Here is a 56,594-nt window from a genome sequence, read left to right on the forward strand (position 1 = left end):
CGAGCGGCAGCGCATGCACGACGAGAGGCTCTCCCCCGACGGCCGCGCCGAGGCGCTCCGGCGGATGAACCGCTTCCAGTCGATGCTGGAGAACGGCCGGCGCATCCTCGCCTTCGACCCGTCCGGGAAGGGCCGCGCCGCCGAGGTTTTCGGTGATCTCGACCGGGCCGCGCGGGTCTCCGTGATCGTCCCCGGCGTCGACACCAATCTGCTGACGCTGGAGCGGACCGCCCCCATGGTGAACGCCGCCCCGGTCGGCATGGCGAAGTCGCTGTACGCGGCGGAGCGCGCCGCGCGTCCCGGTACCCGTACCGCCGTCATCGCCTGGGCCGACTACACGACGCCGGCCGGGATCGGGGTGGACGCGGCCCTGGGGAACCTCGCCGAGCGCGGGGCGGTGCGGCTGAACGCCCTGGTGGGCGCGTTGCCCGGGAACGCCCCGGTCTCACTGTTCTGCCACAGCTACGGCTCGGTGCTGTGCGGTGTCGCCGCGCACGAACTGCCCTCCAGGGTCACCGACATCGCGGTCGCGGGCAGCCCCGGCATGCGGGTGGAGAACGCGGGGGAGCTGCGCACCGGGGCCAGGGTGTGGGCGACGCGGGACCACGGCGACTGGATCGCGGACGTACCGAACCTGGAGCTCGGCGGGCTGGGCCACGGCGCCGACCCGGTCGACCCGGGCTTCGGCGCACGCATTGTTTCGGCGGGCGGAGCGGTCGGCCACAGCGGCTACTTCGAGCCCGGCACCGAGAGCCTCAGCAACTTCGCCGCCATCGGCGTCGGGGCCTACGCCTCGGTGAGCTGCGCGAGCTCCGACAGCACCTGTCACGACGGAGTCGCCACCGGCGGCCGGGGCCCGGGGATCTGACGGGCCCGACGAACGCAGCCGGCCGCACATCGGGGCCAACACCGAGGGGGGACGTGCGAGCAAGTGCCGCATACGATGAGGCACATGGGTGATGTGCTGGCCGGAATTCATGCCACCTGGGAGTTCGACACCGACTCCGTGCTCATCCGCTTCGAACGGGGTATACGCACACCGAAGCTCTTCCAGAGCCTGCGTGAGCGCCGCGTCCCGCACACGGCGCTGTCGTCGGTGACGCTGACCCCCGGCAAGCGGGGCACGGTGGTCCTGCACGCGGTGCCGAGACCCGGTGCCGACCCGTTGCTGGAGGCCGCGGCGGGGCAGCTGAAGGCCGGCAGCGATCCGTACCGGCTGGTGCTTCCGGCCGAGCGCGAGATGCTCGCCGAGTACTACGCGGACGAGCTGCGCGCCCGGCTCGGTCCCGATGCCGCGGAGCCCGCCGAGCGGTTCCTGGTCGCTGCACCCGAGGCCCCGATGCAGTTCAAGGCGTACGACGGCCGGGCCAGCTTCGACGGTGACCGGATCTCCTTCCGCTGGTTCTGGACGGGCGCCTCCACGGCGAAGTGGAAGGCCGGCGACCAGACGTTTCCGGTGACGGAGCTGTGCGGGGTCGAGTGGCGCTCGCCGGAAGCCTTCGACGGCTATCTGCGGCTGGTGCCGAGGGGCCGGGAAGGCGCGGGGGCCGGACCAGGCGCGGGGGCCGGCCTCGGCATGAGCACCGCTTCCGGCCCAGGTGTGGGTGACGGCACTGGTACCGGCACTGGTACGGGGCTGGGCACGGGGCTCGCCGCCGGCCTGCTGCCGAGCGCGCAGCCGATGGCGCCCCGCCCCACCCGGGCCGATCAGGACCCGGCCGCGGTGGTTTTCGGCCTCGGCTACGGCCCGGTGCACGAGTCGCTGCCGTTCGCCGCGGCCGTACTGGAATCCGTACGCAGGAAGCAGCCGTCGTCCGCCACGCCGGCGAGCGTTCCGGCGGGCGCGGGGCGGCGCGATCCCGCGGACATCGCGGAGCGGATCCGGCACCTCGGGGAGCTGCACCAGGCGGGACTGGTGACGGACGACGAGTTCAGCGCGAAGAAGGCGCAGCTGCTCGCCGAGCTGTAGGCGTGCGGTGTGCGGTGTGCGGTGGCCTGGTGTCTATGGCTGCCGGGTCGGCGGGCAAGCTCGACGGCAGTACCCAGGTACGAGAAGGACGGCGGTGGACCGGAACCCAGGTATGACGTCACCGGGCCGGTCCACTGCCTACGCTGATCAAGCCATGTCCACTTCCCCGCCGCGCAAGCCGCGCAAGCCGCCGACGCCGCCCCCGCCATCGACGCCACCGACGCCGCCCGCATCTCCCCCGCCGCCCGCCGTCGACGGCCTGCTGAGCGCCGCCCGGCGCAATCTGCGCGAGTTCGCGCACGGGCTCTCGCACCCGTCCCACCCCGCGACGCCGCTCCTGGCGGACGCGCCGAAGCGGTGGCAGCGACTGCTGCCGTACCTCGTCGTCCTCGCCCTCGTCGCCATCTTCATCCCGGTCACGTTCAATGTCCTGACCGAGGGGTACGGCGTGAACGGAGGACTGGCGGGAGCCCTGGCCGTCGCACAGGCGGCGCCGCTCCTGATGCTGGCGCACCGGCCGCTGCAGGCGTGGTGGATCGTCTTCCCCGCCGACATCCTCGGTGCGGCCGCGCTGCTCGGGTATCCGGTCGGCGCGTTCGGCATCTGGCCGTGGCCGCCGCCCACCCTGGTCGGCTACCTCTTCCTGCTGCTCGCCCTGGCCCTGCGCGAGACCCGGCGGACCCTGGCCGCGGTCTGGGTGGCGACGGGCGCGGCGAGCCTGTTCCTGCACCTGATCGCGCCGGAGCGCAGCAACGGCAGCGCGCTGCTGCTCGTGATCCTCGGTGCGGTGGTCCTGGTGATCGGCGCGGCGGTGCGGGAACGGGGTGACGCGCAGCGTCGGCTCGCCGAGCAGGAGACCATCAGCGAGGCCGAGCGGGCGCAGCGGACGCTGCTGGAGGAGCGCACCAGGATCGCCCGTGAGCTGCACGACGTGGTCGCGCACCACATGTCCGTGATCACGGTCCAGGCCGATTCGGCGCCCTACCGGATCAGCGGACTGCCCGAGGAGGCGCGCGAGGAGTTCGGCGCGATCGCGGCGAGCGCGCGGGAGTCGCTCACGGAGATGCGGCGGCTGCTGACGGTGCTGCGCAGCGAGGGCACGGAGGGCGAGCGGGCGCCGCAGCCGGGGCTCGACCGGGTGCAGCAGCTGGTGGAGGCGACGGTGCGGGCGGGACTGCCGGCCGAGCTGTCGCTGGCCGCCGATCTGCCGGACGTACCGCAGGCGGTGGATCTGTCGGCGTACCGGATCGTGCAGGAGGCGCTGGCCAACGTGATCCGGCACGCGCCCGGTGCGCGGACCCGGATATCGATCACGTCCGACGGCGCGCATCTGACCGTCCTGGTGGTCAACGGCCGGGCGGAGCAACCCGGTTCGCCGTTGGAGACGTCCGGCACGGGGCACGGCCTGGTCGGTATGCGCGAACGCATACGGTTGACGGGCGGCACGCTGGACACCGGACCGCTGCCGGACGGCGGCTTCCGGGTCGCCGCGCGGCTGCCGCTCGCCGCCGTTTCGCCCCCGACCTCGGAGGACTCTTGACCATCCGCGTGATCATCGTCGACGACCAGGCCATGGTGCGGGCGGGGTTCGCGGCACTGCTCGCGGCACAGAGCGACATCGACGTGGTCGGTGAGGCACCGGACGGGCGCCAGGGCATCGACGTCAGCCGGCGGGTCCACCCGGACGTGGTCCTGATGGACGTCCGGATGCCCGAGATGGACGGCCTGGCGGCGGCCCGCGAGCTGCTGAACCCGCCGGTGGGAGTGACGCACCTGCCCAAGGTGCTGATGCTCACCACGTTCGACGTGGACGACTACGTGTACGAGGCGCTGCGCGCCGGGGCGTCCGGTTTCCTTCTGAAGGACGCGCCGCCGGCCGACCTGATCTCGGCGGTACGGGTGGTCGCGGCGGGCGAGGCGCTGCTCGCGCCGTCCGTGACGCGCCGTCTGATAGCCGACTTCGCCCGGCAGGGCCCGACCGGAGCCGCCCGGAGCGGCCAGTCGCTGCGGCTGAACGGACTGACCCCGCGCGAGACGGAGGTGCTGGAGCTGATCGCGCGGGGCCTGTCCAACCAGGAGATCGCGGGGAAGCTGGTGCTGGCCGAGCAGACGGTGAAGACGCACATCGGCCGGGTGCTGGCCAAGCTGGACCTGCGGGACCGGGCGCAGGCGGTGATCTTCGCGTACGAGGCAGGGGTGGTGGTACCGGGAGAACAGTAACGGTGGTCTCCCCCCGCCCACCCCACGGGCAGGCCCCCCGTACACCCCCTACCCGGGTATCAATCCGCACTTAGCTCCTCGGTGCGACGCTTCCGCACCCACCCCCTCCCTACCTTCCTCTCCGTCGCGCCGCACGGCGTGCGGGAGCCGGCTCAGCCGGAGAGGGAGGACGACGGGATGCGCCGTTACGCGAGGCCCCTGGTCGCCGTCGCGATGGCCACCACCGTGGTGGCGGGGACGGCCGGCTGGGCGTCCGAAAACGCCCAGCAGGCCCTCACCGGGCCACCCCCGGGCACCGCGTCCTGGCGCGCGGATCACGCACTCGGGCGGGAGCTGCCCGATCCAGGACGGAGCACACCGGCCGAAGTGGCCCGGTTCTTCCGGGGGTTGACCGAGGCGCAGCAACAAGCCCTGGTCGTACGCCATCCGCTCGTCGTCGGCAATCTGGACGGCGTCCCCGTCGAGTTGCGCTACCAGGCCAACACCCTTTCCCTGCGGGCCGGCAACGATCCGCGGTACGCCCATCTCACCGGGGCCGCGGGGCGGCACCGGCAGATCCTCGCGTTCGACCCGCGTGGACGCGGTCAGGTCGCCGAGGTCTTCGGGGACCTGCGCACCGCGCGCCATGTCGCGGTCGTGGTGCCGGGTTCGGACATCGACGCGGGGACCTTCGACCGTACGAACGATGTGTACGGCACTCCGTCAGGCATGGCGAAGTCCCTGTACGCCCAGACCGGACGCGGCAGCGCCGTCATCGCCTGGGCCGGGTACACCACCCCCGTGGGCGTCGGCCTCGATGCCGCGACCGGGTCGCTCGCCAAGGCCGGGGCCGACCGGCTGACCCGGTTCGCGGCCGGGCTGGCCGCCGACAGCGTGCCCGCGCCCGCCGTGTTCTGCCACAGCTACGGCTCCGTCGTGTGCGGGCTCGCCGCGTCCCGGCTGCGCGCCGCGGACCTGGTCGTCCTCGGCTCGCCCGGGATGCGTGCCGACAACGTCGCGGATCTGCACACCACCGCAAGGGTGTGGGCCGCCAAGGACGCCACTGACTGGATCGACGACGTACCGAACGTCGAGGTGGCGGGGCTCGGACACGGCCCCGATCCGACCGGCCCGGGGTTCGGCGCACGCCGCGTCCCGGCTCACGACGCCCACGGGCACACCGGCTACTTCGCCCCCGGTACGGACTCGCTCCGCACCTTCGCCTCGATCGCGCGGGGAGAAGCCCGATGAGCCTCACCGCCCTCACCACCCTTGCGCGGCGCATCGACGCCCGTACGCCCGCCCATCGCGACCGGGCCATCGACGGCCTGCGCGCCCTCGCGCTGCTGGCCGTCCCGACCGGCCACTGGCTGCTCGGCGGTTTCGGCCTCGACAGCGACGGCGCGCTCCACAACGCCAGTCCGCTGTCGACGTTCGGCGGCCTCGCCCCGGTGAGCTGGGTGCTTCAGATGCTGGGCATCTTCTTCCTGGTCGGCGGGTACGCCTCCGTGCTCTCGTACCGCCGCAGGAAGTCCACCACCGGCGCCTGGCTGCGCGGACGCGTCGCCCGACTGGGCAGGCCGGTGATCGGGGTGACGGCCGTCTGGGCGGCGATGATCCCGGTGCTGAGCGCGCTCGGCGTGCCCGGTGACACCCTGCGGACCGGGTCGACGCTGGTGATCCAGCCACTGTGGTTCGTCGGGGTGTACACGGTGGTCACGGCGCTCACCCCGTACTGCGTCAAGGCCACGCGGAAGCTGGGCGTCTGGGCCGCGGTGCCGTTGCTCGGGTCGGTCGCCGCCGTCGACTTCCTGCGGTACGGGCCGTTCGCCGACGCCATGCCGTCCTGGCTGAGCGTGCTGAACATCCTTCCGGGCTGGCTCTTCGCGTACCAGCTCGGCGTCTCCTGGGGCGAGGGCCGGATCGGCAGGCGGGGCGCCCTGCTGTTGCTGATCGGTGGGACGGTGTTGTTCGCCGCGTTGCTGCTCGCCCTCCACTACCCGGCGTCGATGGTCGGCGTCCCCGGCGAGGCGCGGACGAACTCGCACCCGCCGTCGCTGCTCGTCCTGGCGCTGGCCGCCGCTCAGAGCGGTGCGGCGATCCTGCTGCGGGACCGGATCGGCCGGCTGCTGCGCAGGCCACTGCTGTGGGCGCCGGTCGTCGTCATCAATCTGTCCGCGATGACGATCCTGTGCTGGCACCAGACGGCGATGCTGGCCGCGGCGGTCCCGGCGTCGTTCGCCGGTGCGGTGCCGGGGCTGACGACCGGGCCCGAGACGGTCGGCTGGATCCTGGCGCGGGCGGCGTGGCTGCCGGTGTTCGCGGGGCTGCTGGCGCTGATCGCCCGATACGCCCGACGTTTCGAGGCCCCGTGGCAGACCGGCACACACACGGCGAACGCCCGCCGGGCGTTGGCGGGCCTGCTGGCGACGGGATTCGCGGTGTACACGCTGGGGCTGGCGTAGGACGGCAAAACCCAGCCCGCCCGGCGATCGAGGGCATCTTTCAAGCCCGTCCGGCGCTTGAGGACGCCACGATCGCCGGGCGCCCGGGCCCGCCGGAAACGACTACTCGCGCGCGGTGGACGTGGAGCTCATGTCCGGGTACCGGTCCCCCGCCACCTGCCCCGCGATCGGCTCCAGCAGCGCCAGCTCCTGGTCCGTCAGCGTGAGCCGGGTGGCGGCCACGTTCTCCAGCAGCCGGCTGCTCCTGCGGGTGCCCGGGATCGGCACCACGGTCAGACCGTGCACCTGGGCCCGCTGCTGCACCCAGGCGAGCGCCACCTGCGCGGCCGACGCCCCGTGTGCCGCCGCGATCTTGTGCACGGGCTCCAGCAGGGCGGCGTTCGCCTTCGCGTTGTCGCCCGTGAAGCGCGGCTGGAACTGGCGGAAGTCGCCCTTCGACAGGTCCTTGGCCGCGTCCGCGAACGCCCCGGTCAGGAAGCCCCGGCCGAGCGGCGAGTACGGCACGACGGTCACCCCGAGCTCGACAGCCGCCGGTACGGCGCTGCGCTCGACGTCGCGGCTGAAGAGCGACCACTCGGACTGCAGGGCGGCGATCGGATGCACGGCGTACGCCTCGCGCAGCTCCGCGCCGGTCACCTCGCTCAGCCCGAGCTGCTTCACCTTGCCCTGCCGCACCAGCTCGGCCATCGCGCCGACGGACTCGGCGAGCGGGACGGCCGGGTCGCGGCGGTGCATGTAGTACAGGTCGATGACATCGGTGTTCAGCCGGCGCAGGCTGTCCTCGACGGCGCGGCGGATGTACGCGGGGTCGTTGCGCACGCCCCGGTAGTGCGGGTCGTCGTCCTTGCGCTCGATGGCGAACTTCGTGGCGAGCGTGATCTCGTCGCGGTGCGCCCCGACGAACGGGGCGAGGAACGTCTCGTTGGCGCCGCTCCCGTAGATGTCGGCGGTGTCGAAGAGGGTGACGCCCGCCGCCAGCGCCGTCTCCAGCGTCTCGCGGGCGGCGGACTCATCGGTGTCCCCGTAGAACTCGCTCATGCCCATGCAGCCGAGTCCCTGCACGCCGACCTGCGGGCCGCCGTTGCCGAGCTCCACGGTGGTGATCTTGTCGTCAGACATCAGGCACAGGGCCTTTCCGGCGCCCGTCGGGCGCTCGCATAGAAGTCGATCTTGTGGTCGAGGACGGCGAGGGTGTCCTGAAGCTCCGCGATCCGCGTCCTCACGTCGCGGCGGGTCGCCTCCAGCAGCTCCTGCCGTTCCTCGAAGGTGTGCTCGCCCTCGCGCAGCAGCTCCGCGTACCGGACCATGTCGGCGACCGGCATCCCGGTCAGCCGCAGCTTGCCGACGAAGGCCAGCCAGTCCAGGTCACGGTTGGTGAAGCGGCGCTGGCCGGTGTTCGACCGGTCGACGTGTGGCATCAGCCCGATCCGCTCGTACCAGCGCAGGGTGTGCGCGGTGAGCCCGGTGAAGGCGACGACCTCACTGATGGTGTAGCGGTCCTGCCCCTCGGGGCGCGGATGTGCCCGAGGGGCCGAGGCGCAGACGTCCACTTTCACGGAAGTGCTCTCCATCACCGTCATGGCCTCCACGCTAGAACCTTGGAGTGCACTCTAAGCAAGCGCAATCGGGGACGGAATCCGAGTGCGTCCCGTCTCGGGGCCACGCTAGGATCAAGAAATTTCGATGCGGGGGACATCATGGTGCGACAGTCCGGTCAGCGTGAACGCCTTCGGCGTGTGTCCGAACGACGCCGGGGCGCGGGACGGTCGGAATCCCATGGGAATGCCACTCGGACGGCGATCGTAGCGGCGGTTCTGACTGGTTTATCCGCGGTGATCGTGAGCGTCATCACCGGCCTGGGGTCATCACTTCAGGGATTCGTCACCGACGCACTGTTCGACGAGAAGGGACCGGCCGCTTCGGCCCCGCCCCACTCGGACCCGTCGACGCCGATCAAAGTGGTGGTCCTGCCGGACGAAGGCGGCACCTATTTGGTTTCGGAGAAAAGGGTCGAAAGAGCCGAGGACAAGGCGGTATTGACCGGCATGGCGACTCCGGAGACATGGAACCGCCTGCTCCGGAAAATTGGCGCAGTCACCCTCAACAGGACCGCCTACACGGTGACCGTCACCAACGCGTCCTCCTCGCCGGTCAGGGTGGTGAACATCGTCCCGGTGATCACACGACGCACCAAGGCGATCGACACCACGATGATCGTGCCCCTCGGGGGCATGGAATCGGACACCATCCCGGTCGAACTGAACCTGGACAACCGGTACCCCAAGTTCACACAGAACGGAAAGCCCTATTTCACCCGGAAATCACAGGTCCTCAAGCCCGGGGACGGTTTCGTCATGGCCGTGGAGTCGAAACTGCTGGGCAGGGAGTACGTCGAATACCACCTGAGGGTGGATTACATCGACAACAAAGGCAGCAAGCATTCTCTCCAGGTGAAGGAACCCGATACCACCGTGGGCAGGTTCCGCGTTTCCGGACGTGTCGACGACAAGGAATACACCGACTATTGGGGCTCCAACGAAGGGGGAACGGGGCGCAGGCTGTACAGCACGGGGGAAAGAAAGTAGCCGAGGCGGGGACCGAGACGTTCGAACGTGCCCGTTACGCTCGTGCGCATGCAGAGCCTCTCCCGGGAGGCCAGACGGCCCTGATGCTCACCGACCGCGCGCAGAACCTTCTCGTCCTGGGATGTGAGGTGCTTGAGGCGGTCCCGGATTGCCACCCCGCACGGCCCGGGCGCCACGAACGGCGCCGCCAATTCCCGCAAACCACCCACCGCAACACCCCCTCCCCGAGACTGGAGACCTGCCACCCAGCCCAACAAGGAATCTTTTCCGTGGCTTCCAGCTCGGTCACACTGAGCGGACTGCCCGACATTCTTCACCCGCCTTTTCCACTGACGTCGGTCCGCCCTATCTCCACCTGACGCCGATTCCGCGCTGGAACGTGAGCCCCCGACGGGCAGTTGCCTGCGTCGGGTAACCAACGGGCCAAGCCATCAGCCGACCCTTCAGTGCCGAAGCAGTGTGCCGTCGTCGGGCGGCCGGTGACTCGACATCCCTGCCCGTTACGCTCGTACGCATGCAGAGCCTGGCGATGATCGACAACTGGCCCGTCCCCACCGCGGCTGCGGCCGTCGTACGAGCGGACGGCACCGTCGTCGGTACGCACGGCCCGACCGCGCACCGCTTCCCGCTCGCCTCCGTCACCAAGCCGCTCGCGGCCTACGCGGCGCTCGTCGCGTACGAGGAGGGCGCGGTCGAGCTCGACGAGCCGGCCGGACCCGAGGGTTCCACCGTCCGGCATCTGCTCGCGCACACCAGCGGGCTCGCCTTCGACGAGCACCGGGTGACAGCAGCTCCGGGCACCCGGCGGCTCTACTCCAACGCGGGCTTCGAGGCCCTCGGCGACCACATCGCCAAGGCCACCGACATCCCGTTCCCGGAGTACGTGCGCCAGGCGGTACTGGAGCCGCTGGGCATGACGGCGACGGCGGTGGACGGCTCGCCCGCCAAGGACGGTATGTCGACCGTCGACGACCTGGTGCGGTTCGCCGCGGAGGTACAGGCCCCGCGGCTGCTCGACCCGCGTACGGTGCTGGCCGCGCAGACCGTCGTGCATCCCGGCCTGAAGGGTGTATTGCCCGGCTACGGCCACCAGAACCCCAACGACTGGGGGCTCGGCTTCGAGATCCGGGACCACAAGTCGCCGCACTGGACGGGCAGTTCCTCGTCCCCGGCGACCTTCGGACACTTCGGGCAGTCCGGCACGTTCCTGTGGATCGACCCGGTCGCGGGGGCGGCCTGCGTCGCCCTCACCGACCGGGCCTTCGGCCCGTGGGCGGTCGAGGTGTGGCCCGCGTTCACGGACGCGGTGCTCGCGGAGCTCCGTTCCGGTCACTGAAAGGCGTCACCCGTCGGCCGCTTTCGTGGCCAGACACTCGAACCACACCGTCTTGCCACGGCCGTCGCGACGCGGTTCCGCGCCCCAGCGATCGGTGACGGCATCGACGAGGACCAGCCCTCTCCCACCCTCGTCGAGGGCATCACCCAGTACCGCGCGGGGCAGTTCCGGGCAACCGTCCGTGACCTCGACCCGCACGCCCCCGGCCGGGAGCAGGAAGATGAGCGTCTGACAACGGCGATCGGGGACGTGCCGTACGACATTGGCGATCAGCTCGGTGAGCGCCAGCTCCGCCGCGTCGGCCACGTCGAGAAGCCCCCAGCCGGTGAGGTAGAGGCGCAGGATGCGGCGCAGATGCCGGGCCGAGTGCTCACCCATCGCGAAGTCGGCCCGGTAGGTCGCCTCCAGCGAGTCGTCGGCCTGCGGATCAATTACGTGATTCATGTCACCAGAGTGCAGCGACGCGATTACGCTCGGCTACGTACGGAAACGAACGCCGCGAGGCGTTGAACGCCGGAGGTGCCCCCCGCCGTGGCCAACATCCAGACTCTCGATCCCAGCGCTTCCCCGTTGGACTACTACGGCTGGGAACTGCGCCGCCAGAGAGAGGCCCACAACCTCAAACAAGGGCAGCTCGGCGACATCATCTTCTGCACGGGCTCGCTGATCGGTCAGATCGAGACGACGAAGAAGATCCCCACCCGCGACTTCTCCGAGCGGGTGGACGCGGCACTCGGCACGGACGGCGTGTTCTCGCGCCTCGTCGGCCTGGTCCTGCGCAGCCAACTGCCGACCTGGTTCCAGCCGTACGCGGACATGGAGGCCCGTGCGGCGTACATCTCCACGTATCAGGCACAGTTGGTGTACGGGCTGTTGCAGACGGAGGAGTACGCGCGGGCACTACTCGGTGTCGATCACCCCAACAAGGTCGATGAGATGGTGGCGGCCCGCCTGGAGCGCCAGCGGATCCTGAAGGGCGAGAATCCGCCCGCCTTGTGGATCACCCTGAGCGAAGCCGCGTTGCTCCAGGAGGTCGGCGGACGTGACGTCATGCGCGCCCAACTGGCACGCCTGTTGGGCTTCCGCGACGATCCCTGGGTACAGATCCAGGTGCTTCCGTTCTCCGTCGGCCAGCACACGGGAATGATGGGCTCGTTCACCCTGCTCAGGTTCGAGGACGACCCCGACCTGTTCTACGTGGAGAGCTACGACCAGGGTCACATGACCGCCAATTCCCAGGTGATCAAGGAACGTTCGGTCGGCTACGCTCGCTTGCAAGCCACAGCCCTCTCCCCCGAGGACTCGGCGACACTGATCGCTCGTGTGATGGAGGAACGCTATGGAGACCATGCATGACCTGACCGGAGCACAGTGGCGGAAGTCGTCGTACAGCGGCACCAACGGCGGCGAATGCGTCGAGTGCACCGTCACCGGCGGCGCGGCCTGGCGCAAGTCCAGTTACAGCGGCACCAATGGCGGCGACTGCGTAGAGGTGGCCGACGGCCTCCCCTGCGCCGTGCCCGTGCGCGACAGCAAGAACCCGGATGGCCCCGTCCTGGTCGTCGGGGCCGACGCCTGGCAGAGCTTCGTGGACGGGCTCCGCTGACGTCACCGGAAGCCCTGTGCGACGGAGGGGGCTCGGGACAGGCGCCCCCGACGCCGTACCCTCCGCCCCGGGGAACCGCTACTCTCTCCGGCCATGGCCGACATAGTCCGCGCTGCCGCCTCCGACGTCCCGGCGCTCGCTTCCGTACTCGCCAGCGCCTATGCCGAGGACCCCGTCTGGTCCTGGCTGATGCCGCACGACCGGGACCGGCGGCTGCGGCTGCTGTTCACCGCGCATCTGGCGCAGCAGGTCCCGGCGGGCCGGGTGTGGACCGATCCGGACCGTACGGTGGCGGCGGTGTGGGCGGAGCCCGGGAAGTGGAAGCTGCCGGTGAGCTATCTGCTGCGCAACGCGGGCACGCTGCTGCGGGCGGGACGGGCCCAACTCCCGCGTACCGGAATGCGATTGCTGGCCCTTGAGCACCGCCACCCGGCCGACCCCGCGCACTGGTACGTCGAGTACATCGGCACTCACGCGGACGCGCGCGGCACGGGGCGCGGATCGCAGGTGCTCGGCGGGCTGCTGGAGCAGGCGGACGCGGACGGGCGGCCGGTGTTCCTGGAGTCGAGCAACCGCCGCAATCTGACGTTCTACCGGCGACACGGCTTCGCGGTGCACGAGGAGATGACGTTTCGGGCGGGGCCGCCGATGTGGTCGATGTGGCGCCGGGACACCGGCCGCTAGGGACACCGACCGGTAGCCGAGGCCGGCAACCGGGCCGGTGGTTCAGGCCGACAGCTCCCAGATCAGCACCTCGGCCGACCCGGCCGTCTCTGCCGCGACCAGCTCCAGGCCCTCCTCCCCGGTGATCCGCACCGAGTCGCCCGCCTCCAGCTCCTCGTCCCCGAGCCGTACGCCCCCGGCCGCCACATGGACGTACACCCGCGCCGCGTCCGGCACCGCCGTGCGTTCCCCCGCGGCCAGTCTGCGTACGTGCAGCATCGCACCGGCCGCCGGTAGGGCGTACGGGGTGGAGTCGGCGATGCCGGGAACGATCGCGTAAGAGGGCTCGCCGCCCGGTTCGAGCGGTGCCAGCCACATCTGAAGGAAAGTCAGCGGGCCGTCCCCGTCGTTGCGTTCGACGTGGCGGACGCCCGACGCGGCGCCGAGGTGCTGGAGGTCCCCGGCGCGTACGACCGTGGCGTGTCCGGTCGAATCGCGGTGGGTCAGTTCGCCCTCGACCACCCAGGTGACGATCTCCGTATGACTGTGGGGGTGTTCGTCGAAGCCCGCGCCGGGCGCCAGCCGCTCCTCGTTGCACGCCAGGATCGCGCCGAAACGCAGATTGTCCGGGTCGTAGAAGCCGCCGAAGGAGAAGGCGTGCCGGGACAGGATGCCGGCGGCCCGGTCCCCGCCCTGGAAGCGGTCTTCGGCGCGGTGTACGGAAATCACCCGCCCACGGTAGCCCGGCGCGGCGCACCCGCGACCCTCCCTGCGGCCGCTCGTCGTACCCGGCGGTGCGACCCGCGGCCGCCCCGGCCCTCCGTTCACGTGGCCCGATAAGGCAGTCTTGTGTCCGTGCCCCGACCCGATCCTGAGCAGCCCGCTGCGAACGCCGCCCACCTGCATGCCGCGACCCTGAAACGGCTGGAACAGTCCTCCGGCCGACTGGCCGCCAACGCGATCGCCCGCATGGACGAGACACTCCCGTGGTATCGGGCGATGCCGCCGGAGAACCGGTCCTGGATCGGCCTGGTGGCCCAGGCCGGAATCGCGGCGTTCACCGAGTGGTTCCGGCATCCCGAGACCCCCCAGGCCATCTCCACCGATGTGTTCGGCACGGCTCCGCGCGAGCTGACCCGGGCGATCACCCTGCGGCAGACCGTCGAGATGGTTCGTACGACGATCGAGGTCATGGAGGCCGCGATCGAGGAGGTCGCCGCGCCCGGCGATGAGTCCGTACTGCGGGAGGCGCTGCTCGTCTACGCCCGGGAGATCGCCTTCGCCACCGCCCAGGTGTACGCGCAGGCCGCAGAGGCCCGAGGTGCCTGGGACGCCCGGCTGGAATCGCTCGTGGTGAACGCGGTGCTGTCCGGCGAGGCCGACGAGGGCGCCGTGTCACGCGCCGCGGCTCTCGGCTGGAACTCCCCCGAGCACGTCTGCGTGGTGCTCGGCACGGCCCCGGACGGCGACAGCGAGCTGACCGTGGAGGCGATCCGACGGGCCGCCCGGCACGCGAAGCTCCAGGTCCTGACCGGGGTGCTCGGCAACCGCCTCGTCGTCATCGCGGGCGGCAGCGACAACCCGCTTCAGGTCGCGAAGGCGCTGATCGGCCCGTACGCGGCAGGTCCCGTCGTCGCCGGGCCCGTGGTGCCCGACCTGCTGGCGGCCACCCGGTCCGCGCAGGCGGCGGCCGCCGGGCTCAAGGCGTGCAGCGCCTGGCAGGACGCCCCGCGGCCGGTGCTGGCCGACGATCTGCTGCCGGAGCGCGCGATGGCGGGCGACCCCGCCGCACGGGACCAGTTGGTGGAGGAGATCTACAGACCGCTGGAAGAAGCGGGTTCTGCCCTCCTGGAGACGCTGAGTGTGTATCTGGAGCAGGCGAGCAGCCTGGAGGGCGCGGCGAGGATGCTCTTCGTCCACCCCAACACCGTGCGCTACCGGCTCCGACGTGTGACTGACGTCACCGGCTGGTCACCTTCCGATGTCCGCTCGGCGTTCACTCTGCGAATCGCCCTGATTCTGGGGCGCTTGGCCGCCAGAGATCTCCAGTCCTAGACTTTTGTCGGACATCAACAATTCCCCATACGGTTCTTCGTCCCTGTCCCCACGGGTGTTCCGGACCGTTCACAAGAGAGAGTGTGAGGGTGCTCGTACTCGTCGCTCCCGGCCAAGGCGCTCAGACGCCTGGCTTCCTGACCCCCTGGCTCGACCTTCCCGGTGCCACCGACCGCGTCGCGGCCTGGTCCGATGCCATCGGGCTGGACCTCACGCACTACGGCACCGAGGCCGACGCGGAGGCAATCCGTGACACCGCGGTGGCGCAGCCGCTGCTGGTTGCCGCAAGTCTGCTGTCCGCGGCCGCGCTCGACGCGTCGCCCGACATCGTCGCGGGTCACAGCGTGGGGGAGATCACCGCAGCGGCCCTCGCCGACGTCATCGGCGACGAGGCTGCGCTGCGACTCGTACGCACCCGTGGGCTCGCCATGGCCGACGCCGCCGCCGTCACCGAGACCGGTATGGCGGCGCTGCTCGGCGGCGACCCGGAGGTGACGGTCGCGCACCTGGAGAAGCTCGGGCTGACCCCGGCGAACGTCAACGGGGGCGGCCAGATCGTCGCCGCGGGCACCGTCGCGCAGATCACCGCGCTGACCGAGGACATGCCCGAGGGCGTACGCCGGGTGGTGCCCCTCAAGGTCGCCGGTGCCTTCCACACCCACCACATGGCGCCCGCCGTCGACCAGCTGCGCGACGCCGCGGTGGAGCTGAAGATCGCCGACCCGGCCGTGACATATGTCTCCAACGCCGACGGGCAGCCCGTCGCCCTCGGTGACGAGGTCATCTCCCGGCTGATCGGCCAGGTGGCCAACCCGGTCCGCTGGGACCTGTGCATGGAGACCTTCAAGAAGATGGGTGTCACGGCGCTCATCGAGGTGTGCCCCGGTGGGACCCTCACGGGTCTCGCCAAACGCGCGCTGCCCGGTGTCCAGACTCTCGCGCTGAAGACCCCCGACGACCTCGACGCGGCCCGCGCGCTCCTCATCGAGCACGCGGGCGCCTGATAAGGAGCCCGAGAGCATGTCGAAGATCAAGCCAAGCCAGGGCGCCCCGTACGCACGGATCATGGGTGTCGGCGGCTACCGGCCGACCCGTGTCGTGCCGAACGAGGTGATCCTCGAAACGATCGACTCGTCCGACGAGTGGATCCGCTCGCGCTCCGGCATCGCCACCCGCCACTGGGCCTCCGACGAGGAGACCGTGGCCACGATGTCCATCGAGGCGTCCGGAAAGGCCCTCGCCGACGCCGGGATCACGCCCGAGCAGATCGGCGCCGTGATCGTCTCCACCGTCTCGCACTTCAAGCAGACCCCGGCCATCGCGACCGAGATCGCCCACAAGATCGGTGCGGGCAAGCCCGCCGCCTTCGACATCTCGGCCGGCTGCGCGGGCTTCGGCTACGGGCTCACCCTCGCCAAGGGCTTGATCGTCGAGGGTTCCGCGGAGTACGTCCTCGTCATCGGCGTGGAGCGGCTCAGCGACCTCACCGACCTCACCGACCGGGCGACTGCCTTCCTGTTCGGTGACGGCGCCGGTGCGGTCATCGTCGGCCCGTCGAAGGTGCCGGCGATAGGGCCGACGGTCTGGGGCTCCGAGGGCGACAAGTCCGAGACCATCAAGCAGACCGTGGCGTGGGACGAGTTCCACACCGAGCGCCCGGAGAAGTTCCCGGCCATCACGCAGGAGGGCCAGGCAGTCTTCCGCTGGGCCGTCTTCGAGATGGCGAAGGTCGCCCAGCAGGCGCTGGACGCGGCCGGGATCGCCCCGGAAGACCTGGATGTCTTCATTCCGCACCAGGCCAACATGCGGATCATCGACTCGATGGTGAAGACCCTGAAGCTGCCGGAGAACGTCACGGTCGCCCGTGACGTGGAGACCACCGGCAACACCTCCGCCGCCTCGATTCCGCTCGCTATGGAGCGGCTTCTGGCGACCGGTCAGGCGAAGAGCGGCGACACCGCGCTCGTCATCGGCTTCGGGGCGGGTCTCGCCTACGCCGCGACGGTCGTTACCCTCCCCTAGGCACACCAGGCCATTTGGCCCGGACGCCCGAACCCTGCAGATAAACACCGAAGGAGCGCCAACATGGCCGCCACTCAGGAAGAGATCGTCACCGGTCTCGCCGAGATCGTCAACGAGATCGCCGGTATCCCGGTCGAGGACGTCCAGCTGGACAAGTCCTTCACCGACGACCTGGACGTCGACTCGCTGTCCATGGTCGAGGTCGTCGTCGCCGCCGAGGAGCGCTTCGACGTCAAGATCCCCGACGAGGACGTCAAGAACCTCAAGACGGTCGGCGACGCCGCCGAGTACATCCTCAAGCACCAGGGCTGATCAGCCCGGCTCCTGTGTCGCCACCCGGCGGTGGCGCCGCTGATTCACGACCCTCTACACGTGGAGAAGATTTTCCAGTGAACTCGACCAATCGCACCGTGGTCGTCACCGGTATCGGCGCAACCACTCCGCTGGGTGGCGACTCGGCGTCGACCTGGGAAGGTCTGATGGCCGGCCGGTCCGGCGTCAAGCCTCTCGAGGGCGAACGTTTCGCCGAACTGCCCGTCCGGATCGCCGCGCTCGCGGCCGTCGACCCGGGCGACGTTCTGCCCCGCCCACTCGCCCGCAAGCTGGACCGCTCGGCGCAGTTCGCGCTGATCGCGGCCCGTGAGGCGTGGGCGGACGCCGGTTTCACCGGCAAGGCCGGTGAGGACGAGACGATCCGGCCCGAGCGGCTCGGCTCGGTCATCGCCTCCGGTATCGGCGGCGTGATCACCCTGCTCGACCAGTACGACGTACTCAAGGAGAAGGGCGTACGCCGCGTCTCCCCGCACACCGTGCCCATGCTCATGCCCAACGGCCCGGCCGCCAACGTCGGCCTGGAGGTCAACGCCCAGGCCGGTGTGCACACTCCGGTCTCCGCCTGCGCCTCGGGCGCCGAGGCGATCGGGTACGCCGTCGAGATGATCCGCACCGGCCGTGCCGATGTGGTCCTCGCCGGTGGCACCGAGGCGGCGATCCACCCGCTGCCGATCGCGGCGTTCGCCAACATGATGGCGATGTCGAAGAGCAACGACGAGCCGGAGAAGGCCTCCCGGCCGTACGACACCGGCCGTGACGGCTTCGTACTCGGCGAGGGCTCCGGAGTCGTCGTCCTGGAGTCCGCCGAGCATGCCGCCGCGCGCGGCGCCAAGGTCTACTGCGAGGTGCTGGGTCAGGGGCTGTCCGCGGACGCCCACCACATCGCGCAGCCCGAGCCGACCGGCCGGGGCATCGCCGCCGCGATGCAGAACCTGCTGGACCAGACGGACCTCAAGCCGTCCGAGGTCGTCCACCTCAACGCGCATGCCACGTCGACGCCGCAGGGCGACGTCGCGGAGCTGAAGGCGCTGCGCAAGGTGCTGGGCGACGACCTCGACCACGTCGCGATCTCCGCGACGAAGTCGATGACCGGTCACCTGCTGGGTGGCGCGGGCGGCATCGAGACCGTCGCGACAGTCCTGGCGCTGCACCACCGGATGGCGCCGCCGACCATCAACATCGACAACCTCGACGAGGCGGTCGAGGCGGACATCGTGCGCGAAGAGCCGCGGCCGCTGCCGGAGGGTCCGATCGCCGCGATCAACAACTCGTTCGGGTTCGGCGGGCACAACGTGGTCCTCGCGTTCCGCAGCGTCTGACCTGCGGTCCACGGACCGGTACGACGAGGCCCGCCTCCCCACTCGGGAAGGCGGGCCTCGTCCGTTGCGCGGGGCGTTTCAGGGGCTCTGCCCCCGGACCCCCGCTCCTCAATCGCCGGAGGGGCTGGATTTCTCAGCCGCCGGAGGGGCTGGATTTCGCGCCCTCACACCACCTGGTGCAGCCACCGCACCGGCGCGCCCTCGCCCGCGTGACGGAAGGGTTCCAGTTCGTCGTCCCACGGCTTGCCGAGCAGCTTGGCGATCTCGGCCTCCAGGTCGGTCTCGCCCCGCACCGACCGTGCCAGCGCCGCACGCAGCCGGTCCTCGGGCACCAGGATGTCGCCGTGCATGCCGGTGACGGCGTGGAAGATGCCCAGCCGGGGCGTGGAGCTGTAACGCTCGCCCTCCGACGTGGGGCTCGGCTCCGCCGTCACCTCGAAGCGCAGCAGATCCCAGCCGCGCAGCGCGGAGGCCAGCTTCGACGCCGTGCCGGGGCGGGCCTGCCAGGAGAACTCGGAACGCCAGGTGCCGGGCGCGGCCGGCTGTCTGATCCAGTCGAGCTGGACCCGCACACCGAGGACACCCGCCACCGCCCATTCGACATGGGGGCAGAGCGCGCGCGGTGCGGAGTGAACGTACAGAACTCCACGTGTCGTCACCGGGACCTCCAGTGTGGGACGAAGTTCGCCTTCCCCAGCGGCCTCGCGCCCGTACCGTCTCTTCTCAGCCGGCCCCCGAGGTTCTCGTCAGTAAACAGCATCGGGGCGAATCTCCTGAAAAGGGACAGTATGTGACGTGATGTGATTTACGGAAAGCCACCCGAGTGGAGCCGGGCGAGGCAGGGCGCCGCTGGTTCGACGAGGAAAAGCTACCGCGCGGCGGCGGCCGAAGTGTGACGTACGGTCGGTCCTGGGCACATCATTCGCACAGCTTTCACCCTGTGGGGCACCCGGGCCCGCCGCCCGGTGCCGCGGGGAGGTTGCCGGGGGCATAACCGAGGGGACCAAGGGATGCAGAATCGTTCGCGTACCGCGGCCGCTGTCCTGGCGGCGGTCTCGTTGCTCGGCGCCGCCGCTCTGACCGGTTGCGACGCCAATGGGAACAGAACAGCGAAGGGGGCGGCGGCCGAGCCGCGGGAGCCGTCCGCGAGGCCCGGACCGGTCTGGGACCGCAGTCCTGGGTCGGTGGCCGCCGTCGGTGACTCCATCACCCGCGGGTTCGACGCGTGTTCGGTGCTGGCGGACTGTCCGGAGGCGTCCTGGGCGACCGGCACGGACCGGGAGGTGCGCAGCCTCGCCGTGCGGCTGCTCGGTGAGTCGGGGGCCGCCGCGCGCAGTTGGAACCACGCCGAGACGGGGGCCAGGATCGCGCAGTTGCCACAGCAGATGGCGCTGGCCGCGAAGGAGAAACCGGATCTGGTGACGGTGATGATCGGCGCCAATGACGCCTGCCGGGACTCGGTGCGGCTGATGACGCCGACGGCTGATTTCCGGGCGTCGTTCGAGGCTTCGATGCGTCAGTTGCGCGCCGGGGCACCGAAGGCGCAGGTGTACGTGTCAAGCGTGCCGGATCTCAAGCGGCTCTGGTCGACGGGGCGCGGCAACCCGCTGGGCAAGCAGATCTGGAAGCTGGGGATCTGTCAGTCGATGCTGGGGGACGCGGACGACATGGGGGCGCCCGCCGCGGCCCGGCGCGCCTCGGTTCAGGAGCGGGTCGTGGCGTACAACGAGGCGCTGCGGGACGTCTGCACGAAGGACCGGCGCTGCCGCTACGACGGCGGGGCGGTCTTCGACTACGCGTTCACGGGCAAGCAGCTCAGCCAGTGGGACTGGTTCCATCCGGGGCGCAACGGACAGGCGAGGCTGGCGGAGATCGCGTACCGCAATGTCACTTCGGCCAGGCCCCCGGCGTAGGCTTTGTGATCATGGACACAGGTTCGAGCGCGGTGATACGTGCGGAAGAGTTCGGCACCCTCGCGGACGGCGCCGTCGTGCACCGCTGGACGCTGGAGCGGGGCGATACGCGGGTGCGCGTCCTGACGTACGGCGGCATCGTGCAGTCGGTCGAGGTGCCCGGCCGGGACGGAGCGCGGGCGGGTGTCGCGCTCGGGCTGCCGGACCTCGCCGGGTACGAGACGTTCACCGGCCCGTACTTCGGCGCGCTCGTCGGGCGGTACGCGAACCGGATCGGCGGGGCCTGTTTCGAGCTGGACGGCCGCACGCACCGGGTGACGCGGAACGAGGGGCGCAACCATGTGCACGGCGGAGCCCGGGGCTTCGACAAGCGCGTGTGGGAGGCGCGGGAGGTGGCGGACGGTGTCCGGCTGTCCCTGGTCTCCGAGGACGGCGAGGAGGGCTTCCCGGGGCATCTGACGGTGTCGGCGACGTACACGCTGGACGAAGGCGGGGCGCTGCGGATCGCGTACCGGGCGACGACGGACGCCCCGACGGTGGTCAACCTCACCAATCACACGTACTGGAACCTCACGGGCGCCGACGGCGGCAGCGCCCTCGGGCAGGTGCTGCGGATCGCGGCCGGGCGGATGACCCCGGCGGACGCCGAGTCGCTGCCGACGGGCGAGTTCCTGCCGGTGGACGGGACCAGGTTCGACTTCCGTGAGCCGCGGCCGGTCGGCCCGGACTACGACCACAACTTCGTGCTGGACGAGGCGGTGGCGGGTCCGGTGGCCGAGCTGTACGACGCGGGGTCGGGGCGCGTCCTGACCGTCAGTACGACGGAGCCGGGGATGCAGCTGTACACGGCGGACCACTTCGACGGGCGGCCGTTCGGGCCGGGCGGCGGGATCGCGCTGGAGACGCAGCACTTCCCGGACTCCCCGAACCGACCGGATTTCCCGAGCACGGTGCTGCGGCCGGGCGAGGAGTACATCTCGTCGACGGTGTACGGATTCTCGGTGCGCTGACGCGCCGTCGCCACGGCAGGGGAGAGCCCCGGAGCGCGGTGCCGGCACCGCTCCGGGGCTCTCCCGCGCCGGAAGGGACCGCTTACCCGGCGGTGTCCACGGCCTTGATGTCCACGGCCGTCGTCAGGCGTACGTCGCCGAGCGAGCGGGCCGCCTGCACCTCGTAGGTGCCGGGGACGAGGGTCCAGTCGTACGCGCTCTCGTCCCAGATCTCGTACGCGCGCCGCTCCAGCGGGATCACCACCTCGGCACTCTCGCCGGGCGCCGCCTCGACCCGTGCGAAGCCGGCCAGCCAGCGGGCGGGGCGTTCGGCGCTGTCGTCCCGGGGCGCGAGGTAGAGCTGGACGGTCTCGGCGCCGGGGCGGGTGCCGGTGTTGCGGACGCGGACAGTGGCGCTGTCCGGGCCGGCCGTCAGGGTCTCGTACTCCCAGGTGGTGTAGCCGAGTCCGTGGCCGAAGGGGTACGCGGGCACGGTGCCCGCCTTCTCCCAGGCGCGGTAGCCGACGAAGACGCCCTCGTCGTAGGAGAGTTCGCCGTCGGTGGGGGTGGTGTTCGAGACCGGGACGTCGGCGAGCGCGACCGGCCAGGTGGTGGGGAGGCGGCCGCCCGGTTCCTCGGCGCCGAGCAGGACGTCGGCCAGGGCGTGGCCGGCCTCCTGGCCGGGGAACCAGCTGAGCAGGACCGCGGCGACCTCGTCGCGCCACGGCAGCTCCACCGGGGAGCCGGAGTTGACGATCACGACCGTGTTCGGGTTGACGGCCGCAACCGCCCTGACGAGGTCGTCCTGGTGGCCGGGGAGCTTCAGGTCGGCGCGGTCGAAGCCCTCGGACTCGACGCGTTCGGTGGTGCCGACGACCACGACCGCGGTGTCCGCGCCGCGGGCCGACTCGACGGCCTCGGCGATCAGCTCCCCGGGGTCGCGGCGAGGGCCGAGGTGGCAGAAGGAGAACGAGACGCCGGGGATCGCCGCGTCGTCGCCCAGGGTGTCGGGGATCTGCCGCAGCGAGACCTCGACGGGTTCGCCCGCGGTGAGGGCGATCCGGCCGCGCTCCAGGGGGTTGCCGAAGAACGCCTCGCCGGGGTCGGTGGAGCCGGTGACCCGGTGGACGTCGTCGTACAGGGTCTCGCCCGCGACGGTGAGGGTGAGCGCTCCGGTGCCGCGGGTGCCGAAGATGTGCTCGCCGCTGTCGCGCGGGACGAAGGTGCCGGTGATCTCGACGCTGTGCAGCGCCTCGCGGGTCACGCCCTCGGGGAGGTCGTCGGCGATCCACTGGAGGGTGCCGTTGTGCAGCGGGACCGAGCCGATGACGGTGCCGGAGGCGTCGTAGCAGAGCGCCCTGAGCTCGAAGCCCTGCTCGGCGGGGGTGAGGTCGTCGTTCGGATCGGCTCCGACGCGGTAGTCGACGGCGCCCTCGGGGAGGGCGGCGGTGAGGCCGTCCAGGGGCGAGACGATGTGGTGCGGGAAGACCTGGGCGGAGCCGCCGCCGAGGACCCGGGCGTCCCGGGCGAGCGCCCCGCTGAGCGCGACCTTGCGCACGGCCGCCGGGTCGACGGGGAGCACGGCGCGTTCGTTGCGTACGAGGACGAAGGAGCGGCGGGCGACCTCGCGGGCCAGTGCGTCGCCGTCGATCGTCTCCGGGTACGCGGCCCCGTCCACGACGGGCGGGGCGCCGTCCAGGATGCCGACGCGCGCGGCCAGCCGCAGCACGTTGCGTACGGCGCCGTCGACGACGGACTCCTCGACGTCACCGGCGCGCACGGCGTCCGCGAGCGCCTTCCCGTACACCGTTCCGGGGCCCGGCATGGCGACGTCGAGGCCGCCCTCCACGGCGGCGACGGTGGAGCGGGCGGCCAGCCAGTCGGAGACGACGTACCCGTCGAAGCCCCATTCGCCGCGCAGCACCGCGTTCTGCAGATAGCGGTGCTCGGTCATGGTCGATCCGTTGACCCGGTTGTAGGCGGCCATGATGCCCCACGGGTGGGCGTTCTTGACGATCCGTTCGAACGGGGCGAGGTAGATCTCGCGCAGGGTGCGCGGGGCGACGAGGTTGTCGACGGTGAAGCGGTCGGTCTCGGCGTCGTTGGCGACGAAGTGCTTGACGGTCGTGCCGACACCGCCGTCCTGCACGCCCCGGACATAGCCGGTGCCGATCTCGCCGGTGAGGTACGGGTCCTCGCTGTACGCCTCGAAGTGGCGCCCGCCGAGCGGGGACCGGTGGAGGTTCACGGTCGGGGCGAGGAGGACGTGCACCCCCTTGCGGCGGGCCTCCTGGGCCAGCAGCCGGCCGGCCCGGCGGGCCAGGACCGGGTCCCACGTCGCGGCGAGCGCAGTGGGCGAGGGCAGGGCGACGGAGGGGTCGTCGGCGCTCCAGGCGACCCCGCGGACGCCGATCGGCCCGTCGGACATCACCAGGGAGCCCAGCCCGACGGCGGGAAGTGCGGGCAGCGACCACATGTCCTGGCCGGCCAGCAGCCGCGCCTTGTCGTCGAGGCCGAGTGCGGCCAGCGCCGCGTCGACCGCGGCCTCGCGGGCCGCATCGGGGTTGGTGGGTGTGGACGCGCCTGCCACGGCCGTACCTCCTCGTCGGTGTCCTGCACGGAATCGTCTCCATACTGACCCCCTTACCAGTAGAACAGTAGGTTTCGTTACCATCTCGTGACTTTCGATGGCGTACGGTCCTCGGTGCGGGACCGATGAAGCACCGAAAGGGGCCGGGGCGATGGTGCGGGCCAGAAGCACGGAGCGGCGGGCGGAGATTCTGCGCGCCGCACTCGAAGTGATCGCCGAGCGCGGCTATCGCGGCGCCTCGCTGAGCGCCGTCGCCGAGCGGGTCGGCCTCAGTCAGCAGGGGCTCCTGCACTACTTCCCGACCAAGGAGGCGCTGCTCGTCGCCGTACTGGAGGACCGTGACCAGTGGGACACCGGCGGCGGCCCCCGGAGCGGGGGCACCTGGCGGACCGATCTGCTGGGCTCACTCGTCGAGTACAACGCGATGCGGCCCGGCATCGTCCAGACGTTCTCGGCACTGCTCGGCGAGAGCGTGACGGAGGGCCATCCCGCACGGGAGTTCTTCACCCACCGCTACACCCAGGTCCGCGCGAGCATGGCGGCGACGCTGCGCGCGGAGTACGGCGAGCGGCTGCCGGGCGGTCTGACTCCGGAGCGCGCGGCGCCCCTGCTGGTGGCGATCATGGACGGGCTCCAGTACCAGTGGCTCCTCGACCCGGATTCGGTGGACATGCCCGCGGCGTTCCAGGATTTCCTGGCGCTGTTGCGGTCGGCGGAACCGGAAGCTCCGGAGAACCCCCGATCATGACATGACCTGCTGCGACGTCACTCCCACAAGATCGACGGTCCCCACCTGCGGGTGATTTCCGGGCGATCTACGCGCGTCCGGGCGAAGGGCACCTCCCGGGCGCCCCAAGGTGGGCCGCATGACTTCCAAGCCCACCGGAACCTCCTCCGGCCTGCCCTCCCGGCGCACCATGATCACGGGCGCCGCCGCAGGTGCCGCCGCCCTCGCCACGACCGCCGTCGGCTCCGCGAGCGCCGCCGCGCCCCACGCCGTCGGCGCCGCCGCCGCGTCCGGCACCGCGCTCGCCCCCACGGCCGCCCCCGGCTCGGACTGGAACGCCTGCCTGACCATCGCCCGCGCCATCCTCGTACGCGACGAACAGGACCAGCCGCTGGTCCCCGCGTACCGCGACATCCTGCTGTCCAAGGGCCTGCCGCGCAGCCGCAAGGCCCCCAAGAAGGTGCTGGTCGTCGGCGCGGGCCCGGCCGGGCTCACCGCCGCCCATCTGCTCCGCGGCGCCGGGCACGACGTCACCGTGATCGAGGCCAACGGCAACCGCGTCGGCGGCCGGATCAAGACCTTCCGCACGGGCGGCCACGAGCACGCGAAGGCGCCGTTCGCCGACTCGAAGCAGTACGCCGAGGCCGGCGCCATGCGGATCCCCGACAGCCACCCGCTCGTCACCGGGCTCATCGACAGCTTCGATCTGAAGCGCCGCCCCTTCTACCTGGTCGACGTCGACACCGAGGGCCGGCCGGTCAACCACACCTGGATCCATGTCAACGGCGTCCGGATGCGCAAGGCCGACTACGCGGCGAAGCCGCAGGCGATCAACCGCTCGTTCGGTGTCCCCGCCGAGTTCGAGAACAAGACCGCCGCGACGATCGTGCGGGATGCCTTCAAGCCCGTGCGGCAGGAGTTCGAGGGCAAGGAGGGCCGGGAGCTCGTCGAGGGCTGGGCGCGGGTCATCCAGCGGTACGGGCACTGGTCGATGTTCCGCTTCCTGACCGAGGCGGCCAAGCTCGACGAGCGCACCATCGACCTCATCGGCACGGTCGAGAACCTCACCTCGCGGCTCCATCTCGCCTTTGTGCACAGCTTCATCGGGGCCTCCCTGATCAGCCCGGACACCGCGTTCTTCGAACTGCCGGACGGCACGGCCACCCTGGCCGACGCGATGTACAAGCGGGTCCGGGACCTCGTGCGGCTGGACCGCCGGGCCACCAGGATCAGTTACGGCGCGAACAGCGTCCGGGTCGAGACGATCTCCGAGGGCCGCGACGGCAAGCCGCTGGTGCGCGAGACGTTCACCGGCGACCGGGCGATCATCACCGTGCCGTTCTCCGGGCTGCGCCACATCCCCGTCGCACCCCTGCTCTCGTACGGCAAGCGGCGTGCGATCACCGAGATCCACTACGACGCGGCGACCAAGGTGCTGCTCGAATTCAGCCGACGCTGGTGGGAGTTCGAGGAGAAGGACTGGAAGACCGAGCTGGACCGCATCAAGCCCGGCCTGTACGACGCCTACCGGCTGGGCAGGGCCCCGGCCGACGGTTCGCTGCTCGGCGCCCACCCCTCCGTACCGCCCGGTCACCTGCCGCCCAACCAGCGGGTGCATTACGCGGCGTACCGGGCCACCGCGCGCAACCAGCCCGAGGCGGCGCACGTCATCGGCGGCGGATCGGTCACCGACAACCCCAACCGCTACATGTTCCAGCCGTCCCACCCGGTCGAGGGCAGCGCGGGCGGTGTGGTCCTCGCCTCGTACAGCTGGGCCGACGACGCGCTGAAGTGGGACTCGCTGGACGACGACGAGCGCTATCCGCACGCCCTGGGCGGGGTGCAGGACGTGTACGGGCAGCGCGTCGAGGTCTTCTACACGGGCGTCGGCGCCACCCAGTCGTGGATGCGCGACCCGTACGCGTACGGCGAGGCGTCGGTGCTGCTGCCGGGGCAGCACACCGAGTTGTTCGCCGATGTGCGCTCGGTGGAGGGGCCGCTGCACTTCGCCGGCTGCCACACCTCGATCAAGCCGGCCTGGATCGAGGGGGCCCTGGAGTCGGCCGTCAGGTCCGCGCTGGAGGTGCACACCAGCTGACCGGTGTCCGGCGGGCGTCGCTCAGCGGGCCGGGCCCGGGGTGACGCCCTGTCGGACGAGCAGCGATGCGCGTCTCAGCCCTTCTGGAGGGTGTACGGGGCGGGGCCCGCGTCGTCGTCCTCGTCGTCGTCCTCCTCGGGCGCCACCAGGTCGCGGGCCAGCAGGGTGGCCCCGGCGACGGCGCCCGGCATCAGGAACACGGCGACGAACGGAACGAGGAAGGCGAGCCCCAGCGGCACGCCGAAACCGAGGGTCAGCAGGCGGCGCCCGCGCAGCAGGGCGAGCCGGTCCTTCAGGACCATGCTGCGGCGCTGGAGCGCGACGGCCGTGAGTTCCTCGGCGAGGAAGTAGCCGGTGACGCAGAAGCCGATCACGGGGACGACGGTCTGACCGACGACCGGAATGAACCCGAAGCCGAAGAGCAGCACCGAGTACAGCCCCACCCGCACCAGGATGCGAACGCTGTCACGGGCGGATATCCACAGCTCCCGCCAGAGCGGCAGCCCGGACTCGGGAACCTCGCCGCCCTCCGTACGGTCGACCTGCTCGGAGAGCGACTCGTAGAAGGGCTGGCCGACCAGCAGCGTCACGGCGGTGAACGTGATCACGGCGAGGAAGAGCCCGAGCCCGAAGACCAGCACGGTCAGGGTGGTGCGGAGCAGACCGGCCCAGGGCGACGACCAGTCGTCGGCGAAGGGGGTCGCCCAGGTCACCAGAGTGTCGGCGCCGTAGCCGAGGCCGACCAGCGCTGCCGCGTACAGGACGAGGGTGATGAGTCCGGGCAGCAGCCCGAAGCCGAACCAGCGTCCGTGCCGGCCGACCCATCGCTGCCCCTTGACCAAGTAACCGAAGCCCACCCCTAGATCACGCATTGCGTCAGGGTACTGGTGGGGGATGTGGTCCCTCCCGTCGCGGTGGCCCGGTGCACGGCCGAGGGCCGCACCCCCTCGCGGGGATGCGGCCCTCGGCCGGTTGCGAGCGGTCAGGCGACCGACAGCTCGACCTTGATGTTGCCGCGCGTGGCGTTCGAGTACGGGCACACCTGGTGGGCCTTCTCGATGAGCGACTGCGCGGTGGCGGTGTCAACGTTCGGGATGGAGGCCGTGATCGCGACCTCCAGCCCGAAGCCACCCTCGGCGGTCTTGCCGATGGAGACCGCGGCGGTCACCGTGGAGCCGGAGATGTCGGCCTTCTCCTGACGGGCCACGACGCCGAGGGCGCCCTGGAAGCAGGCGCTGTAGCCGGCCGCGAAGAGCTGCTCCGGGTTGGTGCCCGCGCCGCTTCCGCCCATGGCCTTGGGCGGGTTGACGACGACGTCCAGGTTGCCGTCGTCGGACGAGACGCGGCCGTCACGGCCGTTCTCGGCGGTGGCGACGGCGGTGTAGGCAACGGTGATGTCCTGAATAGCCATGCTGAGAAAATTCCTTCTGCTGTGCGCCGCGACTCGTGCCCACGATCGCGACGGCCTGGGGATGAGACCGATGGGCGCCCTGAGCGGCTTTCAGGCGAGGGAGACGATCATCTTCCCGGTGTTCTCGCCGCGCAGCAGACCGAGGAACGCGTCGAAGCCGTTCTCGATGCCGTCGACGAAGGTCTCGCGGTACTTCAGCTCGCCCGAGGCCAGCCAGCCGGCCACCTCCTGGACGAACTGCGGCTGGAGCGCGGCGTGATCTCCGACGAGCATGCCCTGGATGCGCAGCCGCTTGCCGATGACGAGGGCGAGGTTGCGCGGGCCGGGGGTCGGCTCGGTCGCGTTGTACTGGGCGATCATTCCGCACAGGGTGACGCGGCCGTGCACGTTGAGCGAGGAGATCGCGGCTTCGAGGTGTTCGCCGCCGACGTTGTCGAAGTAGACGTCGATGCCGTCGGGGGCGGCCTCGCGCAGCTGCTCGGCGACCGGGCCGTTCTTGTAGTTGAAGGCCGCGTCGAAGCCGTACTCCTCGACGAGGAGCTTGACCTTCTCGTCGGATCCGGCCGAGCCGATGACCCGCGAGGCGCCCTTGAGCTTCGCCATCTGGCCGACCTGGCTGCCGACCGCACCGGCCGCGCCGGAGACGAAGACGGCGTCGCCCGCCTTGAAGGAGGCGACCTCGAAGAGGCCCGCGTAGGCGGTGAGACCGGTCATGCCGAGCACGCCGAGATAGGCGGAGAGCGGGGCGAGCGACGGGTCGACCTTCACCACGCGCTCGGCCGGGACCTCGGCGTACTCGCGCCAGCCGAGGCCGTGCAGGACGTGGTCACCGACCGCGATACCCGCCGCGTTCGACGCGACGACCTCGCCGACCGCTCCGCCGTCCATGGGGTGATCGAGCTTGAAGGGCGGGGTGTACGACTTCACGTCGTTCATCCTTCCCCTCATGTACGGATCGACCGAGAAGTGCAGGTTACGGACGAGGACGCGCCCCTCGCCCGGAGCGGTGACCGGGGCCTCACGCAGTGCGAAATCCTCGGCCTTCGGCCAGCCGTGCGGGCGGGCCACGAGGTGCCATTCACGGCTGGACGCGGGAAGTGCTGCAGACATGGGCTCCGGGTCTCCTCAATGAAAATACTTCATGATGTGAAACAACCATGCTCCTGGATATTTCATATTGTCAAGTAACCGGTTATCGTGGATGTCATGGCCACCACCCGTACAGACCCTCTGACCCTCGAAGTCGTCGAGCTCATCGGCACCGTCGTGGCGCGTTACTACGAGGAGTACGACGAGGCCGCGGCGGCCCACTCCCTCACCGGCGCCCAGGCGCGCGTTCTCGGGCTGCTCGCCCTGGAGCCGATACCCATGCGCAGGATCGCCCAGAAGCTGAAGTGCGAGCCGTCGAATGTCACCGGCATCGTCGACCGGCTGGAGACCCGCGGCCTGGTGGAGCGCAGGCCGGATCCGGCCGACCGGCGGGTGAAGCTGGCCGCCCCGACGGAGAAGGGCGCGCGGACGGCGCAGGAGCTGCGCGATTCGCTCACGTTCGCCCGGGAGCCGCTGGCCGAGTTGTCGGACGAGGACCGGGCGACGCTGCGGGACCTGCTGCGGCGCATGCTGGGAGAGTCGGGCCCGCGCCGCGACTGAGGGCCGGGCGTGGCCGGGGGCCGGGCGGGCTCGGGGCAGAACGCTCAGGAGCAGAACCAGGTCAGGGGCAGACCTGGGTGAGGAGCCACCCTGGGCAGGAGCAGAACGCTCAGGAGCAGAACCAGAGGAACCAGCACGTCTCGGAGCGGGTCGGCGTCGGCGTCGGGGTGGGCGACGCCGGGGGTGCCGGCCGCGTCGGTCCGCCACCGGGCCGGGCCGGTTCCGACGGATCGCCGGGCGCCCCCTCGGTGGCGTCGGGGCCGGGCGCCAGGTCCATGGAGGCGGAGGGCGCGGCGGATTCCGGTACCGGCGCGGCGGCGGAATCCTCGGGGCGGGGGCTGTCCGCGCCGGAACCCTCGGGGCGGGCGCTGCCCATCGCCCCGCCCGCACCCGTGGCACCGGCGGGATGCGCATCGGTGGCCGGGAGCACGGACGGGCCGTCCACCGGGCCCGGCCGTTCGGCCGCGCCGCTCGCCGAGCGGGCCGGGGCCGGCTCGGTCGTATCCGGGACCGCTTCGCGTACGTAGTCCGAGGCGCGGTCGTCGCCGTTCGGCTCGATGGCCAGCTCGGCCAGGCTCAGCATCCCCGCCGCGAGCACCACGCCGATTGCGACGAGCAGGGCCGTCCGGCCCCGACGGCGGTGTGCGCGCTTGCCACGCCGCTGCGCCCCGGCCCTCCGGTCCGGCCTGCGGGAACCGGAGGTGCCGCGCGTGGGGCGGGCGGCATCGCGCCCACCGCGGCGTCCCCCGGGCCGGGGCGGTGCGGACGGTTCGCGCTCCGCATCCGGCTCGTGGCCGGCAAACGCGGGCGTGGCGTAGTGGCTCGGCGCCTCCGCGGGGGTTCCGCATCCGGCGCAGGCCAGGGCGCCGTTGAGATGCCGTTGACACGGGTGGCAGTAATCCATGGCGCCCGCAGATTAGATGCCGGTAGGACAACATGGATAGCCGTCCATGTGAGGATCCTGTGTGGAATCGTTGAAACCATGACCGCGCCCACGCCTTTCGGCCCTCGTGAGTTCCAGCTCGTCCTGCTGCGCCGGATGGCCGACCATCAGCCCGCCCTCGTCGACGAGGCCCGGCAGGAGCTGAGTGCCTCGCTCGCCGAGATGCGGGAGGCCAACAGGCGTTGGCAGGCCATGGTGCGGGCGCCACGGGGGCGGGGCGCCCTGCGGCGCTACCGTTCGGTGCTCGGCGAGCCCGAGTCGTCCGTGCACCGCACGATCGGCGATCTGGAGTGCGACGCGCTGCTGTGGCCGGTGCCGCTCTGGCCGGATCTGCGGTTCGAGGTGATGGTCGCGCCGGGCGGGGCCGTATGGAACGAATGGCTGGTGCGGGCGCCGGGAGCGCCGGGCCCCGAACTGCGTACGGTCCAGGATCTGCGCCCCTGGTCGGGCACGGTGGACGAGGTCGCCCGGGCCTTCGCTCCGGCCCGTCCGATGGAGGGCAGCGCGCCGACCCGGTGGGCGCTCGCGATCGACGCGCCCGACACGGGTGAATCGTATGTCGCCGAATTCACCTGGGGGCTGTTCCAGCGACTGCTGCCCGGCTGACCTCTGCGTACCGCGTGCTCTGTCACTCCGTCAGCCCCGCACCCCCTACGGCTCATCCCGACGGGCGCGACGACTCCGAACGGCGCACGATGCGAAGAGAGCCGGCTGCCGCCGGAATCCCCTCAGTGCTCTCGGGAGAACCTGCCGTGACCGTCAGCCTTGAGCAGTTGCGCCGTTGCCATGTCGCCGTCGACCTCGGGGCCGCCCGGACCCGTGTGTACGTCAAGGGTCTCGGGCTCGTCGTCGACGAGCCGAGCGCCGCCGCCATGAACACCCGTACCGGCTCGCTCATCGCCGTCGGCGAACTCGCCGAACAGATGACGGGCCGCACCCCCGACTACATCCGGGTGGTCCGCCCGGTCACCGGTGGAACCGTCATCGACATCGAGATGGCCCAGCGGATGCTCCGCCAGCTGCTCGGCGAGAAGCTCCGCCGCCAGCTGCGCCGCAAGCCCCGGCTGCGGGCCGCCGCCTGCACCCCGCACGACAGCGATCCGCTCGCCCAGCGGGCCACCATCGAAACCCTGGTGGGGCTGGGCGCGCGGCGGGTCGAGCTGGTCGACACCCTGATCGCGGCGGCCGTCGGCTGCGGGCTCCCCGTCGAGCAGCCGACCGCGACCATGATCATGGTGTGCGGGGCGGCGACCACTCAGATCGCGGTGCTCTCGCTCGGCTCGATCGTGACCGCCGTACGTGTCCCGGTCGGCGGCGACGCCATCGACCACACGGTGATCCAGTATCTGCGCCACCACCACGAGTTGATGCTGCCGAGCCAGTCCGTACGACCGCTGCAACTGGCGCTCAGCGGCAGCGGTCCGAGCTCGCACCGGCCCGCGACGACCGAGATCCACGGACGGGACGTGGCGACCGGTCTGGCCCGCTCGGTGGAGGTCGACACCGCCGCCGTGCGGAAGGCGATCCACGCCCCGCTGACCGTCGTGCTCGACGGTCTCGGCAAGATCCTGCGCGGCTGCCCGCCCGATCTGGTGGCCGACCTGGTCGACTGCGGGATCATGATGGTCGGCGGCAGCGCGCTGCTGCCCGGCCTCGACCAGATGCTGCGGGAGGCGACGGGCATGTCCGTGCACATCGCGGACCGGCCCGACGTGTGCTCCGTAATGGGGCTCGGTGCGATGCTGGACGGGAAGATCGAGCCGATGGTCCTCGACCCGCTCGCCTGCTGAGCCCCGCGGGGGTGCGCGCATGACCGACGAGACGGAGAACGGGGCGGCGGCGCACCCGCGCGCGGGGCCCCCGGACGCGGAGCCGGCCGACGCGACCGGCCGTGCGCGGGCTGCCCGGCTGCCGATGCTCCTGGAAGCGGTGCTGAGCGTCGGCACCGCTCTCGAACTGCGGGCCACTCTCCAGCAGATCGTGGACACCGCCACCGCGCTGACGGAGGCCCGCTACGGCGCGCTCGGCGTACTCGACCCAGGGCGCGGCACGATCACCGAGCTGTTCACCTCGGGCCTCGGCGACGCCGAGCGGCAGCGCATCGGGCGGTTCCCGGGCGGGCACTCGGGGATGCTCGGCCTCCTCATCGCCGAACCGCAGCCGCTGCGCTCCGACGATCTGACCACCGACCCGCGCTCCTGCGGGGTACCGCCCGGCCATCCGCCGATGCACTCCTTCCTGGGGGCACCGGTCCAGGCGCAGAACCAGGTGTTCGGCAATCTCTACCTCACCGAGAAGCGCACCGGCCGCTTCACCGATACGGACATGGCGCTGCTCAGGGTGCTGGCCTCGCAGGCCGGGATCGCGATCGGCAATGCCCGGCTGTACGAGGCGGCCCGGCAACGGGAGCGCTGGATCGAGGGGGCGGCCGCCGTCACCACCGCCCTGCTGTCGGGCGGGAACGCGGCCGACGCGCTGCTGACCGTCGCCGAGGGGGCCAGGGCACTCGCCGACGCCACCGCCGGGGTGATCCTCCAGCCGGACGAGAAGGGCGGCATGGAGATCGTCACCGCGTCCACGCTCGACGACCCGGCCGGGATCGTCGGTACGACCATCGAGCCCGGCTCCGCCGTGCTGGCCCAACTGCTGGGCGGGGAAGCGGTGTTCATCGAGGACTCCGCCACCGATCCACGGATGACGACGCATGTGCGGTCGCGGTTCGGGCCCAGCATGATGCTGCCGCTGCAGAGCGGCGGGCGGCTGATCGGCACCCTCGCCCTGCCCCGGCGGCGCGGCGCCCGCCCGTACACGGCCGTGGACCGGCAGCTGGCCTCGCAGTTCGCCTCGCAGGCCGCGCTCGCCCTGGTCCTGGCGGACGCCCAGCACGACCGGGAACAGCTCGCGGTGTACGAGGACCGGGACAGGATCGCCCGCGATCTGCACGACCTCGTCGTCCAGCGGCTGTTCGCGACCGAGATGATGCTCGAGTCGACGCGTCGCAGGGCCGCCGCCCCGGAGACGGACGAGCTGCTCGGCAAGGCCGTCGACGAGCTGGACTCCACCATTCAGGAGGTACGGACGGCGATCTTCGCCCTCCAGCAGCCACCCGCCGAGGTCCCCGCCACCTTCCGTGGCCGGGTGCTGCGCGAGACCGGGGGCGCCGCCGCCGTGCTCGGCTTCCAGCCGTCGGTGCACTTCAACGGGGCGGTCGACACGCTGGTCCGGGAGCCCGTGGACGGCCGGCTGCTCGCGGCGCTGCGGGGCGCGCTGGCCGCCGCGCACCGGCGGGCCGGGGTGTCGGCGATCGAGGTGGAGGTGGACGCGGCGGCCGTGGAGCCCGACGGGCGGGCCGCGGTCCGACTGTCGGTCGCCGACGACGGCCGCGAGGAGGATGGCTCGCGTTCGTCGACCTTCATCTGGCAGGCGCCGCTCTGAAAGCCACCCACGCGACCGTCATCGGGCAGGCGCACTCTCAAAGCCGCCCACGCGACCGTCATCGGGCAGGCGCCGCTCTGAGCGCGACGCGGGTGTTGGAGTGGGCGACACCGGCCTCCCGCTTGAGCCTGCGCAGCAGCCCGTCCAGGGCCGCGGTGTCGGCGACGGTGGCCCGTACGAGGTAGTCGTGGCCGCCGGTCACGTGCACCACCTCGGTGATGCCGGGCAGGGCGAGCACCGCCCGTTCGAACGCCTCGTTCGTCGTGTCGATACGCAGCGTCACGTCGATGAAGACGACGAGGCCCGTGCGGGTGTCGGCGGCCGGGTCGATGATCACGGTGAAGCCGCGGATGACACCGTCGCGCCGCAGCCGGCGCACCCGGTCGGCCGCGGCGTTGGCGCTGAGCCCGACCCGTACGCCCAGATCGCGGTACGAGATCCGGGCGTCCTCCTGGAGGATGCCGAGGATCTCCCTGTCCAGACGGTCCATACCGCGATTGTCTCAGCTTTGTTCGGTTCGCGACCTCGCAAGGCGCACCGGGGCCGTATCCGGGGCCGCGTTCGTGGCCGTTGCGCCACGGTCGGCTTCGGGCCGGCCTTCGGTGTACGCGTACGGGCACATGCGGACCCTTCAGCGCGAGAAGGGCCCTAGGGTGCGGTGGGTGACTTCTCTTCTGTGTGTACCGGATGACGGTTCCGTCCGTGAGGCCATCCGGTTCGGCGAGCACTCGCTGACGTACGACCGGCTGGCCCTTGCCTCCACCGCGCTCGCCGCGCGTCTCACCGGTGCCGGACGGGTCGCCGTCTGGGCCACGCCCACTCCCGGGACCGTGGTCGCCGTCGTGGCCGCGCTGCGGGCCGGGGTGCCGGCGGTGCCGCTCAATCCGAAGACGGGGACGCGCGAACTCGGGCACATCGTGGCCGACAGCGAACCGGGCGTGGTGCTGGCCGGGGCGGGCGACGTCCTCCCGCCGGTACTGGACGCGCTGGAGCGTATCGATGTCGAAACGGCCCCGGACGGGACGGCGTGCCCCACGCTCCCCGAGCCCTCCCCCGAGTCCCCCGCGCTGATCGTCTACACCTCCGGCACCACGGGCCCGCCCAAGGGCGCGGTCCTGCCGCGGCGGGCGATCGCCGCGTCGCTGGACGCGCTGGAGGACGCCTGGCAGTGGACCGGCGACGACGTGCTCGTCCACGCCCTGCCGCTGTTCCATGTGCACGGTCTGATCCTGGGCGTGCTCGGGCCGCTGCGCCGGGGCGGATCGGTGCGGCACCTGGGCCGGTTCTCGACCGACGGGGTGGCGCGGGAGCTGTCGTCCGGCGGCACGATGCTTTTCGGCGTACCGACGATGTACCACCGGCTGGCCGAGGCCCTCGACGGCTCCGGCCCGGACGCGGCCGGGCTGGCGAAGGCGCTGGCCGGGGCCCGGCTACTGGTGTCCGGGTCGGCCGCGCTGCCGGTCCACGACCACGAACGCATCGCGGCGGCGACCGGCCGCCGGGTCATCGAGCGGTACGGCATGACGGAGACCCTGATGAACACCGGCGTCCGGGCCGACGGCGAACCGCGTCCCGGCGCGGTCGGCGGACCCCTGCGCGGCGTCGGACTCCGTCTCGTCGAGGAGGACGGCACCGTCCTCACCGGCCCCGACACCATCGGCGAGATCCAGGTGCGCGGCCCGAACCTCTTCACCGGCTATCTGAACCGCCCCGACGCCACGGCCGCCGCGTTCACCGAGGACGGCTGGTTCCGTACGGGGGACATGGCCACCCGCGATCCCGACGGCTACGTACGGATCGTCGGCCGCAAGGCCACGGACCTGATCAAGAGCGGCGGGTACAAGATCGGCGCCGGTGAGATCGAGAACGCGCTCCTCGACCACCCCGGCGTCCGCGAGGCCGCCGTCACCGGTGAACCGGACCCGGATCTGGGCGAGCGCATCGTCGCCTGGGTGGTGCCGGCCGACCCCGCCGCGCCCCCGGCGAAGGACGAGCTCGCGGACCATGTGGCCGCCCAGCTGGCCCCGCACAAGCGCCCGCGTACGGTCCGTTACCTTCAGGCGCTGCCCCGCAACGACCTGGGCAAGATCATGAAGCGGTCGCTGTCCGCCTGACGGGTTACGGGCAGGGCCTTCGCCTGGATCAGGCCGGATCAGGACGGATCCGGCCTGATCGACGCATCCGGCCCGATCCAGGAGTTCCGGTGCCGAGCCGTCACGGCTGCGGGTTCTTCGCGTCGTACCGCACGAATCCGCGCCACCGCAGCCCCAGCAGCGACACGGCGACGACGCAGGCGATCCCGCCGCCGGTCACCGCCAGGCCGGGCGAGGTCAGGTCCGCGACCGATCCGGCGACGAAATCGCCGAGCCTCGGTCCGCCCGCCACGACGACGATGAACACGCCCTGCAGCCGCCCCCGCATCTCGTCCGGCACGGCCGCCTGGAGCATGGTGTTCCGGAAGACCATCGAGGTGGTGTCCGAGGCACCGGCGAGCGCCAGGAAGATCAGTCCGAGCCAGAGCTGACGGGTCAGGCCGAAGAGCGCGATGGCGGTGCCCCAGCAGACGACGGCGAGGAGCACGGCGAGGCCGTGGCGGCGGACGCGGCCCAGCCACCCGGAGAACACCCCGCCCAGCAGCGCCCCCAGCGCCGGGGCGGCGACCAGCAGTCCGGTGGTCTTCGCGTCACCGCCGAACCAGACCACGGCGACGACGGGGAACAGCGCCCGGGGATGGGCCAGCACCATGGCGCACATGTCGGTGAAGAAGGTCATCCGCAGATTGGGCCTGGTCCCCAGGAAACGCAGCCCGTCCGCGACGGATGCCCGCTTGACGCCCGTGTCTCCCGCCCGCTCCGGCAGCATCGAGGGCAGCCGCCACATCGCGTACAGCGAGGCGGTGAAGGTGACGGCGTCGACGGTGTACGCGGCCCGGTAGCCCCACCAGCCGACGATCAGCCCGCCGAGCATCGGCCCGACCAGCGTGCCGGTGGTGCCGGTCATGGAGTTGAGGGCGTTGGCGGCGGGCAGCTGCTCGGCCGGCAGCAGCCGGGCGATCATCGAGGTGCGGGCCGGTGAGTTGAGCGCGAAGCAGGCCGCCTGCAGGGCGACGATCGCGTACAGCAGCCCCACCTGTTCCACCCCGGCGACGGTGGCGACGACCAGCGCGACAGAGAGGATGAACGACCCCGAGGAGCTGGCGAGCCCCAGCTTGCGCCGGTCGATGGTGTCCGCGACGGCGCCGCCGTACAGCCCGAAGACGACCAGGGGCAGGAACGAACAGAACCCGATGAGCCCGACCGAGAAGGCGGACCCCGTGATGTCGTAGACCTGGAGCGAGACCGCGAGCGCGGTCATCCCCTGCCCGATCCAGGAGACCGTGTTCCCGAACCAGAGCCGCCGGTAGTGCGGGGAGGTCCGCAGCGGCGTCAGGTCGGCGAATATCCGGGGGCGGCGTCCGGGCTCTTCGGCTGTTTCGGCTGTCTCGGCTGTTTCGGCTGTTTCGGTCACAGCGGATGGTAGCGGCCGGTGTGCGTCCGACGGTCCGGTTGCGGCCATCGGGTGCGGCCCGTACGCCTGCGGGCCGCCACGTCAGGAAGCGCGGCCGGCCAGGCAGTTGGATCCCGCGTGTGCCCGCCTACCGCCAGTGGATTCCCGACGGGCGGGCGGGCGGGTACACGGTGTCGTTACAGGGTTGGGTACGGCGCTCGAACAGGGTGGCGTACAGACCGTTCCGGCCCAGGAGTTGCGTGTGCGTGCCCGACTCCACCATGCGTCCCTCGTCCAGGACGAGGATGCGGTCGGCGTCCGCGGCAAGGGCCAGATCATGTGTGATCACGATGGTGGTGCGCCCCTCGGCGAGGCGCCGCAGCGGTGCGAGGATGCGCCGTGCGGCCAGTCTGTCCAGCCCGGTGGTGGGCTCGTCGAGCAGCAGCACGGGCGCGTCGCGCAGCATGGCACGGGCGATCGCGATCCGCTGCAACTGCCCTCCGGAGAGCCGTGAGGTGCCGGTGGCAATGACAGTGTCATATCCCTCTGGCAAAGTCCGGATGAAGGCGTGGGCGTCGGCCGCACGTGCGGCCTCCACGACGTCACGGTGGGTCACATCGGCGCGTCCGCAAGCGATGTTCTCCTCGATGGTGTCGTGCAGGACGAGCGTCTCCTGCGGCAACAGGGTGATGTTCCGGCGCAAGTAGGTCAGTGGCAGCTGATCCACGGACACGCCGTCCAGCCGGATGCTGCCGGCATCCGGGTCGTAGAACCTCAGCAGCAGAGCCGCCAGCGTCGACTTGCCGGCGCCGCTGGGGCCGGTGATGACGAGTAGTTCCCCGGGGCTCGCGGTGAACGAGAGGTCCCGGAGAACGGGCTCGCTGCTGTCCGGGTAGTGGAAGAGGACCTGGCGCGCCTCCACCTCGCCGAGCGCACGGCTCCGGGACGGGGCGGGCACGGAGGCGGCCGGGTCGGTGACGGCGGGTCGGGCGTCCAGGATCTCCAGCAGCCGCTCGGCTCCCGCGGTCGCGGCGGTGGCCGTCAGACCGAGCTGGCCCAGGGAGCGGATCGGCGGGTAGAGGTAGCCGATGAAGGCGGCGAAGGCCAGGAGCTGTCCGAGAGTCATCCGGTCCGCGGAGATCTCCCACACCCCCAGGCCGATGACCGTCAGGACGCACAAGGTTTCGAGGACTTCGACGAGTTGCTCGTAGAACTCGGTGAGGCGGACGGCCCTCACCGCTGCCTTCAGCCGGATACGTGCCTTGCCGAAGAGCCGCGCCTCCTCGTCGGGCTGCCTGTTGTACGCCTGCGTCATGACGACATTGACCAGCGTCTCCTCGACGACCGCCGTGATGGCGCCGTCGGCGGCGCGGCCACGCCGGGACACCGCGCGCAGGGGCCGGGTGAATCGGCTGGTCGTGAACCAGAAGAGCGGCACCATGAGAAAGGTGGCGAGGGCCAGGTCCCAGCGCAGCCACAGGGCCGCGGCGGCGTAGAAGAACGTGCTGAACACGGCCGAGGCCGCCCCGACGATGCCGGACACCACGAGCGCCTCGATGGCCTCCACATCGCCGGTCAGCCGCTCCACCAGGTCACCGCGGCGATTGCGTTGGTAGAAGTGCGGCGGGAGGGTCTGGAGATGGCTGAAGACCCGCGCCCGCAGTCGCATCACGAAGCGTTCGGCGGTCCAGGCGGCGATCGAGTTGCCCAGATATCCCACCACCGCGCCGATGACGGCCACGGCGAGCCACTGGCCCGCCGGTTTCCAGAAAGCGCTGACGGAGCCGGTCTGCAGCGCCGAGTCGGTGAGTTCGGCGAACAGCAGCACGGTGATGGTCTCGGCGACTGCGGCGAGGACGGCGCACAGGAAGATGAGGACAAGCCAGCGCCGGTCTCCCGCGGTCATCGGCCAGAAGCGCCGGAACGCCACCATGATGGTGATGGGGTCGGTGCGGATCGGAATATCCGTCACCGCGTCCTGAGAAGTCCCTTCGGGGGGCGCTGGGCGCCGTGGTGAGCTGCGCAGGCGCATGGGCGTCACGTCACAGAGGTGCTCGGACTATGGAACATCTCCATAGGCGCGGACCCCAAGACCACGAGACAAACTCGCGCCGAAGCGCGAGCCTGCCTCGCTTGGGGATGGAGTCAGGGATTTTCGGGTCAGTAACCCCCGCGGCCTCCACGGCCTCCGCCGCCTCCGCCGCCTCCGTGGCGGCCGAAGTCCCGGCCGAAGTCCCGTCCGCGTCCGCCGCGGTCGCCTCCACGTCCGCGTCCGCCGCGTCCGTAGTCGCCGTAGTCCCTGTCCCTGTGGTCGAAGATGCTGCGTACCTTCATCTTCGCCTCCTTTGGAGGATGTCGCTGCGCCGCTCCTGACTCTTGCTGCGGCACTACCGACACTACGTCCGCCCTCTGCGGCCAACAACCCGTACAAGCCGTAATAAGAGCAAAACTCATGAAATACCGTAAATCTTCGGAGCGTTGCCATAAGTGACTCTCCGGAGACCCCCCGGAAGTACGCCCCCGTTGCCCCGGTCGAGTCCGTGGATCGCCCTCAGCAGACGGTTTCTCCGGACCGGGCGGCCGGCCCGTGCATTCCCTTGACGTGTTGCATGTGCGTCAGGACGCGGACCAGCCGGATGGCGAGGACGGCGCAGGCGATGTCGAGGAGGTCGGCGAACATGAGCAGGCCGAGTCCCACGTTCGCCGTGCCGATCGATTCGGCCATGTCGTAGACCGCTCCGCCGACCAGGTCGACGAAGCCCTGAACGAGCCAGAAGCCCCACCAGAGATTGATCGGGCCACGGCCCGGCCGATCGGGTGCATACGGCCCCTCGGGACGGCTCGCGTTCCAGATGTCGAGGGTGATCCGACGCGGGAACCACAGGTTGACGACCGGGACGAGCCAGCCCCAGCCGGTCCAGCTGCGGTGCCGTCGGTGAGTGCCGGGGGCGAAGACTTCGGCGTTGTCGCGCAACCGGTAGAGCCAGCACAGGTAAACGATTCCGGTGGTGATGTAGAGCAGGCTCTGGAGCAGGCCGAAGAGGTTGTGGACGAGCTGCCTGTTCTCGATCCCGGGAACCGAGAGCACAGCCGCCCCGGGATCCGTAGCGCCCCGCAGCAGACCGTACAGATATCCCCCCGAGGCGAGTGACAGTGCGTCCGTGACGATCACGGCGCCGAGCAGAAGAGAAGTGGCCAGTCCCAGACCGACCGGTGAGCGCAGCACCGCGAAGTAGGCGGGCGCGGGGGCGGCGGCGTGCGTCGCGTTCGTATTCACACTCCGACCAGCGATTCCACCGCCCCGGGCGTCACACCCGTGTACGTGTCATTGGTTCGGCCGGGCCGGGGTCATGGTTCGGCCGAGCCCGGTGGGGAGCCGCGGAGGGTGGCCAGACGACGCCGATACTCGTCGTCGTCGATCTCGCCACGTGCGTACCGCTCGGCAAGGATCCGCTCCGCGGACGACGAGCCGGGCCCGGGCCAACCGGGCGCGACAGGGGGCTGGCCGCCGACAGGACGGCTCCGGCCGAATGCGCGGAAGAGCAGGGCGACGGCGATGATGACCAGCATCCAGAAGAGGATCATGCCGACCGACATCGCGAACCAGCCCCACGCACCCATGCCGTGGTCGTGCCAGTACATCATCGAAGATCACTCCCCCTTGCGTCCGGTGGGAGTGCGGGCCCTGCGCCCGCAGAGAGCCTTCGGTTCCATCCTCTCTCTCCCGAAGAGCACGGGCCCCTCTCTTTCCCGAAGAGCACGGGTCCCTAGAGCACGGGTCTCTTCCGAAGAGCACGGGCCCTGAAGAGCACGGACGGCAGCTACCGGGCGACCGGACCAAACAAGCACTTTATGTAACCGAGCAGGTACTGTATGTGATGTGTTCGTGTTGCGGCGTCACTCCCGGTCGGCGGCCACAGCGGCCCTCGCCGCGGTGCTGGCAGCCCTCATGCACGTGCTGGCCTGCGCCCATGGGCCCGAGCTCGGCCGCGCGGCCGTGTCCGACTCACTTCCGGTCGCGGCCGTGGCCGTGGGCAGGACTGCTGTGCCCGCGTCGGGCCCGGTGTCCGCGCCGGTCGCCGGGGAGCGGGGGCTGCGGTTCGCCGAATGCGCGGGGAGCGATGACCCCGGTGTGCTGTCCCGGGACGTGTGCGTGGCACCGGCACCGGAGGTGATCGCGCCCGCGAGCGTGGTGGAGCCGGAGCCACTGGCGGTTGCCCGGCGCAGAGCGCCGGAGGCGGGGGCGCCCGGGGAGCACGGCGAACAGCAACGGGTGCGGGCGGTGCTGGGGGTGTGGCGGACGTGATCGGGACCTGCCGCGCGGTGTGACGGGAGTGGCCGGATGGCCCCGTCGTGCCGTGGTGGCGTTCGCGTCCTGAACAGCCGTCACGATCACGCGGCCCGCCGAGGGCGGGGTCGCGGGAGACCACACGCCATGAATTCTCCGCACACCTGCACCACTTCCACTTCCGCTTCCGCTTCCGCCTCCGCCGGTTCGCCCGCACGGTTGCTCGCGTCCGGACCAGCCGCACAAACGCCGGCCGGACTCGTCGGCGATACCCCGCTGTTGTGGGTCGGTGAGCCGTTCACCACCGCCGGCCACGGGTTCTGGGCGAAACTCGAAGGGCACAACCCCGGCGGGATCAAGGACCGGACCGCGCTGTACATGGTGGCCCGCGCACGCGAACGCGGCGAACTGCTGCCGGGAGCGCCGATCGTGGAGTCCACTTCCGGCACCTTGGGCCTGGGCCTGGCGCTGGCCGGGGTGACATTCGGGCATCCGGTGGCAGTGGTCACCGACCCCGGCATGGAGCCGCTGATGCGTGGTCTGCTCACCGCCTACGGCGCCGAACTGCATGTGGTGACCGAGCCGCATCCGGTGGGAGGCTGGCAGCAGGCCCGCCGCGAGGAGGTCGACCAGCTGCTGGCGACCCGGCCGGACGCCTGGTGCCCGGATCAGTACCACAATCCCGACAACGTGGCCGCCTACGCCCCGTTGGCCCATGAGCTGATCGCCCAGCTCGGCCGCATCGACACCCTGGTGGTGAGTGTGGGCACCGGCGGGCACTCGGCCGGTATCGGCCGGGTGTTGCGCGGCTTCTTCCCCGCCCTGCGGATCGTGGGGGTCGACACCTGCGGCTCCACCATCTTCGGTCAGCCCGCCGCACCGAGGCTGATGCGGGGGCTGGGTTCCAGCATCTACCCGCGCAACGTCGACTACGCCCTGTTCGACGAGGTGCACTGGGTCGCCGCCGGTGAGGCGGTCTGGTCGGCCCGCGCCCTGGCGAGGGCCCGGTACGCGACGGGCGGGTGGAGCGTGGGCGCGGTCGCGTTGGTCGCCCGCCGGCTGGCCGCCTCATCGGCGGCGGAGACACGGATCGCCGCGGTGTTCCCCGACGGCCCGCAGCGGTACGTGGGCACGGTCTTCGACGACGCCTGGTGCCGTACTCACCAATTGCTCGGCCAGGAACCCGCCGACGCGCCGGACGAACTGGCGCATCCCGGTGAGCGGGTCGTCGCACGCTGGAGCCGCTGCGCGACGGTCCTCGATCCGCTGGCCGGGACCGCCCGCACGGCCGTCGAGGAGCGCGGGCTGGCGGGGGTGGCCCGGTGAAGACGCTGCTGGCGAAAACCCGGAGCTTCTCTCCGGCGGTGCGGCTGCTGATGGTGAACCAGTTCGCCATCAACCTCGCGTTCTACATGCTCATGCCCTATCTCGCCGCTCACCTCGCAGGGCAACTGGGGCTGGCGGCCTGGGCGGTGGGCCTCGTGCTGGGGGTACGGAACTTCTCCCAGCAGGGCATGTTCCTGATCGGCGGCACCATCGCCGACCGCTTCGGCTACAAGGCCCCGATCATGGTCGGCTGCCTGCTGCGCACCGGCGGGTTCGCCCTGCTGGGGTGGGTCGACAGCCTGGCCGCCCTGGTGGCCGCGTCGGCGGCCACCGGGTTCGCCGGGGCCCTGTTCAACCCGGCCGTGCGCGCCTACCTCGCCGCCGAGGCCGGCGAGCGGCGGGTGGACGCCTTCGCCGCGTTCAACGTCTACTACCAGGCCGGGATGCTGCTGGGCCCGCTGGTCGGACTCGCCCTGCTGGCAGCCGACTTCCGCCTGGTGTGCACCGTCGCGGCCGCCATTTTCGCCGCGCTCACCATGCTCCAGGGCCGCGCACTGCCTGCCCGCCGCGCCACCGCCGTCAAGAACGGAGGAGATGCGGGCGGGGTGCTCGCGCAGTGGCGCCTGGTGGTGGCCAACCGGCCGTTCCTGCTGTTCTCACTCGCGATGATCGGCTCCTACGTACTGACCTTCCAGGTCTACCTGGCCCTGCCCATGGCCGCCGACGCCGCGCTCGGGACCGACGGCACGAAGGTCACGAGCGGCCTGTTCGTGCTCTCCGCCGCGGTGGCGGTCGCCGGACAGCTCAGGCTGACCGCCTGGGCGAAGGCGCGGTGGAGCCGTTCGCAGACGATCGTGCGCGGGCTGGCCGCGATGGGCCTGGCGTTCACCCCGCTCGCCCTCGCCCAGGCCGCCGGTACGGGGATGTGGCGGACCCCGGTCGAGCTGGCGGCCCTGACTGCGGCCGTCGTCCTGCTGGCGGCGGGCAGTGCGGTGGTCTACCCGCTGGAGATGGACACCGTCGTGGCACTCTCCGGCAACCGGCTGGTGGCCACGCACTACGGCCTCTACAACACCGTTTCCGGCCTCGGTATCACGCTGGGGAACCTGGCCACCGGCGCACTGTGGGACTTCGCCGCCGCCCATCACGCGCTGTGGCTGACCTGGGCGGCGCTGACGGTGACCGGGCTGGGCTGTGCCGGTGCCGTGTCCGGGCTGGCGCGCACCGGCCGCATCGGCGCCCAGGCACCCCTGCCGCTGACCGTCTGAACCCGGCACCACAACGAGTACGACCCCGGGGGCTGCGGGTCCATGGCGTGAACAGGCCGAGGCCGGGACCCGCAGCACCGCTGGGTGGCGGGCGTCGCATCCGCTCCCGTAAATACCCCCCCTGGTATCTCTGCTACGGTAGATGACAGATACCCCGGGGGGTAAAATTTCGAGGGAGATTCCGTGTTCTTTGCCGACACCCTGGAGACCGGAGGTCTTGGCAACCGCAGCCACCCGGCCGGGGGAGCCCGGGCAGCCGTCGTCGTGGACCCGCCCCGGGACATCGACCGGGTGATCGCCGCCGCCGCGGAACGCCGTGTGCGGATCGTCGCCCGACGCGGTGGCGGTCGCCGCGCGCCCGGAGCCGTGCACGCGCTCTCGCCGCGGCTGCTCGCCGAGCGCCCGGTGTCCTGCGCCGATGTGACGGATGGCACGAGGACATGGAGCGCGGCGAGGCTCACCGGACGCGGCCTCGCGGGGACCGCACCCACCGCGCGCCGCCTCGCAGGCGCCACGCTCAACGCACGCCGCCTCGCGGGCGCCGCCATATGACCGCGTTCCTGCTGGCCCTGGCCGCCGGTGCGCTGGTGGGCCTGGCCCTTGGATCACTGGGGGCCGGCGGCAGCATCCTGACGGTCCCCGCGTTGATCTATCTGCTCGGCTTCAGCCCGGCAGAGGCGACCACAGCCAGCCTGATCATCGTCATCGTCACGTCACTGACCGCCCTCGTGGCCCACGCGAGGACGGGTGCCGTGAACTGGCGTGCGGGACTGCTGTTCGCCGCGGCGGGAATCCTGCCCGCCGCGGCGGCGGGACTACTGTCCGCGCACATCCCCGCCGCCGCGCTCACCCTGGCCTTCGCCGTGCTGGCCGCGATGGCCGCCCTGCGCATGCTGCGCCGCAGGACCCCCACAGGCAGCGGTACGGTCTCGACAGGGCGTGCGGCAGGGGCCGGCGCCGGACTGGGCGCGGTCACCGGGTTCCTGGGAGTCGGCGGCGGCTTCCTCGCCGTCCCGGCGCTGGTGGCCGTACTGGCCGTACCGATGAGCGCGGCCGTCGGCACGAGTCTGCTGGTCATCATCGCCAACGCGCTCGTGGCCCTGGCGGCCCGGACGGCCACCGATGTCACCCTGGACTGGGCCCTGATCATGCCGTTCATCGCAACGGCGGTTCTGGGCGCCTGGGACGGCAAACGCCTGACCGCCAAGGTCGCACCGGGCACACTCCAGCGCGTCTTCGGCATTCTGCTGCTGGCCGTCGCCGTGACGATGGCAGTGGGTGTCGTGCTGTGACACCCCACGGGGCGAGCGTTCGGGCCGGTGACGGGAATCAGGCCAGTGACAGGAAGAGTTTCTCCAGCCGGGCCCGCATCTGCACCGAGTCCCGCACCTGCGGATCGTCGCTGGTCATGCACTGCTGCAGCCCCGTCGCGATGATCGAGAACCCGGCCCGGTCCAGGGCGCGGGAGACGGCGGCCAGCTGCGTGACGACGTCCTCGCAGTCCCGCCCCTCCTCGATCATCCTGATCACGCCGGCGAGCTGGCCCTGCGCACGCCGAAGCCGGTTCAGCGCCGATTTCAGCTCATCGGCCGTCATGTCGAGTTCCACATCTCCTCCTCCATATATGCCCCTTATACCCCCATGGGTATCGTACGTCGAAGGCAACCCATTTCCGAAAGGCATTGTTCCGTGACCACCCCCGCCTCCCTGACCTCCTCCCAGGCGTCCGCCCGTTACGCGGAATTCACCGTGATCGACGTCCGAACTCCCGGCGAGTACGCCGGCGGCCACCTTCCGGGCGCCCACAACATCCCCCTGGACCGGCTGCACGAGGCCGCCGGCGCGCTGAAGGACGCTTCGGCCCTCGCACCGCTGCTGGTGGTGTGCGCCTCCGGCAACCGCTCGGCCAAGGCGTGCACCCAGCTGTCCGGCCTGGGGATCGAGGCCACAACCCTGGAGGGCGGGACCAGCGGCTGGGCGGCCGCGGGCCACCCCGTCGAGCGGCCAGCCGGAGCGCGCTCCGGCTGGCCGATGGACCGCCAGGTCCGGCTGGCCGCCGGGTCGCTGGTCGTCGTCGGCTTCCTCGCGGGTTTCGCCTGGCAGCCGGCGCACTGGCTGTCCGGCGCGGTCGGCGCCGGCCTCGTGTTCTCCGGCGTGACCAACACATGCGGGATGGCCGCGATCCTGGCCAAGCTCCCCCACAACCGGCCCCCCAGGAACACCGCGTCCTTCCAGGACACGCTCACGCGCCTGGCCTCCTGATCGGCAAGCCGGGAAAGGCGCCGCGCGGGCATCGCGATGATGTCGCTCTTCTGCCGGCGGACGGGGTGCCCGGGTGCCATCGTCGACCGGCAAAAGTCGACATACAGACCCACCCGACGGGCCTCGAGGAGTCGGTCCGGAGCAGCGACGGCATCCACCTCAACGCCCGCGGCCAGGCCGTCCTCGGCACCGAGTTCATCCGCGCCCTGAGCACCCGGCCGGGGAACGGCTGAGGGGGCGGGCACGGAGGACACGGGGTCGACTCCGAAGCCGGGGCCATGCGTGTCGGTGCCTCAGATGCCCGTGGGCGGCGAGGTTGAGGCCACAGGCGTAGTCAAGCGCGTCCCCGGGGCAAGCCCCTTGGGGTCATTCTGCCTGCCCGGCTCAAGGTCGACGACGAGGGCGAGCCCGGAGACGGAGTGCCGCCCCCGCCGACCTCCGCTGCCGGAGCTCTGCCCCGGGTAGTCCGTCGGCGACAACCGAGCACACGTACGCACGACCTCACCCCCCGCGCGCTGCCATCACGCCACCAACCGCTTCGACACTTCGGCCGAGCATTGGCCGAGCCAATGATCTCAACGGCAACAAAAAGGCCCCCGCCGACTCGGGGGCTCTCTGTTGTTGCTGGTCAAACGGGTGAACTGTTACAGCTCGGCGGTGGGGCGGGTGGGACTCGAACCCACGGCCGACGGATTATGAGTCCGCTGCTCTAACCGGCTGAGCTACCGCCCCTTTTCGGCGTGGCGCGTACAAGTGTGCGCGCCGTCTGCCGCAGCATAGCCGGTCATACGATCTCTCGCTCCGGATGGTCGGCCACCCATGACCACGAAGACCGTGTTGCGCCCTGCCCGGTTCCGGACAGTGCGAAGTGGACGCGAAAGAATTACCTGAGCCCCACACGCACCACGCCGCGCACCCCGGTGCCGGACGGCCGTGGGCACGGCCACGGACACGCGAAAAAGGACCCCGCAGGGTCCTCTTCCGTTCCGCTCCCCCGACTGGACTCGAACCAGTAACCCTCCGGTTAACAGCCGAATGCTCTGCCAATTGAGCTACAGGGGATCGCGCTCCCCCGACTGGACTCGAACCAGTAACCTGCCGGTTAACAGCCGGCTGCTCTGCCAATTGAGCTACAGGGGATTGCTGCGTTCGCAACGGACTCCACCTACCTGGCTGCTGCCGGGCGGCGAACGTTCGCTGCGACACATACATTAGCGCAAGCAGGGGGGTGCTTTGCCAATCGGTATCGCCCGGGGTGATCTCGGGTGCCCGCGGGTAGGCGGGCAGCACACGTCGCACTGAGCAAGGAAGGGTGGCAGCCATGCGGTACCGGCTCACGTTCATCGCCGGACTGGCCCTCGGATACGTGATCGGCACGCGGGCCGGGCGCGAGCGCTACGAGCAGATGAAGAAGTCCGCACGTCAGTTCGCGCAGAATCCGGCCGTGCGCAATACCGCCGAGTCCGCGGCGCGCAGCGGCCGCGATCTGGCCGACAAGGCCTGCCACGTGGTCGGCGAGAAGGTCGGCGAGAAGGTACCCGCGTCGGTGGCCGGCCGGGTGCGCTCGCTGCGGGACCGCAGGCGGAACGGCCAGAACGGCGAGGACGACTGGGGCACCACCAACACGTAGCCGGACGGGCCGCCCGCCCGCTGCCGCACCACCGGTACGGAAACACTCCGGCGGTGCGGCAGAATCTTGGGCATGGGCATAGTCGCCGGCTTGGACAGTTCTTCCGCCTTCACACACATCGTCGTCTGCGATACGGACACCGGTGCCGTACTGCGCCGGGGATACGCCGCACATCCCGTCGAGGCGAAGGCCACCGAGGTCGATCCGCAGGCGTGGCTGCTCTCACTCGGTGAGGCCGCCGACGGCGGGCTGCTCGAAGGTGTGCAGGCCATCGGGGTCTCCGCGCAGCAGCACGGCCTGGTGCCGCTGGACCACCAGGGCAATCTCGTGCGTCCGGCGCTGCTCGGCAATGACAAGCGTGCGCAGGTCGCCGCAGCCGATCTGGTCGAGGGGCTCGGCGGGCGGCAGGCCTGGGCCGAGGCGGTCGGGGCGGTGCCGCAGGCCGCGCAGCCGGTGTCGAAGCTGCGCTGGCTGGCGCGGACGGAGCCGGAGGCGGCCCGGCGCGTGGCCTCGGTGCTGCAGCCGCACGACTGGCTGGTGTGGCAGTTGCTGGGGCGGCCGTCCCGGCGGACCACCGACCGGGGCGCGGCATCCGGCACCGGTTACTGGTCGGCGGGCAGTGGTTCCTACCGGCCCGATCTGGTGGAGCTCGCGCTCGGGCACCAGGCCGCGCTGCCCGAGGTGCTCGGCCCCTCCGACGCGGCCGGGACCACGCCCGAGGGGCTGCTGATCTCCGCAGGGACCGGCGAGACGATGGCGGCGGCGTTCGGGCTGGGGGTCGGGGTCGGCGACGCGGTCGTGTCGCTGGGCGCGTCGGGTTCGGTCATGGCCGTGCACCACGAGGCACTGTCCGATCCCAACGGAATGATCACCTCGTTCGCGGACGCGACGGGCATGCATCTGCCGGTGGTGTACACGTCGAACGCGGTACGCGCGTTGCGCGGGAGCGCCGAGATGCTGGGCGTGGAGGGGCTGGAGGAGTTGTCCGCGCTGGCGCTGAAGTCGACAGCGGGCGCCTCCGGACTCGTACTCCTGCCGTATCTGGAGGGCGAGCGCACCCCGCATCTGCCGCACACGGCAGGGACGCTGTGCGGGCTGCGGCGCGAGTCGATGAAGCCGGAGCATCTGGCGCGGGCGGCGTTCGAGGGGATGCTGTGCTCGCTGGCCGACGCGCTCGATGTGCTGCGCGGCCGCGGGGTCGAGGTGCGGCGGGTGTTCCTGCTGGGCGCGGCGGCCGAACTGCCCGCCGTGCAGGGGCTCGCGCCCGCGCTGTTCGGTACGCAGGTGGTTGTGCCGCAGCCCGCGGAGTACGCGGCGCTGGGCGCGGCCCGGCAGGCGGCCTGGGCGCTGGGAGTCTCGCAGGGGACGGCGGATCCGCTCACTCCCCCGGCCTGGCAGGGTGCCGCGGCGCAAGTGCTGGAGCCGGGCGAGGAGCTGGCGGTCGGGCAGGCGGTCCGCCAGCAGTACGTGGCGACGCGGGACCAGATCCATCCGGGGGCGTTCGACTCCGCGCCCTGAGCCGCACACCCTGCGTGACATGACCGGGTACACCTGCCGGAGATCGATCTTCTACATGTGTACTCGGTCTGTTTTTTGACCTGGTCTTGAATATAATCGTTCGCGGTCGCCCTCGTAGGTACCGGAAAATGGGTCGACTCCCGACCTCTGCCGACTCCGAGAGAGACGCGTGCTCATAAAACTCCTGCGGGCCTATCTCGGTCCGTACAAGAAACCCATCCTGCTGCTGGTCCTTCTCCAACTCCTGCAGACCTGCGCCAGCCTGTATCTGCCCACCCTGAACGCCGACATCATCGACAACGGTGTCGTCAAGGGGGACACGGGCTACATCCTGGAGTTCGGCGGCATCATGATCGCCGTCAGCATCGGCCAGGTGGTCTGCAACATGGGGGCCGTCTTCTACGGCGCCCGCACCGCGTCCGCCCTCGGCCGTGATGTCCGGGCGTCGATCTTCGACCGGGTGCAGTCGTTCTCCGCACGCGAGGTCGGGCGGTTCGGCGCGCCCTCGCTGATCACGCGTACGACCAATGACGTCCAGCAGGTCCAGATGCTGGTGCTGATGACGTTCACCCTGATGGTCTCGGCGCCGATCATGTGCGTCGGCGGCATCATCATGGCGCTCGGCCAGGACGTCCCGCTGTCGGCGGTGCTGCTCGCGGTGGTGCCGGTGCTCGGCATCGCGGTGAGCCTGATCGTCAAGCGGATGCGGCCGCTGTTCCGCACCATGCAGGAGCGGGTCGACACCGTGAACCGGGTGCTGCGTGAGCAGATCACCGGCAACCGTGTCATCCGCGCCTTCGTCCGTGACCGTTACGAGGAGGAGCGCTTCCGCGGTGCCAACAACGAGCTGACCGATGTGGCGCTGTCCACGGGCCGGCTGATGGCGCTGATGTTCCCGACCGTGATGACGGTCGTGAACGTGTCCTCGATCGCCGTGGTCTGGTTCGGTGCCCACCGCATCGACAGCGGCGGCATGGAGATCGGCGCGCTGACCGCGTTCCTCGCCTATCTGATGCAGATCGTCATGTCGGTGATGATGGCCACCTTCATGTTCATGATGGTGCCGCGCGCCGAGGTCTGTGCCGAGCGCATCCAGGAGGTCCTGGAGACCGAGTCGAGCGTGATTCCGCCCGTCAAGCCGGTGCGCGAGCTGCGCGCCCACGGTCATCTGGAGGTCCGCGGGGCGGACTTCCGCTATCCGGGCGCCGAGGAGCCGGTGCTGCGGTCGGTGAATCTGGTGGCCCGCCCCGGCGAGACGACCGCGATCATCGGGTCGACGGGCAGCGGGAAGTCGACGCTGCTCGGGCTCGTACCGCGGCTGTTCGACGTGACGGACGGCCAGGTGCTGGTCGACGGCACGGACGTACGGACGCTGGAGCCGACGCTGCTGGCGAAGACCGTGAGCCTCGTGCCGCAGAAGCCGTATCTGTTCTCCGGGACGGTCGCGACGAATCTGCGGTACGGGAACCCGGACGCCACCGACGAGGAGCTCTGGCACGCGCTGGAGGTCGCGCAGGCCAAGGAGTTCGTCGAGGCGCTGGAGCACGGTCTGAACGCGCCGATCGCGCAGGGCGGCACGAATGTCTCCGGGGGGCAGCGGCAGCGGCTGGCGATCGCCAGGACGCTGGTGCAGCGGCCGGAGATCTACCTCTTCGACGACTCGTTCTCCGCGCTCGACTACGCGACCGACGCCGCACTGCGCGGGGCACTCGCGCAGGAGACGGCCGAGGCGACCGTGGTGATCGTGGCGCAGCGGGTGTCCACCATCCGCGACGCCGACCGGATCCTGGTACTGGACGAGGGCCGGGTCGTCGGCTCCGGCACCCATCACGAGCTGATGGACGGCAATGAAACGTACCGGGAGATCGTGCTCTCCCAGCTGACGGAAGCGGAGGCCGCGTAATGGCCGGTCCTGGCGGACGCATGACGGCGGGCGAGGCGCCGACCGACCGGTCCATGGACTTCAAGGGGTCCTCGAAGCGGCTGCTGAAGCGCTTCGCCCCGGAGAAGGCGCCGCTGTACGTGATGCTGGCGGCCTGCGTGGCGAGCGTCGGGCTGTCGGTGGTCGGGCCGAAGATCCTCGGCAGGGCGACCGACCTGGTGTTCGCCGGGGTCATCGGCCGGCAGATGCCCGACGGCACGACGAAGGAACAGGCCGTGGAGGGCCTACGCAAGGCCAACAGCGGCCTCGCCGACATGCTGTCCGGGGTGGACTTCGTCCCCGGGCACGGCATCGACTTCGGTGCGGTGGCCGACGTACTGCTGGTGGCGCTGGCGGTCTATGTCGGTGCGGGGCTGCTCATGCTGGTGGCCACCCGACTGTCGATCCGGATCATCAACCGGGTCGTGTTCCAGCTGCGTGAGGACATTCAGACGAAGCTGTCGCGGCTGCCGCTGTCGTACTTCGACCAGGCCAAGCGCGGCGAGGTGCTCAGCCGGGCGACGAACGACATCGACAACATCTCCCAGACGATGCAGCAGACGTTGGGTCAGCTCATCAGCTCCCTGCTCACCATCGTCGGCGTGCTGATCATGATGTTCTGGGTCTCGCCGCTGCTGGCGCTGGTCGCGCTGGTGACGGTGCCGCTGTCGGTCGTCGTGGCCGCGAAGGTCGGCAAGCGGTCGCAGCCGCAGTTCGTGCAGCAGTGGAAGGTGACGGGCAAACTCAACGCCCACATCGAGGAGATGTACACCGGGCACACCCTGGTGAAGGTCTTCGGGCGGCAGGAGGAGTCCGCACGGGACTTCGCCGAGCAGAACGAGGCACTGTACGAGGCAGGCTTCAAGGCGCAGTTCAACAGCGGGATCATGCAGCCGCTGATGATGTTCGTCTCCAATCTGAACTATGTGCTGATCGCCGTCGTGGGTGGCCTGCGGGTCGCTTCGGGTTCGCTGTCGATCGGTGACGTGCAGGCGTTCATCCAGTACTCGCGGCAGTTCTCGATGCCGCTGACCCAGGTCGCCTCGATGGCGAACCTGGTGCAGTCGGGTGTCGCGTCGGCCGAGCGCATCTTCGAGCTGCTGGACGCCGAGGAGCAGAGCGCCGACCCCGCGCCCGGCACGGGCGAACGCCCGAAGGAGCTGCGGGGCAACGTCTCGCTGGAGAAGGTGTCGTTCCGTTACGACCCGAAGAAGCCGCTCATCGAGGATCTCTCGCTGAACGTCGAGCCGGGCCACACGGTCGCGATCGTCGGCCCGACCGGCGCGGGCAAGACCACGCTCGTCAATCTCCTGATGCGGTTCTACGAGGTGACGGGCGGGCGGATCACCCTCGACGGGGTCGACGTGGCGAAGATGTCGCGCGACGAACTGCGGTCGGGAATCGGCATGGTCCTCCAGGACACCTGGCTGTTCGGCGGGTCGATAGCGGAGAACATCGCGTACGGCGCTTCGCGCGAGGTCACCCGGGAAGAGATCGAGGAGGCCGCGAGGGCCGCCCACGCCGACCGCTTCGTCCGCACCCTGCCGGACGGTTACGACACGGTGATCGACGACGAGGGCTCCGGCGTCAGCGCGGGCGAGAAGCAGCTGATCACCATCGCGCGGGCGTTCCTGTCCGACCCGGTGATCCTGGTGCTCGACGAAGCGACGAGTTCCGTCGACACCCGTACCGAGGTGCTGATCCAGAAGGCGATGGCGCGCCTGGCGCACGGTCGTACGAGCTTCGTGATCGCGCACCGGCTCTCCACCATCCGGGATGCCGACATCATCCTGGTGATGGAGAACGGCTCGATCGTCGAACAGGGCACGCACGACGAACTGCTGGCTGCCGAGGGGGCGTACGCCCGGCTGTATTCGGCGCAGTTCGCGCAGGCGGTCGCCGAAGTCGACTAGGGGGCACGGCCGCAGACATGACGGGGCCCGTACCGCCGGCCGGCGGTACGGGCCCCGTCACGCGTGATCAGTCGAGGTAGCCGCGGAGTTGGTCGGCGTGGGCGTGGTCCCGCAGCTTGTTGAGGGTCTTGGACTCGATCTGGCGGATGCGTTCGCGGGTCACGCCGAAGATCCTGCCGATCTCCTCAAGGGTGCGGGGCCGCCCGTCGGCCAGCCCGTAGCGCAGCTGGACCACCTTCCGCTCACGCTCGTTGAGGGTGGAGAGCACCGCTTCCAGGTGCTCGCGCAGCAGCAGGAACGCGGCGGACTCGACCGGGGACGCGGCGTCGCCGTCCTCGATCAGGTCGCCGAGGGCGACGTCGTCCTCCTCGCCGACCGGGGCGTGCAGCGAGACGGGTTCCTGGGCGAGTCGCAGGACTTCGCCGACCCGCTCCGGGGTGAGGTCGAGCTGGTCGGCGACCTCCTCGGGCGTCGGCTCGTAGCCGCGCTCCTGGAGCATCCGGCGCTGGACGCGTACGACCCGGTTGATCAGCTCGACGACATGGACCGGGACCCGTATGGTCCGCGCCTGGTCGGCGAGGGCGCGGGACATGGCCTGACGGATCCACCAGGTCGCGTACGTCGAGAACTTGTAGCCCCGGGCGTAGTCGAACTTCTCGACCGCCCTGATCAGTCCGAGGTTTCCCTCCTGGACGAGATCGAGCATGGTCAGTCCGCGGCCGACATAGCGTTTGGCGACGGAGACGACGAGGCGGAGGTTGGCCTCGATGAGACGGCGCTTCGCCATCCGCCCCATGACCACCAGCCGGTCGAGGTCGACGGCCAGCCGGGTGTCCGGGTCCGGGGTGCCCGCGAGCCGTTCCTCGGCGAAGAGTCCGGCCTCGACGCGGCGGGCGAGCTCCACCTCGTCGGCTGCGGTGAGGAGCGAGATCCGGCCGATCTCCCGCAGATACTGGCGGAAGAGGTCGGAGGACGGGCCGGCGGTCTCGGGGCGGCCCCTCGGCTCCGGGGGTTCGGGCACCTCCGGCGGCTCCTCCATGAGTGCCTCGGGTGGGTCGAACGGTGTCTGCGGCCCCACCACGGCCTCCGGATGACGCATGGCCCGGTTCTGCGCGGGGATGGCCGAGACATGCTCGGTTTCGGTCACGGTCCGGGTCTGCACGGGGGCGACCTCCAGGTGATCGCTGCCGGATCGCGGGGATGGTGGACCACCGTTCGGTGGGCCGGCCGCGCTCCGATGACTCAGGCACCGCCCCCCAGTGTGGGGGAAGACACAGCGCCGCCACGAGGGGCGTGCGGGGACTTTCTGCGTCCGGTCCGTGACCGGCCGGTTACGGGGACGGGGCCGGGGACGGGTGTGTCCTTCCGGCCCGCCCGGCGATCGGGACCTGTCCGGCGATCGGGACCCGTCCAGCGATCAAGGAGGAACGGCGATCGAGACCCTTGCGGCAATCAAGGACGCAACGGCGGCCGGCGGGCCGGCCGGCCCCGGCACGCCTGCACGGCCACGGGGCGCGCGGAAGCCCCGGTTCAGAGCGCGTCGGCGCCGTTGTTGCGCAGGGACTGGGCGTACTGCTGGAGGACCCAGACCTCGTTCTGCGCGGCCGCCAGATGGTCCGGGGCGACATTGCTGCCGAGGCGGGCGAGGCTGCCCTGGACGTCGTTGATCCGGCGGTCGACGGCGCGCAGGCGGACCTTGACCAGATGCTCGCCCGCGTACGCCTCGTCGATGGACTTGCCGTGGAAGACCTCGACCGCCAGCTCGGTGACCAGCTTGCGCACCGTGTCGTTGGGGGTCGCGTCGAGCACCTGGACGAGGTACTCGCGGGTCTCGGGGACGCCCAGCTCCGCGCCGCCCGCCTCCGCGATGCACTGACGGACCGCGGCGTACGGCGGGGCGGTGAACTCGTCCACCCCGTAGGCGTCGAAGGCCGGGGAGACCAGGGCGGGCCGCTGCAGGGCGAGCTTGAGCAGCTCGCGCTCGGTGCGGTGCGCCGGGCTGCGGAGGTTGAGCGCGGGGCCGGAGGGGACGGCGGGGGCCCGGACCTGCTGGGGCTGCGCGCCGGGGCGGGAGGAGGCCGGCTCCGGTCCTCGCCGGTCGCCCCGCCCGCGGGCCCACTGGGCGAGCTGATTGACCCGGTGCACGACGTACTCCTGGTCCAGGATGCCGACGAAGCCGGCCAGCTGGACGGCGACCTCGCGCTGCACGCTGCCCGTCTTGATCTTGGCGACGACGGGCGCCGCCTCGTCGAGCGCGGCGGCGCGGCCCGCCGGGGTCTCCAGGTCGTACCGGCCGACGATCTGGCGGAGCGCGAACTCGAAGAGCGGCGTGCGGGGTTCGACCAGGTCGCGGACGGCCTCGTCGCCCTTGGCCAGGCGCAGATCGCACGGGTCCATGTTGTCCGGGGCGACCGCGATGTACGTCTCGGCGGCGAACTTCTGGTCGTCCTCGAAGGCTCGCAGCGCGGCCTTCTGGCCGGCCGCGTCACCGTCGAACGTGAAGATCACCCGGGCGCTGCCGTTGTCCATCAGGAGGCGGCGCAGGATCTTGATGTGGTCGCCGCCGAAGGCCGTACCGCAGGTGGCGATCGCGGTGGTGACCCCGGCGAGATGGCAGGCCATCACGTCGGTGTAGCCCTCGACGACCACGGCCCGGCTGGCCTTCGCGATGTCC

The 56,594-nt window shown here is 70.9% G+C and carries 52 protein-coding genes, 3 tRNA genes and 1 pseudogene (2 of these 56 only partly in view); 35 read left to right on the forward strand and 21 right to left on the reverse strand.

Annotated elements, in window-relative coordinates:
* The 6 genes from OG936_RS09580 to OG936_RS09605 form a co-directional block, all read left to right on the forward strand.
* On the forward strand, window positions 1–868 hold the 3' portion of the coding sequence (locus tag OG936_RS09580) for an alpha/beta hydrolase (RefSeq protein WP_406493896.1). 353 nt of this gene lie to the left of the window's left edge; only the last 868 of its 1,221 coding nucleotides appear in the window; its start codon lies beyond the left edge, outside the window; it ends in the stop codon at window positions 866–868.
* Window positions 869–952: 84 nt separating this feature from the next.
* Window positions 953–1,969: a DUF4429 domain-containing protein gene (locus OG936_RS09585; RefSeq protein WP_406493898.1), complete on the forward strand. Its 1,017-nt coding sequence runs from the start codon at window positions 953–955 to the stop codon at window positions 1,967–1,969.
* 154 nt (window positions 1,970–2,123) lie between these two features.
* Window positions 2,124–3,509: a sensor histidine kinase gene (locus OG936_RS09590; RefSeq protein WP_406493900.1), complete on the forward strand. Its 1,386-nt coding sequence runs from the start codon at window positions 2,124–2,126 to the stop codon at window positions 3,507–3,509.
* Window positions 3,506–4,189, forward strand: a complete 684-nt coding sequence (locus tag OG936_RS09595) for a response regulator (RefSeq protein ID WP_406493901.1) — start codon at window positions 3,506–3,508, stop codon at window positions 4,187–4,189. The genes OG936_RS09590 and OG936_RS09595 overlap by 4 nt, the downstream gene beginning before the upstream one ends.
* Window positions 4,190–4,366: 177 nt before the next feature.
* Window positions 4,367–5,419: an alpha/beta hydrolase gene (locus OG936_RS09600; protein WP_406493903.1), complete on the forward strand. Its 1,053-nt coding sequence runs from the start codon at window positions 4,367–4,369 to the stop codon at window positions 5,417–5,419.
* Window positions 5,416–6,633, forward strand: a complete 1,218-nt coding sequence (locus OG936_RS09605; RefSeq protein WP_406493905.1) for an acyltransferase — start codon at window positions 5,416–5,418, stop codon at window positions 6,631–6,633. The genes OG936_RS09600 and OG936_RS09605 overlap by 4 nt, the downstream gene beginning before the upstream one ends.
* 102 nt (window positions 6,634–6,735) lie before the next feature.
* On the opposite strand, the gene OG936_RS09610 is transcribed toward OG936_RS09605, so the two are convergent.
* The gene (locus OG936_RS09610; RefSeq protein WP_406493906.1) at window positions 6,736–7,752 is read right to left on the reverse strand and encodes an aldo/keto reductase; all 1,017 of its coding nucleotides are present in this window, start codon (window positions 7,750–7,752) and stop codon (window positions 6,736–6,738) included.
* Window positions 7,752–8,213: a MerR family transcriptional regulator gene (locus OG936_RS09615; RefSeq protein ID WP_406493908.1), complete on the reverse strand. Its 462-nt coding sequence runs from the start codon at window positions 8,211–8,213 to the stop codon at window positions 7,752–7,754. Before OG936_RS09615 ends, OG936_RS09610 begins: the two co-directional genes overlap by 1 nt.
* Before the next feature lie 258 nt (window positions 8,214–8,471).
* Here OG936_RS09615 and OG936_RS09620 point away from each other — a divergent pair, with 258 nt between their 5' ends.
* Together OG936_RS09620 and OG936_RS09625 are read left to right on the forward strand one after the other, a co-directional pair.
* Window positions 8,472–9,218, forward strand: a complete 747-nt coding sequence (locus OG936_RS09620; RefSeq protein ID WP_406493910.1) for a hypothetical protein — start codon at window positions 8,472–8,474, stop codon at window positions 9,216–9,218.
* 514 nt (window positions 9,219–9,732) lie between these two features.
* On the forward strand, window positions 9,733–10,554 hold the full coding sequence (locus OG936_RS09625; protein ID WP_406493911.1) for a serine hydrolase domain-containing protein: 822 nt from the start codon (window positions 9,733–9,735) through the stop codon (window positions 10,552–10,554).
* 6 nt (window positions 10,555–10,560) lie between these two features.
* On the opposite strand, the gene OG936_RS09630 is transcribed toward OG936_RS09625, so the two are convergent.
* Window positions 10,561–10,998, reverse strand: a complete 438-nt coding sequence (locus OG936_RS09630; protein WP_406493912.1) for an ATP-binding protein — start codon at window positions 10,996–10,998, stop codon at window positions 10,561–10,563.
* A gap of 87 nt (window positions 10,999–11,085) precedes the next feature.
* Here OG936_RS09630 and OG936_RS09635 point away from each other — a divergent pair, with 87 nt between their 5' ends.
* The 3 genes from OG936_RS09635 (at window position 11,086) to OG936_RS09645 (ending at window position 12,844) form a co-directional block, all read left to right on the forward strand.
* Entirely contained in the window at window positions 11,086–11,910 is an 825-nt protein-coding gene (locus OG936_RS09635) for a helix-turn-helix transcriptional regulator (RefSeq protein ID WP_406493914.1), read from the forward strand.
* Window positions 11,894–12,160, forward strand: a complete 267-nt coding sequence (locus OG936_RS09640) for a DUF397 domain-containing protein (protein ID WP_406493915.1) — start codon at window positions 11,894–11,896, stop codon at window positions 12,158–12,160. The genes OG936_RS09635 and OG936_RS09640 overlap by 17 nt, the downstream gene beginning before the upstream one ends.
* A gap of 93 nt (window positions 12,161–12,253) precedes the next feature.
* Window positions 12,254–12,844: a GNAT family N-acetyltransferase gene (locus OG936_RS09645; RefSeq protein ID WP_406493917.1), complete on the forward strand. Its 591-nt coding sequence runs from the start codon at window positions 12,254–12,256 to the stop codon at window positions 12,842–12,844.
* A gap of 42 nt (window positions 12,845–12,886) precedes the next feature.
* Here OG936_RS09645 and OG936_RS09650 read toward each other — a convergent pair whose 3' ends face one another.
* Window positions 12,887–13,552 (reverse strand): pirin family protein, encoded by a 666-nt coding sequence (locus OG936_RS09650; RefSeq protein ID WP_406493919.1) that lies wholly within the window; start codon window positions 13,550–13,552, stop codon window positions 12,887–12,889.
* Window positions 13,553–13,678: 126 nt separating this feature from the next.
* On the opposite strand from OG936_RS09650, the gene OG936_RS09655 reads away from it, so the two are divergent.
* From OG936_RS09655 to fabF, 5 genes are all read left to right on the forward strand, one after another.
* The gene (locus OG936_RS09655) at window positions 13,679–14,878 is read left to right on the forward strand and encodes a PucR family transcriptional regulator (RefSeq protein WP_406493921.1); all 1,200 of its coding nucleotides are present in this window, start codon (window positions 13,679–13,681) and stop codon (window positions 14,876–14,878) included.
* An 89-nt stretch (window positions 14,879–14,967) separates the two neighbouring features.
* Window positions 14,968–15,882 carry an ACP S-malonyltransferase gene (locus tag OG936_RS09660; RefSeq protein ID WP_406493923.1) on the forward strand — a complete coding sequence of 305 codons (915 nt, stop codon included), beginning with the start codon at window positions 14,968–14,970 and terminating at the stop codon, window positions 15,880–15,882.
* Window positions 15,883–15,898: 16 nt separating this feature from the next.
* Window positions 15,899–16,900: a ketoacyl-ACP synthase III gene (locus OG936_RS09665; RefSeq protein WP_406493925.1), complete on the forward strand. Its 1,002-nt coding sequence runs from the start codon at window positions 15,899–15,901 to the stop codon at window positions 16,898–16,900.
* 63 nt (window positions 16,901–16,963) lie between these two features.
* On the forward strand, window positions 16,964–17,212 hold the full coding sequence (locus tag OG936_RS09670) for an acyl carrier protein (RefSeq protein WP_028439857.1): 249 nt from the start codon (window positions 16,964–16,966) through the stop codon (window positions 17,210–17,212).
* 77 nt (window positions 17,213–17,289) lie between these two features.
* The gene (gene fabF, locus OG936_RS09675; RefSeq protein ID WP_406493927.1) at window positions 17,290–18,552 is read left to right on the forward strand and encodes a beta-ketoacyl-ACP synthase II; all 1,263 of its coding nucleotides are present in this window, start codon (window positions 17,290–17,292) and stop codon (window positions 18,550–18,552) included.
* Window positions 18,553–18,716: 164 nt separating this feature from the next.
* On the opposite strand, the gene OG936_RS09680 is transcribed toward fabF, so the two are convergent.
* Window positions 18,717–19,211 carry a DUF3145 domain-containing protein gene (locus tag OG936_RS09680; protein WP_383761081.1) on the reverse strand — a complete coding sequence of 165 codons (495 nt, stop codon included), beginning with the start codon at window positions 19,209–19,211 and terminating at the stop codon, window positions 18,717–18,719.
* Window positions 19,212–19,562: 351 nt separating this feature from the next.
* Here OG936_RS09680 and OG936_RS09685 point away from each other — a divergent pair, with 351 nt between their 5' ends.
* Both OG936_RS09685 and OG936_RS09690 read left to right on the forward strand, forming a co-directional pair.
* Complete coding sequence (locus tag OG936_RS09685) at window positions 19,563–20,465, forward strand: SGNH/GDSL hydrolase family protein (RefSeq protein WP_406493928.1); 903 nt, start codon at window positions 19,563–19,565, stop codon at window positions 20,463–20,465.
* An 11-nt stretch (window positions 20,466–20,476) separates the two neighbouring features.
* The gene (locus OG936_RS09690) at window positions 20,477–21,475 is read left to right on the forward strand and encodes an aldose epimerase family protein (RefSeq protein WP_406493929.1); all 999 of its coding nucleotides are present in this window, start codon (window positions 20,477–20,479) and stop codon (window positions 21,473–21,475) included.
* 82 nt (window positions 21,476–21,557) lie between these two features.
* On the opposite strand, the gene OG936_RS09695 is transcribed toward OG936_RS09690, so the two are convergent.
* The gene (locus OG936_RS09695) at window positions 21,558–24,044 is read right to left on the reverse strand and encodes a beta-glucosidase (RefSeq protein ID WP_406493931.1); all 2,487 of its coding nucleotides are present in this window, start codon (window positions 24,042–24,044) and stop codon (window positions 21,558–21,560) included.
* A gap of 151 nt (window positions 24,045–24,195) precedes the next feature.
* Between OG936_RS09695 and OG936_RS09700 the strand changes: the two genes are divergently transcribed.
* Both OG936_RS09700 and OG936_RS09705 read left to right on the forward strand, forming a co-directional pair.
* Window positions 24,196–24,792: a TetR/AcrR family transcriptional regulator gene (locus OG936_RS09700; protein WP_406493933.1), complete on the forward strand. Its 597-nt coding sequence runs from the start codon at window positions 24,196–24,198 to the stop codon at window positions 24,790–24,792.
* 118 nt (window positions 24,793–24,910) lie between these two features.
* Window positions 24,911–26,869, forward strand: a complete 1,959-nt coding sequence (locus tag OG936_RS09705) for a flavin monoamine oxidase family protein (protein ID WP_406493934.1) — start codon at window positions 24,911–24,913, stop codon at window positions 26,867–26,869.
* A 74-nt stretch (window positions 26,870–26,943) separates the two neighbouring features.
* On the opposite strand, the gene OG936_RS09710 is transcribed toward OG936_RS09705, so the two are convergent.
* The 3 genes from OG936_RS09710 to OG936_RS09720 form a co-directional block, all read right to left on the reverse strand.
* Complete coding sequence (locus OG936_RS09710) at window positions 26,944–27,741, reverse strand: EI24 domain-containing protein (RefSeq protein WP_406493935.1); 798 nt, start codon at window positions 27,739–27,741, stop codon at window positions 26,944–26,946.
* 110 nt (window positions 27,742–27,851) lie between these two features.
* Window positions 27,852–28,280 (reverse strand): organic hydroperoxide resistance protein, encoded by a 429-nt coding sequence (locus OG936_RS09715; RefSeq protein WP_406493937.1) that lies wholly within the window; start codon window positions 28,278–28,280, stop codon window positions 27,852–27,854.
* A 90-nt stretch (window positions 28,281–28,370) separates the two neighbouring features.
* Entirely contained in the window at window positions 28,371–29,390 is a 1,020-nt protein-coding gene (locus OG936_RS09720) for an NADP-dependent oxidoreductase (protein WP_406493939.1), read from the reverse strand.
* 96 nt (window positions 29,391–29,486) lie between these two features.
* On the opposite strand from OG936_RS09720, the gene OG936_RS09725 reads away from it, so the two are divergent.
* Window positions 29,487–29,930: a MarR family winged helix-turn-helix transcriptional regulator gene (locus tag OG936_RS09725; protein WP_383756471.1), complete on the forward strand. Its 444-nt coding sequence runs from the start codon at window positions 29,487–29,489 to the stop codon at window positions 29,928–29,930.
* Between the two features lie 109 nt (window positions 29,931–30,039).
* Here the strand turns inward: OG936_RS09725 and OG936_RS09730 are convergent, their stop codons facing one another.
* The gene (locus OG936_RS09730) at window positions 30,040–30,834 is read right to left on the reverse strand and encodes a hypothetical protein (RefSeq protein WP_406493941.1); all 795 of its coding nucleotides are present in this window, start codon (window positions 30,832–30,834) and stop codon (window positions 30,040–30,042) included.
* A 78-nt stretch (window positions 30,835–30,912) separates the two neighbouring features.
* Here OG936_RS09730 and OG936_RS09735 point away from each other — a divergent pair, with 78 nt between their 5' ends.
* From OG936_RS09735 to OG936_RS09745, 3 genes are all read left to right on the forward strand, one after another.
* A complete protein-coding gene (locus tag OG936_RS09735; RefSeq protein WP_405681710.1) occupies window positions 30,913–31,479 on the forward strand; it encodes a hypothetical protein in 567 nt (188 codons plus the stop codon).
* Window positions 31,480–31,625: 146 nt separating this feature from the next.
* Complete coding sequence (locus OG936_RS09740; RefSeq protein ID WP_406493943.1) at window positions 31,626–32,663, forward strand: rod shape-determining protein; 1,038 nt, start codon at window positions 31,626–31,628, stop codon at window positions 32,661–32,663.
* 19 nt (window positions 32,664–32,682) lie between these two features.
* Window positions 32,683–34,308: a GAF domain-containing protein gene (locus OG936_RS09745; RefSeq protein WP_406493945.1), complete on the forward strand. Its 1,626-nt coding sequence runs from the start codon at window positions 32,683–32,685 to the stop codon at window positions 34,306–34,308.
* A 58-nt stretch (window positions 34,309–34,366) separates the two neighbouring features.
* On the opposite strand, the gene OG936_RS09750 is transcribed toward OG936_RS09745, so the two are convergent.
* Complete coding sequence (locus OG936_RS09750) at window positions 34,367–34,798, reverse strand: Lrp/AsnC family transcriptional regulator (RefSeq protein WP_266746069.1); 432 nt, start codon at window positions 34,796–34,798, stop codon at window positions 34,367–34,369.
* 172 nt (window positions 34,799–34,970) lie between these two features.
* On the opposite strand from OG936_RS09750, the gene OG936_RS09755 reads away from it, so the two are divergent.
* A complete protein-coding gene (locus OG936_RS09755) occupies window positions 34,971–36,422 on the forward strand; it encodes an acyl-CoA synthetase (protein WP_406493948.1) in 1,452 nt (483 codons plus the stop codon).
* Between the two features lie 100 nt (window positions 36,423–36,522).
* Here the strand turns inward: OG936_RS09755 and OG936_RS09760 are convergent, their stop codons facing one another.
* The 4 genes from OG936_RS09760 to OG936_RS09775 form a co-directional block, all read right to left on the reverse strand.
* Window positions 36,523–37,728 carry an MFS transporter gene (locus OG936_RS09760; RefSeq protein ID WP_406500384.1) on the reverse strand — a complete coding sequence of 402 codons (1,206 nt, stop codon included), beginning with the start codon at window positions 37,726–37,728 and terminating at the stop codon, window positions 36,523–36,525.
* Between the two features lie 214 nt (window positions 37,729–37,942).
* Entirely contained in the window at window positions 37,943–39,727 is a 1,785-nt protein-coding gene (locus tag OG936_RS09765) for an ABC transporter ATP-binding protein (RefSeq protein ID WP_406500385.1), read from the reverse strand.
* A gap of 618 nt (window positions 39,728–40,345) precedes the next feature.
* Entirely contained in the window at window positions 40,346–41,071 is a 726-nt protein-coding gene (locus tag OG936_RS09770) for a DUF4328 domain-containing protein (protein WP_406493950.1), read from the reverse strand.
* A gap of 71 nt (window positions 41,072–41,142) precedes the next feature.
* Window positions 41,143–41,439, reverse strand: coding sequence for an SHOCT domain-containing protein (locus tag OG936_RS09775; protein WP_406493951.1), 297 nt, complete (start codon window positions 41,437–41,439; stop codon window positions 41,143–41,145).
* 235 nt (window positions 41,440–41,674) lie between these two features.
* Between OG936_RS09775 and OG936_RS09780 the strand changes: the two genes are divergently transcribed.
* From OG936_RS09780 to OG936_RS09800, 5 genes and pseudogenes are all read left to right on the forward strand, one after another.
* Window positions 41,675–42,100: a hypothetical protein gene (locus OG936_RS09780; protein ID WP_406493953.1), complete on the forward strand. Its 426-nt coding sequence runs from the start codon at window positions 41,675–41,677 to the stop codon at window positions 42,098–42,100.
* Window positions 42,101–42,229: 129 nt separating this feature from the next.
* Window positions 42,230–43,408 carry a PLP-dependent cysteine synthase family protein gene (locus tag OG936_RS09785; protein WP_406493954.1) on the forward strand — a complete coding sequence of 393 codons (1,179 nt, stop codon included), beginning with the start codon at window positions 42,230–42,232 and terminating at the stop codon, window positions 43,406–43,408.
* Window positions 43,405–44,676, forward strand: coding sequence for an MFS transporter (locus OG936_RS09790; RefSeq protein WP_406493956.1), 1,272 nt, complete (start codon window positions 43,405–43,407; stop codon window positions 44,674–44,676). Before OG936_RS09785 ends, OG936_RS09790 begins: the two co-directional genes overlap by 4 nt.
* A 183-nt stretch (window positions 44,677–44,859) precedes the next feature.
* Window positions 44,860–45,003, forward strand: a pseudogene (locus OG936_RS09795) (MBL fold metallo-hydrolase); the annotation flags it as partial.
* Window positions 45,004–45,224: 221 nt separating this feature from the next.
* A complete protein-coding gene (locus tag OG936_RS09800) occupies window positions 45,225–45,968 on the forward strand; it encodes a sulfite exporter TauE/SafE family protein (protein ID WP_406493958.1) in 744 nt (247 codons plus the stop codon).
* A gap of 37 nt (window positions 45,969–46,005) precedes the next feature.
* Here OG936_RS09800 and OG936_RS09805 read toward each other — a convergent pair whose 3' ends face one another.
* The gene (locus OG936_RS09805; RefSeq protein WP_266746077.1) at window positions 46,006–46,284 is read right to left on the reverse strand and encodes a metal-sensitive transcriptional regulator; all 279 of its coding nucleotides are present in this window, start codon (window positions 46,282–46,284) and stop codon (window positions 46,006–46,008) included.
* A gap of 81 nt (window positions 46,285–46,365) precedes the next feature.
* Here OG936_RS09805 and OG936_RS09810 point away from each other — a divergent pair, with 81 nt between their 5' ends.
* A complete protein-coding gene (locus OG936_RS09810) occupies window positions 46,366–46,938 on the forward strand; it encodes a rhodanese-like domain-containing protein (RefSeq protein ID WP_406493959.1) in 573 nt (190 codons plus the stop codon).
* A 658-nt stretch (window positions 46,939–47,596) separates the two neighbouring features.
* Here the strand turns inward: OG936_RS09810 and OG936_RS09815 are convergent.
* From OG936_RS09815 to OG936_RS09825, 3 genes are all read right to left on the reverse strand, one after another.
* Window positions 47,597–47,670 (reverse strand) — tRNA-Ile (locus OG936_RS09815).
* Between the two features lie 257 nt (window positions 47,671–47,927).
* Window positions 47,928–48,000: transfer RNA gene (locus OG936_RS09820), tRNA-Asn, on the reverse strand.
* Between the two features lie 5 nt (window positions 48,001–48,005).
* Window positions 48,006–48,078 (reverse strand) — tRNA-Asn (locus tag OG936_RS09825).
* A 181-nt stretch (window positions 48,079–48,259) separates the two neighbouring features.
* Between OG936_RS09825 and OG936_RS09830 the strand changes: the two genes are divergently transcribed.
* From OG936_RS09830 to OG936_RS09845, 4 genes are all read left to right on the forward strand, one after another.
* A complete protein-coding gene (locus tag OG936_RS09830; RefSeq protein WP_383756437.1) occupies window positions 48,260–48,568 on the forward strand; it encodes a YtxH domain-containing protein in 309 nt (102 codons plus the stop codon).
* Between the two features lie 72 nt (window positions 48,569–48,640).
* Window positions 48,641–50,086, forward strand: coding sequence for an FGGY family carbohydrate kinase (locus OG936_RS09835; RefSeq protein ID WP_406493960.1), 1,446 nt, complete (start codon window positions 48,641–48,643; stop codon window positions 50,084–50,086).
* 169 nt (window positions 50,087–50,255) lie between these two features.
* Entirely contained in the window at window positions 50,256–51,989 is a 1,734-nt protein-coding gene (locus OG936_RS09840) for an ABC transporter ATP-binding protein (RefSeq protein WP_406493962.1), read from the forward strand.
* Window positions 51,989–53,920, forward strand: a complete 1,932-nt coding sequence (locus tag OG936_RS09845) for an ABC transporter ATP-binding protein (RefSeq protein WP_406493963.1) — start codon at window positions 51,989–51,991, stop codon at window positions 53,918–53,920. The genes OG936_RS09840 and OG936_RS09845 overlap by 1 nt, the downstream gene beginning before the upstream one ends.
* 67 nt (window positions 53,921–53,987) lie before the next feature.
* Here the strand turns inward: OG936_RS09845 and OG936_RS09850 are convergent, their stop codons facing one another.
* Both OG936_RS09850 and dnaG read right to left on the reverse strand, forming a co-directional pair.
* The gene (locus OG936_RS09850; protein ID WP_406493965.1) at window positions 53,988–55,082 is read right to left on the reverse strand and encodes an RNA polymerase sigma factor; all 1,095 of its coding nucleotides are present in this window, start codon (window positions 55,080–55,082) and stop codon (window positions 53,988–53,990) included.
* Window positions 55,083–55,450: 368 nt separating this feature from the next.
* Window positions 55,451–56,594 carry the 3' portion of a DNA primase gene (dnaG, locus tag OG936_RS09855; RefSeq protein WP_406493967.1) on the reverse strand. The gene runs 764 nt beyond the window's last position, so 1,144 of the gene's 1,908 nt are visible here — the last part of the coding sequence; its start codon lies beyond the right edge, outside the window; its stop codon occupies window positions 55,451–55,453.

Source organism: Streptomyces sp. NBC_00846 (assembly GCF_045207325.1).
In the GTDB taxonomy this organism is placed as follows: domain Bacteria; phylum Actinomycetota; class Actinomycetes; order Streptomycetales; family Streptomycetaceae; genus Streptomyces.

What these genes read in the sequence shown, in the direction of transcription:
- OG936_RS09585 (WP_406493898.1), top strand. Translation starts at nt 953, where the DNA reads ATGGGTGATGTGCTGGCCGGAATTCATGCCACCTGGGAGTTCGACACC.
- OG936_RS09590 (WP_406493900.1), top strand. Translation starts at nt 2,124, where the DNA reads ATGTCCACTTCCCCGCCGCGCAAGCCGCGCAAGCCGCCGACGCCGCCC.
- OG936_RS09600 (WP_406493903.1), top strand. Translation starts at nt 4,367, where the DNA reads ATGCGCCGTTACGCGAGGCCCCTGGTCGCCGTCGCGATGGCCACCACC.
- OG936_RS09605 (WP_406493905.1), top strand. Translation starts at nt 5,416, where the DNA reads ATGAGCCTCACCGCCCTCACCACCCTTGCGCGGCGCATCGACGCCCGT.
- OG936_RS09610 (WP_406493906.1), bottom strand. Translation starts at nt 7,752, where the DNA reads ATGTCTGACGACAAGATCACCACCGTGGAGCTCGGCAACGGCGGCCCG.
- OG936_RS09615 (WP_406493908.1), bottom strand. Translation starts at nt 8,213, where the DNA reads ATGACGGTGATGGAGAGCACTTCCGTGAAAGTGGACGTCTGCGCCTCG.
- OG936_RS09625 (WP_406493911.1), top strand. Translation starts at nt 9,733, where the DNA reads ATGCAGAGCCTGGCGATGATCGACAACTGGCCCGTCCCCACCGCGGCT.
- OG936_RS09630 (WP_406493912.1), bottom strand. Translation starts at nt 10,998, where the DNA reads ATGAATCACGTAATTGATCCGCAGGCCGACGACTCGCTGGAGGCGACC.
- OG936_RS09640 (WP_406493915.1), top strand. Translation starts at nt 11,894, where the DNA reads ATGGAGACCATGCATGACCTGACCGGAGCACAGTGGCGGAAGTCGTCG.
- OG936_RS09645 (WP_406493917.1), top strand. Translation starts at nt 12,254, where the DNA reads ATGGCCGACATAGTCCGCGCTGCCGCCTCCGACGTCCCGGCGCTCGCT.
- OG936_RS09665 (WP_406493925.1), top strand. Translation starts at nt 15,899, where the DNA reads ATGTCGAAGATCAAGCCAAGCCAGGGCGCCCCGTACGCACGGATCATG.
- OG936_RS09670 (WP_028439857.1), top strand. Translation starts at nt 16,964, where the DNA reads ATGGCCGCCACTCAGGAAGAGATCGTCACCGGTCTCGCCGAGATCGTC.
- OG936_RS09685 (WP_406493928.1), top strand. Translation starts at nt 19,563, where the DNA reads ATGCAGAATCGTTCGCGTACCGCGGCCGCTGTCCTGGCGGCGGTCTCG.
- OG936_RS09690 (WP_406493929.1), top strand. Translation starts at nt 20,477, where the DNA reads ATGGACACAGGTTCGAGCGCGGTGATACGTGCGGAAGAGTTCGGCACC.
- OG936_RS09700 (WP_406493933.1), top strand. Translation starts at nt 24,196, where the DNA reads ATGGTGCGGGCCAGAAGCACGGAGCGGCGGGCGGAGATTCTGCGCGCC.
- OG936_RS09705 (WP_406493934.1), top strand. Translation starts at nt 24,911, where the DNA reads ATGACTTCCAAGCCCACCGGAACCTCCTCCGGCCTGCCCTCCCGGCGC.
- OG936_RS09710 (WP_406493935.1), bottom strand. Translation starts at nt 27,741, where the DNA reads ATGCGTGATCTAGGGGTGGGCTTCGGTTACTTGGTCAAGGGGCAGCGA.
- OG936_RS09715 (WP_406493937.1), bottom strand. Translation starts at nt 28,280, where the DNA reads ATGGCTATTCAGGACATCACCGTTGCCTACACCGCCGTCGCCACCGCC.
- OG936_RS09720 (WP_406493939.1), bottom strand. Translation starts at nt 29,390, where the DNA reads ATGTCTGCAGCACTTCCCGCGTCCAGCCGTGAATGGCACCTCGTGGCC.
- OG936_RS09725 (WP_383756471.1), top strand. Translation starts at nt 29,487, where the DNA reads ATGGCCACCACCCGTACAGACCCTCTGACCCTCGAAGTCGTCGAGCTC.
- OG936_RS09730 (WP_406493941.1), bottom strand. Translation starts at nt 30,834, where the DNA reads ATGGATTACTGCCACCCGTGTCAACGGCATCTCAACGGCGCCCTGGCC.
- OG936_RS09735 (WP_405681710.1), top strand. Translation starts at nt 30,913, where the DNA reads ATGACCGCGCCCACGCCTTTCGGCCCTCGTGAGTTCCAGCTCGTCCTG.
- OG936_RS09745 (WP_406493945.1), top strand. Translation starts at nt 32,683, where the DNA reads ATGACCGACGAGACGGAGAACGGGGCGGCGGCGCACCCGCGCGCGGGG.
- OG936_RS09750 (WP_266746069.1), bottom strand. Translation starts at nt 34,798, where the DNA reads ATGGACCGTCTGGACAGGGAGATCCTCGGCATCCTCCAGGAGGACGCC.
- OG936_RS09765 (WP_406500385.1), bottom strand. Translation starts at nt 39,727, where the DNA reads ATGGTGGCGTTCCGGCGCTTCTGGCCGATGACCGCGGGAGACCGGCGC.
- OG936_RS09775 (WP_406493951.1), bottom strand. Translation starts at nt 41,439, where the DNA reads ATGATGTACTGGCACGACCACGGCATGGGTGCGTGGGGCTGGTTCGCG.
- OG936_RS09785 (WP_406493954.1), top strand. Translation starts at nt 42,230, where the DNA reads ATGAATTCTCCGCACACCTGCACCACTTCCACTTCCGCTTCCGCTTCC.
- OG936_RS09800 (WP_406493958.1), top strand. Translation starts at nt 45,225, where the DNA reads ATGACCGCGTTCCTGCTGGCCCTGGCCGCCGGTGCGCTGGTGGGCCTG.
- OG936_RS09830 (WP_383756437.1), top strand. Translation starts at nt 48,260, where the DNA reads ATGCGGTACCGGCTCACGTTCATCGCCGGACTGGCCCTCGGATACGTG.
- OG936_RS09835 (WP_406493960.1), top strand. Translation starts at nt 48,641, where the DNA reads ATGGGCATAGTCGCCGGCTTGGACAGTTCTTCCGCCTTCACACACATC.
- OG936_RS09845 (WP_406493963.1), top strand. Translation starts at nt 51,989, where the DNA reads ATGGCCGGTCCTGGCGGACGCATGACGGCGGGCGAGGCGCCGACCGAC.